At 55.9% G+C, this 55,550-nt stretch carries 59 protein-coding genes and 1 tRNA gene (1 of these 60 running past the window's edge); 42 read left to right on the top strand and 18 right to left on the bottom strand.

Features of this window, described 5'->3' with window-relative positions; genetic code table 11:
* Positions 1 to 460: the 3' portion of a 30S ribosomal protein S5 gene (rpsE, locus tag AC2FFB_RS17775; protein WP_142639778.1), read on the top strand. Its footprint begins 110 nt before the window's first position; the window shows 460 of its 570 coding nt (coding positions 111-570); the start codon falls outside the window, past its left edge; the stop codon is at positions 458 to 460.
* 12 nt (positions 461 to 472) lie between these two features.
* Positions 473 to 661 (top strand): 50S ribosomal protein L30, encoded by a 189-nt coding sequence (gene rpmD, locus AC2FFB_RS17770; protein WP_008757946.1) that lies wholly within the window; start codon positions 473 to 475, stop codon positions 659 to 661.
* A 121-nt stretch (positions 662 to 782) separates the two neighbouring features.
* Here rpmD and AC2FFB_RS17765 read toward each other — a convergent pair whose 3' ends face one another.
* A complete protein-coding gene (locus AC2FFB_RS17765; protein ID WP_496875250.1) occupies positions 783 to 1,796 on the bottom strand; it encodes a radical SAM/SPASM domain-containing protein in 1,014 nt (337 codons plus the stop codon).
* A 512-nt stretch (positions 1,797 to 2,308) separates the two neighbouring features.
* Between AC2FFB_RS17765 and AC2FFB_RS17760 the strand changes: the two genes are divergently transcribed.
* From AC2FFB_RS17760 to rplQ, 11 genes are all read left to right on the top strand, one after another.
* Positions 2,309 to 2,521 (top strand): DUF1127 domain-containing protein, encoded by a 213-nt coding sequence (locus tag AC2FFB_RS17760; protein WP_142639774.1) that lies wholly within the window; start codon positions 2,309 to 2,311, stop codon positions 2,519 to 2,521.
* Positions 2,522 to 2,665: 144 nt separating this feature from the next.
* Positions 2,666 to 2,806, top strand: a complete 141-nt coding sequence (locus AC2FFB_RS17755) for a hypothetical protein (RefSeq protein WP_496875249.1) — start codon at positions 2,666 to 2,668, stop codon at positions 2,804 to 2,806.
* Positions 2,807 to 2,839: 33 nt separating this feature from the next.
* Positions 2,840 to 3,526, top strand: a complete 687-nt coding sequence (locus tag AC2FFB_RS17750; RefSeq protein WP_496875248.1) for a hypothetical protein — start codon at positions 2,840 to 2,842, stop codon at positions 3,524 to 3,526.
* Between the two features lie 153 nt (positions 3,527 to 3,679).
* On the top strand, positions 3,680 to 4,153 hold the full coding sequence (gene rplO / locus AC2FFB_RS17745) for a 50S ribosomal protein L15 (RefSeq protein WP_142639772.1): 474 nt from the start codon (positions 3,680 to 3,682) through the stop codon (positions 4,151 to 4,153).
* Between the two features lie 109 nt (positions 4,154 to 4,262).
* Positions 4,263 to 5,627: a preprotein translocase subunit SecY gene (secY, locus tag AC2FFB_RS17740; RefSeq protein WP_271951986.1), complete on the top strand. Its 1,365-nt coding sequence runs from the start codon at positions 4,263 to 4,265 to the stop codon at positions 5,625 to 5,627.
* Entirely contained in the window at positions 5,624 to 6,268 is a 645-nt protein-coding gene (locus tag AC2FFB_RS17735) for an adenylate kinase (RefSeq protein WP_142639768.1), read from the top strand. The genes secY and AC2FFB_RS17735 overlap by 4 nt, the downstream gene beginning before the upstream one ends.
* A gap of 81 nt (positions 6,269 to 6,349) precedes the next feature.
* The gene (locus AC2FFB_RS17730; RefSeq protein WP_496875247.1) at positions 6,350 to 7,123 is read left to right on the top strand and encodes a hypothetical protein; all 774 of its coding nucleotides are present in this window, start codon (positions 6,350 to 6,352) and stop codon (positions 7,121 to 7,123) included.
* Positions 7,124 to 7,389: 266 nt separating this feature from the next.
* A complete protein-coding gene (rpsM, locus tag AC2FFB_RS17725; protein WP_142639766.1) occupies positions 7,390 to 7,758 on the top strand; it encodes a 30S ribosomal protein S13 in 369 nt (122 codons plus the stop codon).
* 14 nt (positions 7,759 to 7,772) lie between these two features.
* Positions 7,773 to 8,162, top strand: coding sequence for a 30S ribosomal protein S11 (gene rpsK, locus AC2FFB_RS17720; RefSeq protein ID WP_037311698.1), 390 nt, complete (start codon positions 7,773 to 7,775; stop codon positions 8,160 to 8,162).
* Positions 8,163 to 8,277: 115 nt separating this feature from the next.
* The gene (locus AC2FFB_RS17715; protein WP_281995981.1) at positions 8,278 to 9,294 is read left to right on the top strand and encodes a DNA-directed RNA polymerase subunit alpha; all 1,017 of its coding nucleotides are present in this window, start codon (positions 8,278 to 8,280) and stop codon (positions 9,292 to 9,294) included.
* 117 nt (positions 9,295 to 9,411) lie between these two features.
* A complete protein-coding gene (rplQ, locus tag AC2FFB_RS17710; protein ID WP_142639761.1) occupies positions 9,412 to 9,834 on the top strand; it encodes a 50S ribosomal protein L17 in 423 nt (140 codons plus the stop codon).
* Positions 9,835 to 9,938: 104 nt separating this feature from the next.
* On the opposite strand, the gene AC2FFB_RS17705 is transcribed toward rplQ, so the two are convergent.
* A complete protein-coding gene (locus AC2FFB_RS17705; protein ID WP_496690416.1) occupies positions 9,939 to 10,538 on the bottom strand; it encodes a TetR/AcrR family transcriptional regulator in 600 nt (199 codons plus the stop codon).
* 657 nt (positions 10,539 to 11,195) lie between these two features.
* On the opposite strand from AC2FFB_RS17705, the gene AC2FFB_RS17700 reads away from it, so the two are divergent.
* The 9 genes from AC2FFB_RS17700 to AC2FFB_RS17660 all read left to right on the top strand — a co-directional run bounded on the left by AC2FFB_RS17700 (position 11,196) and on the right by AC2FFB_RS17660 (position 21,158).
* On the top strand, positions 11,196 to 12,578 hold the full coding sequence (locus AC2FFB_RS17700) for a trypsin-like peptidase domain-containing protein (protein WP_281973751.1): 1,383 nt from the start codon (positions 11,196 to 11,198) through the stop codon (positions 12,576 to 12,578).
* 4 nt (positions 12,579 to 12,582) lie between these two features.
* Positions 12,583 to 13,896 carry a replication-associated recombination protein A gene (locus AC2FFB_RS17695; RefSeq protein WP_496875246.1) on the top strand — a complete coding sequence of 438 codons (1,314 nt, stop codon included), beginning with the start codon at positions 12,583 to 12,585 and terminating at the stop codon, positions 13,894 to 13,896.
* A 109-nt stretch (positions 13,897 to 14,005) separates the two neighbouring features.
* Positions 14,006 to 15,049: an RluA family pseudouridine synthase gene (locus AC2FFB_RS17690; protein WP_281973760.1), complete on the top strand. Its 1,044-nt coding sequence runs from the start codon at positions 14,006 to 14,008 to the stop codon at positions 15,047 to 15,049.
* Complete coding sequence (locus AC2FFB_RS17685; protein ID WP_496694394.1) at positions 15,046 to 15,717, top strand: HAD-IA family hydrolase; 672 nt, start codon at positions 15,046 to 15,048, stop codon at positions 15,715 to 15,717. The genes AC2FFB_RS17690 and AC2FFB_RS17685 overlap by 4 nt, the downstream gene beginning before the upstream one ends.
* A gap of 4 nt (positions 15,718 to 15,721) precedes the next feature.
* Entirely contained in the window at positions 15,722 to 16,429 is a 708-nt protein-coding gene (locus AC2FFB_RS17680; RefSeq protein ID WP_496679002.1) for an ATP12 family chaperone protein, read from the top strand.
* Between the two features lie 206 nt (positions 16,430 to 16,635).
* Positions 16,636 to 17,652, top strand: a complete 1,017-nt coding sequence (locus tag AC2FFB_RS17675; protein WP_142639749.1) for an amino acid ABC transporter substrate-binding protein — start codon at positions 16,636 to 16,638, stop codon at positions 17,650 to 17,652.
* 127 nt (positions 17,653 to 17,779) lie between these two features.
* Positions 17,780 to 19,048 (top strand): amino acid ABC transporter permease, encoded by a 1,269-nt coding sequence (locus AC2FFB_RS17670; RefSeq protein ID WP_496875245.1) that lies wholly within the window; start codon positions 17,780 to 17,782, stop codon positions 19,046 to 19,048.
* 1 nt (position 19,049) lies between these two features.
* The gene (locus AC2FFB_RS17665) at positions 19,050 to 20,354 is read left to right on the top strand and encodes an amino acid ABC transporter permease (RefSeq protein WP_496875244.1); all 1,305 of its coding nucleotides are present in this window, start codon (positions 19,050 to 19,052) and stop codon (positions 20,352 to 20,354) included.
* A gap of 12 nt (positions 20,355 to 20,366) precedes the next feature.
* On the top strand, positions 20,367 to 21,158 hold the full coding sequence (locus AC2FFB_RS17660) for an amino acid ABC transporter ATP-binding protein (protein WP_142639743.1): 792 nt from the start codon (positions 20,367 to 20,369) through the stop codon (positions 21,156 to 21,158).
* Between the two features lie 47 nt (positions 21,159 to 21,205).
* On the opposite strand, the gene AC2FFB_RS17655 is transcribed toward AC2FFB_RS17660, so the two are convergent.
* The 12 genes from AC2FFB_RS17655 to rpmH all read right to left on the bottom strand — a co-directional run bounded on the left by AC2FFB_RS17655 (position 21,206) and on the right by rpmH (position 31,704).
* Positions 21,206 to 21,703: a SixA phosphatase family protein gene (locus tag AC2FFB_RS17655; protein WP_496875243.1), complete on the bottom strand. Its 498-nt coding sequence runs from the start codon at positions 21,701 to 21,703 to the stop codon at positions 21,206 to 21,208.
* The gene (locus tag AC2FFB_RS17650) at positions 21,700 to 22,374 is read right to left on the bottom strand and encodes a ferredoxin (RefSeq protein WP_271952001.1); all 675 of its coding nucleotides are present in this window, start codon (positions 22,372 to 22,374) and stop codon (positions 21,700 to 21,702) included. The genes AC2FFB_RS17655 and AC2FFB_RS17650 overlap by 4 nt, the downstream gene beginning before the upstream one ends.
* Before the next feature lie 20 nt (positions 22,375 to 22,394).
* Positions 22,395 to 23,258: an acetylglutamate kinase gene (gene argB / locus AC2FFB_RS17645; RefSeq protein ID WP_496875242.1), complete on the bottom strand. Its 864-nt coding sequence runs from the start codon at positions 23,256 to 23,258 to the stop codon at positions 22,395 to 22,397.
* A gap of 60 nt (positions 23,259 to 23,318) precedes the next feature.
* Positions 23,319 to 23,972 (bottom strand): ribosome biogenesis GTP-binding protein YihA/YsxC, encoded by a 654-nt coding sequence (gene yihA / locus AC2FFB_RS17640; RefSeq protein ID WP_496875241.1) that lies wholly within the window; start codon positions 23,970 to 23,972, stop codon positions 23,319 to 23,321.
* The gene (locus AC2FFB_RS17635) at positions 23,969 to 24,706 is read right to left on the bottom strand and encodes an MOSC domain-containing protein (RefSeq protein WP_496690413.1); all 738 of its coding nucleotides are present in this window, start codon (positions 24,704 to 24,706) and stop codon (positions 23,969 to 23,971) included. Before AC2FFB_RS17635 ends, yihA begins: the two co-directional genes overlap by 4 nt.
* Positions 24,703 to 26,532, bottom strand: a complete 1,830-nt coding sequence (gene yidC / locus AC2FFB_RS17630; RefSeq protein WP_496690412.1) for a membrane protein insertase YidC — start codon at positions 26,530 to 26,532, stop codon at positions 24,703 to 24,705. The genes AC2FFB_RS17635 and yidC overlap by 4 nt, the downstream gene beginning before the upstream one ends.
* Positions 26,533 to 26,655: 123 nt before the next feature.
* Positions 26,656 to 28,200 (bottom strand): putative bifunctional diguanylate cyclase/phosphodiesterase, encoded by a 1,545-nt coding sequence (locus AC2FFB_RS17625; protein ID WP_496713830.1) that lies wholly within the window; start codon positions 28,198 to 28,200, stop codon positions 26,656 to 26,658.
* Positions 28,201 to 28,273: 73 nt separating this feature from the next.
* Positions 28,274 to 29,167 carry a tRNA 2-thiocytidine(32) synthetase TtcA gene (ttcA, locus tag AC2FFB_RS17620; protein WP_496875240.1) on the bottom strand — a complete coding sequence of 298 codons (894 nt, stop codon included), beginning with the start codon at positions 29,165 to 29,167 and terminating at the stop codon, positions 28,274 to 28,276.
* A gap of 44 nt (positions 29,168 to 29,211) precedes the next feature.
* Positions 29,212 to 30,819, bottom strand: coding sequence for an acyl-CoA dehydrogenase family protein (locus AC2FFB_RS17615; RefSeq protein ID WP_496694397.1), 1,608 nt, complete (start codon positions 30,817 to 30,819; stop codon positions 29,212 to 29,214).
* Between the two features lie 66 nt (positions 30,820 to 30,885).
* Positions 30,886 to 31,122 carry a membrane protein insertion efficiency factor YidD gene (yidD, locus tag AC2FFB_RS17610; RefSeq protein ID WP_496694398.1) on the bottom strand — a complete coding sequence of 79 codons (237 nt, stop codon included), beginning with the start codon at positions 31,120 to 31,122 and terminating at the stop codon, positions 30,886 to 30,888.
* The gene (gene rnpA, locus AC2FFB_RS17605) at positions 31,119 to 31,544 is read right to left on the bottom strand and encodes a ribonuclease P protein component (RefSeq protein WP_496694399.1); all 426 of its coding nucleotides are present in this window, start codon (positions 31,542 to 31,544) and stop codon (positions 31,119 to 31,121) included. The genes yidD and rnpA overlap by 4 nt, the downstream gene beginning before the upstream one ends.
* 25 nt (positions 31,545 to 31,569) lie before the next feature.
* The gene (rpmH, locus tag AC2FFB_RS17600) at positions 31,570 to 31,704 is read right to left on the bottom strand and encodes a 50S ribosomal protein L34 (protein ID WP_005632162.1); all 135 of its coding nucleotides are present in this window, start codon (positions 31,702 to 31,704) and stop codon (positions 31,570 to 31,572) included.
* A gap of 296 nt (positions 31,705 to 32,000) precedes the next feature.
* Here rpmH and AC2FFB_RS17595 point away from each other — a divergent pair, with 296 nt between their 5' ends.
* From AC2FFB_RS17595 to AC2FFB_RS17580, 4 genes are all read left to right on the top strand, one after another.
* Positions 32,001 to 32,732, top strand: coding sequence for a TVP38/TMEM64 family protein (locus AC2FFB_RS17595; protein ID WP_496694400.1), 732 nt, complete (start codon positions 32,001 to 32,003; stop codon positions 32,730 to 32,732).
* A 2-nt stretch (positions 32,733 to 32,734) separates the two neighbouring features.
* Positions 32,735 to 34,153 carry a dihydrolipoyl dehydrogenase family protein gene (locus AC2FFB_RS17590; RefSeq protein WP_496824331.1) on the top strand — a complete coding sequence of 473 codons (1,419 nt, stop codon included), beginning with the start codon at positions 32,735 to 32,737 and terminating at the stop codon, positions 34,151 to 34,153.
* A gap of 18 nt (positions 34,154 to 34,171) precedes the next feature.
* Positions 34,172 to 35,554, top strand: coding sequence for an ATP-binding protein (locus AC2FFB_RS17585; protein WP_496875239.1), 1,383 nt, complete (start codon positions 34,172 to 34,174; stop codon positions 35,552 to 35,554).
* Between the two features lie 64 nt (positions 35,555 to 35,618).
* Positions 35,619 to 35,695 (top strand) — tRNA-Arg (locus AC2FFB_RS17580).
* Positions 35,696 to 36,461: 766 nt separating this feature from the next.
* Here AC2FFB_RS17580 and AC2FFB_RS17575 read toward each other — a convergent pair.
* Complete coding sequence (locus AC2FFB_RS17575; RefSeq protein WP_496708985.1) at positions 36,462 to 37,349, bottom strand: LysR family transcriptional regulator; 888 nt, start codon at positions 37,347 to 37,349, stop codon at positions 36,462 to 36,464.
* Between the two features lie 122 nt (positions 37,350 to 37,471).
* Here AC2FFB_RS17575 and cuyA point away from each other — a divergent pair, with 122 nt between their 5' ends.
* Together cuyA and cuyB are read left to right on the top strand one after the other, a co-directional pair.
* Entirely contained in the window at positions 37,472 to 38,485 is a 1,014-nt protein-coding gene (gene cuyA / locus AC2FFB_RS17570) for a D-cysteate sulfo-lyase (RefSeq protein ID WP_271952020.1), read from the top strand.
* Positions 38,486 to 38,488: 3 nt separating this feature from the next.
* The gene (gene cuyB / locus AC2FFB_RS17565) at positions 38,489 to 39,190 is read left to right on the top strand and encodes a cysteate racemase (RefSeq protein ID WP_496690407.1); all 702 of its coding nucleotides are present in this window, start codon (positions 38,489 to 38,491) and stop codon (positions 39,188 to 39,190) included.
* 62 nt (positions 39,191 to 39,252) lie between these two features.
* Here the strand turns inward: cuyB and AC2FFB_RS17560 are convergent, their stop codons facing one another.
* Positions 39,253 to 40,152 (bottom strand): LysR family transcriptional regulator, encoded by a 900-nt coding sequence (locus AC2FFB_RS17560; RefSeq protein WP_281973759.1) that lies wholly within the window; start codon positions 40,150 to 40,152, stop codon positions 39,253 to 39,255.
* Positions 40,153 to 40,405: 253 nt separating this feature from the next.
* Between AC2FFB_RS17560 and AC2FFB_RS17555 the strand changes: the two genes are divergently transcribed.
* From AC2FFB_RS17555 to AC2FFB_RS17535, 5 genes are all read left to right on the top strand, one after another.
* Positions 40,406 to 41,371, top strand: coding sequence for an ABC transporter substrate-binding protein (locus tag AC2FFB_RS17555; RefSeq protein WP_142639707.1), 966 nt, complete (start codon positions 40,406 to 40,408; stop codon positions 41,369 to 41,371).
* 67 nt (positions 41,372 to 41,438) lie between these two features.
* Positions 41,439 to 42,494, top strand: coding sequence for a quaternary amine ABC transporter ATP-binding protein (locus AC2FFB_RS17550; RefSeq protein WP_271952026.1), 1,056 nt, complete (start codon positions 41,439 to 41,441; stop codon positions 42,492 to 42,494).
* A complete protein-coding gene (locus AC2FFB_RS17545; RefSeq protein WP_271952028.1) occupies positions 42,491 to 44,032 on the top strand; it encodes an ABC transporter permease in 1,542 nt (513 codons plus the stop codon). The genes AC2FFB_RS17550 and AC2FFB_RS17545 overlap by 4 nt, the downstream gene beginning before the upstream one ends.
* On the top strand, positions 44,029 to 44,748 hold the full coding sequence (locus AC2FFB_RS17540; protein ID WP_271952030.1) for an alpha/beta fold hydrolase: 720 nt from the start codon (positions 44,029 to 44,031) through the stop codon (positions 44,746 to 44,748). The genes AC2FFB_RS17545 and AC2FFB_RS17540 overlap by 4 nt, the downstream gene beginning before the upstream one ends.
* 395 nt (positions 44,749 to 45,143) lie before the next feature.
* Entirely contained in the window at positions 45,144 to 45,899 is a 756-nt protein-coding gene (locus tag AC2FFB_RS17535; protein WP_496875253.1) for an SDR family oxidoreductase, read from the top strand.
* A gap of 486 nt (positions 45,900 to 46,385) precedes the next feature.
* Here the strand turns inward: AC2FFB_RS17535 and AC2FFB_RS17530 are convergent, their stop codons facing one another.
* Complete coding sequence (locus tag AC2FFB_RS17530; protein WP_496824388.1) at positions 46,386 to 47,306, bottom strand: LysR family transcriptional regulator; 921 nt, start codon at positions 47,304 to 47,306, stop codon at positions 46,386 to 46,388.
* Between the two features lie 100 nt (positions 47,307 to 47,406).
* On the opposite strand from AC2FFB_RS17530, the gene AC2FFB_RS17525 reads away from it, so the two are divergent.
* The 9 genes from AC2FFB_RS17525 (at position 47,407) to AC2FFB_RS17485 (ending at position 55,299) form a co-directional block, all read left to right on the top strand.
* Positions 47,407 to 48,366 carry a tripartite tricarboxylate transporter substrate binding protein gene (locus AC2FFB_RS17525; RefSeq protein ID WP_496875238.1) on the top strand — a complete coding sequence of 320 codons (960 nt, stop codon included), beginning with the start codon at positions 47,407 to 47,409 and terminating at the stop codon, positions 48,364 to 48,366.
* 70 nt (positions 48,367 to 48,436) lie between these two features.
* Positions 48,437 to 48,904, top strand: coding sequence for a tripartite tricarboxylate transporter TctB family protein (locus tag AC2FFB_RS17520; protein WP_496875237.1), 468 nt, complete (start codon positions 48,437 to 48,439; stop codon positions 48,902 to 48,904).
* Between the two features lie 6 nt (positions 48,905 to 48,910).
* A complete protein-coding gene (locus AC2FFB_RS17515) occupies positions 48,911 to 50,425 on the top strand; it encodes a tripartite tricarboxylate transporter permease (RefSeq protein WP_496875236.1) in 1,515 nt (504 codons plus the stop codon).
* A complete protein-coding gene (locus tag AC2FFB_RS17510; RefSeq protein WP_496875235.1) occupies positions 50,418 to 51,524 on the top strand; it encodes a lyase family protein in 1,107 nt (368 codons plus the stop codon). Before AC2FFB_RS17515 ends, AC2FFB_RS17510 begins: the two co-directional genes overlap by 8 nt.
* Positions 51,525 to 51,639: 115 nt before the next feature.
* Complete coding sequence (locus AC2FFB_RS17505; RefSeq protein WP_271952836.1) at positions 51,640 to 52,230, top strand: TetR/AcrR family transcriptional regulator; 591 nt, start codon at positions 51,640 to 51,642, stop codon at positions 52,228 to 52,230.
* Positions 52,227 to 52,490, top strand: a complete 264-nt coding sequence (locus AC2FFB_RS17500) for a hypothetical protein (RefSeq protein ID WP_496875234.1) — start codon at positions 52,227 to 52,229, stop codon at positions 52,488 to 52,490. The genes AC2FFB_RS17505 and AC2FFB_RS17500 overlap by 4 nt, the downstream gene beginning before the upstream one ends.
* Before the next feature lie 9 nt (positions 52,491 to 52,499).
* Positions 52,500 to 53,663 carry an aromatic ring-hydroxylating oxygenase subunit alpha gene (locus tag AC2FFB_RS17495; RefSeq protein ID WP_496690398.1) on the top strand — a complete coding sequence of 388 codons (1,164 nt, stop codon included), beginning with the start codon at positions 52,500 to 52,502 and terminating at the stop codon, positions 53,661 to 53,663.
* Positions 53,664 to 53,747: 84 nt separating this feature from the next.
* Positions 53,748 to 54,233 carry a hypothetical protein gene (locus AC2FFB_RS17490; protein ID WP_496690397.1) on the top strand — a complete coding sequence of 162 codons (486 nt, stop codon included), beginning with the start codon at positions 53,748 to 53,750 and terminating at the stop codon, positions 54,231 to 54,233.
* Between the two features lie 7 nt (positions 54,234 to 54,240).
* Positions 54,241 to 55,299: a 2Fe-2S iron-sulfur cluster-binding protein gene (locus AC2FFB_RS17485; protein WP_496875233.1), complete on the top strand. Its 1,059-nt coding sequence runs from the start codon at positions 54,241 to 54,243 to the stop codon at positions 55,297 to 55,299.
* A 23-nt stretch (positions 55,300 to 55,322) separates the two neighbouring features.
* Here AC2FFB_RS17485 and AC2FFB_RS17480 read toward each other — a convergent pair.
* Positions 55,323 to 55,550: transposase (locus AC2FFB_RS17480; protein ID WP_496814464.1), on the bottom strand; the 228-nt coding region annotated here is incomplete at its 5' end.

Raw genomic sequence — 55,550 nt, 5'->3', positions numbered from 1 at the left:
TAAGCGCTTTGGCTTCGCCGCTCTGGTGGTTGTCGGCGATCAGAAGGGCCGCGTCGGCTTTGGCAAGGGTAAAGCAAAAGAAGTACCCGAGGCCATCCGTAAGGCGACTGAACAAGCCAAGCGTCAGATGATCCGCGTGCAGCTGCGCGAAGGTCGGACCCTGCACCACGATATCGAAGGCCGTCACGGCGCCGGTAAAGTGGTTATGCGCTCGGCACCTGAAGGTACTGGTATCATCGCCGGTGGTCCGATGCGTGCTGTGTTCGAAATGCTGGGCGTCAAGGACGTCGTGTCCAAGTCGTTGGGCTCGCAGAACCCGTACAACATGATCCGCGCCACCATCAACGGCCTGCAAAAAGAGCAGAGCCCGCGTTCGGTTGCACAGCGTCGCGGCAAGAAAGTTGCTGACATCCTGCCCAAGCGGGACGAAGCGCCTGTTGCTGCTGAAGCAGAAGCATAAGGAGAGCGACCCATGGCAAAAACCATCGTCGTCAAGCAGATCGGTTCCCCGATCCGCCGCCCCGCCGAACAGCGCGCGACCCTGATCGGTCTGGGCTTGAACAAGATGCACAAAACCCGTGAGCTGGAGGATACTCCTTCGGTCCGCGGCATGGTCAACAAGATCCCGCATCTGGTAGAGATCATCGAAGAACGCGGCTAATCGCGAGTTCTTTGAAGACTTAAGAACGCCTCCGATCTGATCGGGGGCGTTTTCTTGTTTGGCCGGTCTTTTTTTTCCGGCTCGTCTTATGGTGCTGTTCAGTGCCTCGGCGCAAACTCGGCTATGTCCCGAGCGCCTTTTTTTCTGCAAACTCAATGTCGACTTCATGGCGCAACGAAGGTTCTCTGCCTGGTTTTTCGTACAGCCTGGGGCATCCATCGCAAAAACTGGCTGCTGCTTCGCGTTTGGAATGAGCACGCGGGTTCCAGACCTGCCGGCGCAGAGCTTTGTATTTTTCGTTGTTCCAGATGGTTTCAAGTGGTTCGTCGAAAACATTTCCCAACACATGCGGGTCACGGTTCTTGTCGGAAACATATTGGCGGCCGGATCGCCAGAGACAGCAGGGAATCACATCGCCATCAAAGCGAATGACCGTGCTGCTGTGGGGCCAATGGCACCTTGGGGTGAGGGATGATGACAGGGGCGGGCCATTTTCAATCCGATCGGGATCGTCGTCTACGACGTTGTACAGATCTCCATTTGCATCGAACCGTAGCCCTTCAAACGTGGTAAAGGCGTCGATACCAATCTCGTCTACGATGGCCTTCACCTGATCCAGTTCATCCTCGGCGTGATGGGGGAAAGAGATATGCTGTATTTCTATGAACGGAGATTTCAGACCCTTCCTCTTTTTATAGCCAGCCAGTAGTCGCAGGTTGTTCAGAACGAAATCCAGGCGTCCGCGAACACGGGTAACCTGAAAGCTTTCCTGCGTCGCGCCATCAACTGAGATTGTGATATGGCTAAGCCCGGCATCGACCAGGTCATGAATCCTCTCGGCTTTTAGCCGATAGCTGAAATGGGTGGTGATATGGCTTTCCAAACCGGCTGCGGTCGTGGCCCGGATCATGTCGGTGAGGTCCGGGTGCACCAGGGGATCGCCATAGTAGAACAGGCTGACGCCAAGCGCGCGATCTTTGATCTGGTCGATGATATGCTGGTATTGCTGAAGGCTAAGCTTGTCCTGTTTCCCGAACTTCTGATCGCTGAGCAAGGGTCGGTCACGACCTGCCGGATTCCCATGGACGCAATGTGGACAGGCTAGTGAGCACAGCGGCGAAATATCAATTTTCACCAAAGACGGCAGCGGGGCGGCTTGTTGAGAGTGAAGAAGATAGCCCCGAATGTTGCGCAACAGGTTTGCCGATTGCTTCAAGGAAGGACGGCGCTGAATCCAGCGCAACCTTCTAATAACGCTTGAAACCAAAGGCATGGAGTATCCTCATTCATGAAGTCGAGGACGCCCTAAACGTGCGAGGCGGAAATGGTAAAACAGGCCGAAATAGCCCGATAGTTCACGGATACGTGATAGAATAGTGAAAATATGGGTCCGTAAAAGAAAAAAGATATTAAAATATATAAATTTGATAAATCTTATCTTTAGACGAGAAATCCAAAGGTCTATTTCAACGAAAGCCTGTAGTGGGATGTCTAAACAGTGTTTTCACTGCCATTCCCTCAATGCATACCGGCCAGACCGAATCTTCTGTTGTTAGCGTTATCTGGCGTTCTTATTTGAGCTTTGTCCCAAATAGGAACGCAAACGAAATCTGGAGAATACGCTCCGGTTTAGAAAGGAATATAGAAATGGCAAACACAGCAACTTTTTCCCGCGAAGGCTTTGGTCTGACCGCCCGCATCACAACTCTGATCGCACGCGTGAAAGAGGCCTATGCCCTGCGCGCCGAATTCGGCCGCACCTATTCAGAGCTTCAGAACCTGACTGATCGTGAACTGAACGACATTGGTATCCGCCGGTGCGATATAAGTGATATTGCGCATAAGCACGTCTACTGCTGAGAACCTGGCAGGATGAACAACACCGAGGCGCCATTTGGCGTCTCTTTTGATTCTGCGTGCTTGAAAGGCACAGGCACGGTGAAATTGCTCACTCTGCATTGTGGATCGTTTGGAAATTTTCCATGAGAATTATTAGAGGGGGCTATGTCCCAACAACGCGATGACGAGGCTGACACAGTGCGAGACTACCAGATCGGCATGTTGTGGGTGGATGGCCCGCTGAGCTTTCTCGAGCAGCTCTGCATCAAATCCTATCTGGATGCCGGTCAATCCGTTCGCCTCTAGACCTATGGGAATGTCTCCGGGATACCTGAAGGTGTGGATACCCGCGATGCGCGCGATGTGATGCCTGGCACAGAATTCATTGCGCATAGCCGTACTGGTAGCCCGGCGCCGCATTCGGACAAGTTCCGATACCGCATGTTGGCGCAGGAGCCCGATTTGATATGGGCGGATACGGACGCCTATTGCATGCGTCCATTCACAACGGAGACCGGGCATTTTTACGGAATGCTCGAAGGAGAGATTGCGATCGGCGTATTGGGCATTCCGTCAGACAGCCCGGCGCTGGATCTGCTCATCGAATATACAACGGACCCATATCGGATTCCGCCATGGCTGCCCAAACGATATCAGGAACCCCTTCGTGCGGCACAGGATGCAGGTGATCCGATCAATGTGCCCGCGCAATATTGGGGCGCATGGGGTCCGTCAGCCTTTGCCTGGGCTTTACGGCAAACCGGCGAACACCAATTTGTTCTGCCTGAGCATGTGTTCTATCCGGTGAACTTTACCAGACGGCGCGCTTTGGCACGCCCAAACGCCGATTTATCCAGGTTCTTCCACGAGGACACAGTTTCAATTCACTTTTATGGTCGCCGGATGCGTTCGATTCTGAGGAACAGGTATAATGGCCTGCCAGATCCAGACAGCCTGGTGGGTAAGCTTCTGGCCAAACACCGGATTAATCCACTGGACGCGCCAATCCAAAATGCTGAAGGCTAGACAGTTTGGGTGTTGTTCACTTCAAAACTTGCATCCTCAGCCACAAAGCTGTATCGGGCTCCGGTGGCGTACTGCGCCGCAAGAATCAAAACCAAGAAATGCCGTGTTTGACCCATCACGCTTCGGGGTCATTTCCGGCGAAGGAGAAGCGAAATGAAACTGAATGAATTGCGCGACAACCCAGGCGCCACACCGAAACGGACCCGCGTCGGCCGTGGTCCCGGTTCCGGTAAAGGTAAAATGGGTGGCCGTGGTATCAAAGGTCAGAAATCCCGTTCGGGTGTGGCCATCAATGGCTACGAAGGTGGCCAGATGCCGCTGTACCAACGCCTGCCCAAGCGTGGCTTTAACAAGCCGAACCGCAAGGCGTTTGCCGTTATCAACCTGGGCCTGATCCAGAAATTCGTCGACGCCGGTAAGCTGGACGCCAAAGCCGCGATCACCGAGGACGCACTGGTTGCATCCGGTCTGGTTCGCCGTAAACTGGACGGTATCCGCGTTCTGGCCAAAGGCGAAATCAGCGCCAAGGTGACCCTGGAAGTAACTGGTGCTTCGAAAGCTGCCGTTGAGGCAGTCGAAAAAGCGGGCGGTTCACTGACGGTCACAAAAGCCGCTGCGGCAGAGTAAGCGCTTGTGAGCGGGCCAAGACCCGCTTACATAGACCTCAGAGTTTTCCAAGACGCCGCCCGAGCCGGAAAACGGTTCCGGGCGGTGTTTTCATAAGAGAGACCGATTTATGGTATCAGCAGCAGAACAAATGGCAGCCAACACTAGCTGGGCTGCTTTGGGCAAAGCCACCGATCTGCGCAACCGCATCCTGTTCACACTGGGTTTGTTGATCGTCTATCGCCTGGGCACTTTTATACCGGTGCCGGGGATCGACGGACAGGCCCTGCGTGAGTTCATGGAGCAAGCGGGGCAGGGCATCGGCGGTATGGTTTCGATGTTCACCGGCGGGGCGCTTGGGCGGATGGGTATCTTTGCCCTCGGCATCATGCCTTACATCTCGGCCTCGATCATCATTCAGCTGCTGACCTCGATGGTTCCCGCGCTCGAACAGCTCAAGAAAGAGGGCGAGCAGGGTCGTAAGAAGATCAACCAATATACCCGTTTCGGCACCGTGGCGCTGGCCACCGTTCAGGCCTATGGCTTGGCCGTTTCGCTGGAGTCGGGCGATCTGGCGACTGATCCGGGCCTCTATTTCCGTCTGTCGACTATGATTACACTGGTTGGCGGCACCATGTTCCTGATGTGGCTGGGTGAGCAGATCACCGCGCGCGGCATCGGCAACGGTATCTCTCTGATTATTTTCGTTGGCATCATCGCCGAGGTTCCGGCAGCGTTGGCTCAGTTCTTCGCAAGTGGCCGCAGCGGCGCAATCAGCCCCGCAGTAATCATCGGGGTGATCGTCATGGTCATCGCCGTGATCACCTTTGTGGTGTTCATGGAGCGCGCTTTGCGCAAGATCCATATTCAATACCCGCGCCGTCAGGCCGGTATGAAGATCTATGAAGGCGGCTCGAGCCACTTGCCGGTCAAAGTGAACCCGGCTGGCGTTATCCCGGCGATCTTTGCCAGCTCTTTGCTATTGCTGCCGGTGACGATCTCAACCTTCTCATCGGGTGCGACCAACGGGCCGATCATGTCCTGGCTGCTGGCCAATTTTGGACCTGGTCAGCCTCTGTACCTGCTGTTCTTTGCCTCGATGATCGTATTCTTTGCTTATTTCTACACGTTCAACGTCTCGTTCAAACCGGATGACGTGGCGGATAACCTGAAAAAGCAGAACGGTTTTGTGCCGGGTATCCGTCCGGGTAAGAAAACCGCCGAGTATCTGGAATACGTGGTCAACCGCGTTCTGGTTCTGGGTTCGGCTTATCTGGCGGCGGTTTGTCTGCTGCCTGAAATCCTGCGGGGCCAGTTTGCCATTCCGTTCTATTTCGGTGGTACTTCGGTTCTGATTATCGTCTCTGTGACCATGGATACGATCCAACAGGTTCAGAGCCACCTGCTGGCGCATCAATACGAAGGGCTTATCGAAAAGTCCCAACTGCGCGGGAAGGGTAAGAAACGCGGCAGGAAGGGACCCGCTCGTCGATGAACATCATTCTTCTGGGCCCCCCGGGGGCGGGTAAAGGAACGCAAGCGCGTCATCTTGTTGAAACACGCGGCATGGTGCAGTTGAGCACCGGAGATATGCTGCGCGAAGCCAAAACCTCGGGCACCGAGATGGGCCTGAAGGTCGCAGCCATCATGGATGCCGGCAAGCTGGTCACCGATGAGATTGTCATCGGCCTGATCGAAGAGAAGCTGACCACCGAAACCGGTGCCGGTTTCATCTTTGACGGTTTCCCCCGCACATTGGCACAAGCCGACGCATTGGCGGCTTTGCTGACCAAGCTGGGCCAGTCACTGCACACTGTGATCGAGATGCGGGTGGATGACGATGCCCTGGTGGATCGGATCACCGCACGTTCGACCTGTTCGGGCTGTGGCGAAGTTTATAATGACAAGACCAAGCCGATCCCGGCAGATGGTCGCTGCACCAACTGTGGTGAGCAAAAAGAGTTCACGCGTCGCGCCGACGACAACGAAGACAGCCTGCGCACGCGGTTGATGGAGTACTACAAAAAGACGTCGCCGCTGATTGGTTATTACTACGCCAAAGGCGATCTTCGCCCGGTCAATGGGTTGGCCGATATCAAGGAAGTGACTGCGTCGATTGAGGCCGTTCTGGGTTGACCCAAGCAGAGGCAGAGTGTCAAGTCAAAGGGCCGCTGACTACCCTTCATAAGTGCTGCGGACATCGAAAAGCGATTTGTTATGCCAGATGTTGTTAAGATTTTCGGTGAGAGAAACACATCTACAAACGCGCTTACGTCACTAATTCGGAAGAATTCGAGCAGCCGTGTTGCGCCTTCAACGGCCGGTGACTTAGATTCAAAATTCTTTAGAAAGATTCAACTGGCCCAAAAGCTGAGGATTCCAGGAGCGTTACAGGAATGGGCAACGGACCGCGTTTTTGTTGGTTGTAATCCACTTTCGGCTTGGAAGCATACAACAACGAACTTTGACGACGTCTCGCCGTTTGCTGATAGCCATTTGATATTCTGTGTGCGCCATCCCGCCTCTTGGGTTCTCGGCTTGTACAAGCGACCGTATCATGTCCACGGACATTCAGTTTCTAGCCTCAATGAGTTTTTGGAGAAAAGATGGCGAACAGTAGGGCGTGAACGGCTTGGTGGGCGCAAAGTAGGCGCGATTGAGTTGTACAACATCAAGATGCTTGCGTTTTCGAATTTTCAAAAACGTCTAGCTGCGGCAGACATAAACTTCAGTGTCGTTCGGCATGAAGACTTTGCCGTTGATCAGCAATCATTGTTCGCTTCATTGAAGCCATTTTTGCTAACGCCATCCCAAGATTTTTCGCCGCTGGATGCTTCAACTAAAGATCACGGCAAATCTCGGGAGTATTACAAAGAATACTATGGGAACCAGAAATGGCGTGATGAGATTGATTCAACCAGCATGCGCACCATAAACGAAGAAGTAGACTGGCAATTTCTTCCAGAAATGTCCTATTTTCCGCTGGACTAAGCTGATTGGTCTTTTTTGATTTAGGCGGCCTCTCTTCTGAAAAAGGGCCTGGTTCATCCTCTTCTAAATGATGTCAGTTAACAGGGGTTGACGCCCTAGTAAAATCACCATACCCAGCGCTATCTCAAGCTGGCGATGATTCCACTGTCTGACTGCGTCAGAGAAGCGGAGGTATCGTTTGAAATCAGTTGCAACCTGCCTGTTAGGATTGTGTTGTGAAAAAAGGTTCTGGAGTTACGGAACCGCAACAAAAAGGAAAGTGACACGTGGCACGTATTGCCGGCGTAAACATCCCGACTGCAAAGCGGGTACCTATCGCCCTCACATATATCACCGGTATCGGCAACACCTCGGCGCAGGCCATCTGCGAAGCCGTAGGCATTGAAGCGCACCGTCGCGTCAATGAGCTGTCGGATTCCGAAGTTCTGGCCATCCGCGAACATATCGACGCAAACTTCACCGTCGAAGGTGACCTGCGTCGCGAAGTTCAGATGAACGTCAAGCGCCTGATGGATTTGGGTTGCTACCGCGGTCTGCGTCATCGTCGTAACCTGCCCGTTCGCGGTCAGCGTACCCATACCAACGCTCGTACCCGCAAAGGCCCCGCAAAGGCCATTGCTGGCAAGAAGAAATAAGGAGGGTCTGACCGATGGCACGCGAAAAGACTCGTACCAAGAAAAAAGAGCGCAAGAATATCGCATCGGGCGTGGCCCATGTGAATTCGACCTTCAACAATACCAAGATCCTGATCTCGGACGTGCAAGGCAACGCCATTGCATGGTCGTCGGCCGGGACCATGGGGTTCAAAGGGTCGCGTAAATCTACACCGTATGCTGCTCAGATGGCTGCGGAAGACGCAGGTAAAAAGGCGCAGGATCACGGCGTCAAGACGCTGGAAGTCGAAGTTCAGGGCCCCGGTTCGGGTCGTGAATCGGCTCTGCGCGCACTGGCTGCAGTGGGCTTCAACATCACGTCGATCCGCGACGTGACGCCGATCGCTCACAATGGCTGTCGCCCGCCGAAACGCCGCCGCGTCTAAGCGAATTAGAATTGAGCTGGGGCCCGCATTTTCGCACGGCCCCAGCACGTCATTTTGAACCTCGGGCGTCTGCACCTTGTTGGTCATGGGGCGCGGACAGGAATGGAGGGATTACATGATCCACAAGAATTGGGCAGAATTGATCAAGCCAACCCAGCTGGAAAGCAAGCCGGGCAACGACCCTGCGCGCCAGGCAACGCTGGTTGCAGAACCGCTGGAGCGTGGCTTTGGTCTGACACTGGGCAACGCACTGCGCCGCGTTCTGATGAGCTCGCTGCAAGGTGCGGCCATCACCAGCGTTCAGATCGACAACGTCCTGCACGAATTCAGTTCGGTTGCAGGCGTGCGTGAAGACGTCACCGACATCATTTTGAACCTAAAGCAGGTCGCCCTGCGCATGGAGGTCGAAGGCCCCAAGCGTCTGTCGATCAATGCAAAAGGACCGGCAATCGTCACCGCAGGCGACATCAGCGAAAGCGCTGGCATCGAGGTTCTGAACCGCGATCACGTCATCTGTCACTTGGATGATGGTGCCGACCTGTTTATGGAACTGACCGTCAACACCGGTAAGGGCTATGTCTCGGCTGAAAAGAACAAGCCAGAAGATGCACCTATCGGCCTGATCCCGATCGACGCGATCTATTCGCCGGTTAAAAAGGTCGCCTATGATGTTCAGCCGACGCGTGAAGGTCAGGTTCTAGACTATGACAAGCTGACCCTGAAGATTGAGACTGACGGTTCGATCACCCCCGAGGACGCGTTGGCCTATGCTGCGCGCATCCTGCAGGATCAGCTGTCGATCTTCGTCAACTTCGATGAGCCGGAAGCGGCTGGTCGTCAGGACGAGGATGATGGTCTGGAGTTCAACCCGCTGCTGCTGAAGAAAGTAGATGAGTTGGAACTGTCGGTCCGCTCGGCAAACTGCCTGAAGAACGACAATATCGTCTACATTGGCGATCTGATCCAGAAGACCGAAGCCGAGATGCTGCGCACTCCGAACTTCGGCCGCAAGTCGCTGAACGAGATCAAAGAAGTGCTGTCCGGCATGGGTCTGCACCTCGGCATGGATGTCGAGGATTGGCCGCCTGACAACATCGAAGATCTGGCGAAGAAATTCGAAGACGCGTTTTAAGCGCGTCTTCCCAATGCCCGCGCTTGCGGGGAATGCACGGGCAATCATGCCCCAAGGAGAGCCGGTGACACGCATCGCCGGCCAGACAAAGCAAAACGCTGAAGAAGGAACTAGAAAATGCGTCACGCACGTGGTTACCGCCGCCTGAACCGTACTCATGAGCACCGTAAGGCTCTGTTTGCGAATATGGCTGGCTCGCTCATCGAACATGAGCAGATCAAGACAACTCTGCCCAAGGCAAAAGAACTGCGCCCGATCGTTGAAAAACTGATCACTCTGGGCAAGCGCGGCGACCTGCACGCCCGTCGTCAGGCCGCATCGCAGCTGAAAGAAGACAAAGACGTCGCAAAGCTGTTTGAAATCCTGGGCCCCCGTTATGCCGAGCGTCAGGGCGGTTATGTCCGGATCCTGAAAGCAGGCTTCCGCTATGGCGACATGGCCCCGATGGCGATCATCGAATTCGTTGACCGCGATCTGGACGCCAAAGGCGCTGCAGACAAAGCGCGTACCGCCGCCGAAGAGGCCGCAGACGAAGAATAAGAATGCCTGGCTTTCATGTGAAAACCCCCGTGTCTCGGACGCGGGGGTTTTTCTTATGGAGCCAGTCGCAAGTCCGCTCTGCTCATGGTATGTGTCAGCTTTAGTCAGGGCCCGAGAAGCGTTTGCAAATGTCTGGTTGCTGCTTCTGCGCGCCTTGCCAATGTTCCCGGATCGGGCTTTTCTGTGCGCCCGATCGCGCGCTGGATCTGAAGATCACCAATCAACAATCCCAAATACAAATCAACCACGTCCGATATATCGTTGCTGACTAGCTCTCCATTGGTTCTGGCAGCTTCAAAAAGCTGTGCCAGGAGAGGGGAAATCGTTTCCCGACCTGCCTCTGACAAGGCTTTACCTAGTTGGCCGGTTGCGTCAGCTGCGGCCGCGCGATTCAGAGAAACTGCCTTCTCGCCCAATATGATTTCCAGCAATACCGGCCCAAAGGCGTCGAGTGTTTCGATCGAGGCTTCACGCTGTGCAAGCGCGTTTTCAAGCAACGTTTTTGCTTCCGCAGCGTTTCGTGACACCATGGTGCGGAACAAGCCAAGCTTATCGCCATACCAGTTGTAAAGCGTTTCGTTTGAGCAGCGGGCACGTTTGGCGATGCTCAGCATCGAAGTTCCCGCGAAACCTTTTTCTGCGAGCAGTTCATAAGCCGCTGTTTCGATCTGTTCCTGCCGGGCAGTGCGTAGGTGATCTTTCAATCTGGCCTCCTGAATGGTGTTGACACTCAGCCGTACATCGGGTTACGGCTTAACGCAACCGTACACTTTGTTACGGAAAAAGGAGGCGAATTTGATTTATGAGAAAGATCGGGCGGCCAATGCTGCTTTGTTGACACTTATCGTTTTGCAGATCGTTATGCTGAGTGCTCTCTATGCCGGAGTACCGCCACATCCGCCCACAGTTACACCACTGTTTGGGATCGCGCCTTTTATTGGGGCCGCACTCAGCGCAGCCTGCGCTGCGATCCTCCTTGGCGCCACGGAAACAAAGGCCGGCATATGCCTGACACTTTTAGCGGCACTTCTTGCTTCGGTTTCCTTCGGACCGCAAAAGTACGCAGACGCGCAGTTTCCCCTGATCTGGCCCGCAGTACTCGTAGGGCAGGGGGCCATACTTACGCTTGTCGTTTTGGCATACAGATCGGTTCGCTTGAAACCGAGACAGCTCAACTAATACCTATCCGTCTGACTATGAACGTCGTAGTCAGGCGGTCGGACATGTCAAATGTGGCTGGACTGGCTTTACCTCGTCAGGGTGGTGATGGCTGAAGTCTGGCAGAAACTCCAATACCGCGCTTGCAAACCCAGACATCGCGCCGCATATCCAAAACAGTCCAAAAATTTTCAGGAACTATGATGCTTCGCGCCACGGCCTTCGCTTTATCGCTTTTGTCTGCCTCTGCCGCGGCGGAAACCAGGGTGCCACGTTCTCAGGCCGAAATCAGCCTAGGGTTTGCGCCGGTGGTGAAACAGGCCGCGCCGGCTGTGGTGAATATCTACGCCAAGATCGTGCGCGAAGGGCGCTCGAATTCACTGTTCTCTGACCCGTTCTTTCAGGATTTCTTTGGCGGCGGCTTTGGCGAACCGCGACCACGCGTTCAGAACTCACTGGGGTCCGGCGTGATTCTGACGGATGACGGCTATGTGGTCTCAAACTACCATGTCGTGGGTTCGGCGACCGAAATACGGGTCGTCACGACGGACCGGCGCGAGTTTTCGGCCGAGGTGGTTCTGGGCGATCAGGAAAGCGACATCGCCATTCTACGTCTGAAAGATGCCGAGGCGTTGCCTTCGATCGACATGCGGGATTCCGATTTGGTTGAGGTGGGTGAATTGGCTCTGGCCATCGGCAACCCATTCGGCGTCGGGCAGACGGTATCATCGGGAATTATCTCGGGGCTGGCGCGGACCGGTACGGCGACGGGCAATGCGCGGGGCTATTTCATTCAGACGGACGCGGCGATCAATCCCGGCAATTCGGGCGGGGCGCTGATCGATGTAAATGGTGATCTGATTGGCATCAACACCTCGATCCTGACACGTTCTGGCGGATCGAACGGGATCGGCTTTGCCATCCCTGCCAATCTGGTAGCCGAATTCCTGCGGCAAGCGCAGGCCGGCAATGATAGTTTTGTCAGCCCCTGGGCCGGAATGGCCGGGCAGCACATGAGTGCGGATATCGCTGAGTCTCTTGGCTTGGTCATCCCGCAGGGTGTGGTGATTTCGGATCTCCATGCGCTCAGCCCGTTGGCCGAGGCAGGGTTGCAGGTTGGGGACGTCGTGACCCATGTCGACGGGGATGAGGTGAACTCGCCGGCAGAGATGAAATTCCGCATGTCAGTGGCCGGTGTGGGCGGCACGTCGGTGGTGACGCGACTGCGCGGCGAGGACCGAGCTGAACTTGAGGTCGCTTTGGTCAAAGCGCCCGAGGTTCCGGCAGCGGAAGTGACGACGCTGAACGATGAAACCGTGATGCCAGGCCTGACCGTGTCGCGGATCAACCCTGCTGTTATCGCGCGGCTGGGGCTTTTGCTGTCGCAGACGGGGGTGGTTGTAGTCGACGCGGGCCGCTATGGCGGTCGGTCCGGGCTGCGTCCGGGCGATGTTGTCGATGGGATAAACGGCGCGCGGGTCGAGCGACCTGCTGATGTCGTGAAGGCGCTGACCGATCCGGGGCGTCGGATCAATCTGGATATCCTCAGGGGCGGCCGGCCGGTTTCCCTGCGGTTCAGGCTGTGACCGGATGAGTGACCTTTTCGATACCGGGTCACCTGACCCTGCGCCACCTGTACATCGCCCGCTGGCCGACAGATTGCGCCCGCAAACGCTGGCCGAGGTGATCGGGCAGGAACAGGTGTTGGGCCCGGATGCGCCTTTGAGCGTGATGCTGGCCTCGGGCAGTCTGTCGAGCCTGATATTCTGGGGGCCGCCCGGCGTCGGCAAGACCACGATCGCGCGGCTTCTAGCGCAAGAGACGGACCTGCATTTTGTGCAGATCAGTGCCATCTTTACTGGTGTTCCCGACCTGAAGAAAGTGTTCGAAGCTGCGAAGATCCGGCGTCAGAACGGGCAGGGGACGTTGCTGTTTGTTGACGAAATCCATCGCTTCAACAAGGCGCAGCAGGACGGGTTTCTGCCGCATATGGAGGATGGTACGATCCTCCTGGTCGGGGCGACCACGGAAAATCCATCGTTCGAGTTGAACGCCGCTGTGCTCAGTCGGGCACAAGTGCTGGTGCTGGAACGGCTCAGCCTGGCTGATCTTGAGCGTCTGACGCAGCGCGCTGAACAGGAACTGGACCGCGGGTTGCCACTGGACTCTGCGGCCCGTGATGCGCTGCAGGAAATGGCCGATGGTGACGGACGTGCCCTGCTGAACCTGATCGAGCAGGTTGCCGCGTGGAAAGTTGAGGGTCCGCTGGACCTTGAAGCCCTGTCGACCCGGCTCATGCGCCGTGCCGCGAAATACGACAAATCTGGAGATGAGCATTACAACCTGATCTCGGCCTTACACAAATCGGTGCGAGGATCCGACCCCGATGCCGCCCTGTACTGGTTCGCGCGAATGCTGACAGGAGGCGAGGACCCAAGGTATTTGGCGCGCCGGATCACGCGAATGGCGGTCGAGGACATTGGTCTGGCTGATCCGCAGGCTCAGGCGATCTGTCTGCAGTCCTGGGAAACCTATGAGCGGCTGGGCAGTCCCGAAGGCGAGTTGGCTTTGGCGCAGGCGCTGGTCTATCTGGCTCTGGCTCCGAAATCGAACGGGGCCTATGTGGGCTACAAGGCAGCGATGCGCCTGGCCAAGCAATCAGGAAGTGAGCCGCCGCCCAAACATATTCTGAATGCACCAACCTCTTTGATGAAAGATCAGGGTTATGGTGCGGGCTATGCTTATGATCACGATGCCGAGGATGGGTTTTCTGGGCAGAACTACTTTCCCGAGTCCATATCGCGCCCTGTTCTCTATCAACCTGTCGAGCGTGGGTTTGAACGTGAGCTGAAGAAACGGCTGGACTACTTTGCCAAGCTGCGTTCGCAACGGAAACCAGACTAGCACCGGCTTGACTCTTTGGCCGATGCGCGCGACAGACGCGCATGTTTTCTGGGACAATGTTTACAGCGTGGTCCGGGCGGGTCTGCCGCGCGGCGCAAGGGGCAATGGCATGAGTGGCGTGCAGATGATTACGGTTGCGGATGGGGATGGCGATCAGCGGGTGGACCGCTGGCTGCGGCGTCTGTTTCCGCATGTCAGCCAGGGGCGCATCGAGAAAATGTGCCGCAAGGGCGAACTGCGTGTGGATGGCGGACGGGCCAAGGCCTCGACCCGGCTTGAGGTCGGCCAGGTTGTACGCGTGCCACCTCTGCCGGATGCGGACCACAAACCGGTCGAGGTGAAACCGCGGATCACAGATGCGGATGCCGAGATGATGCAGGCTTGCGTGATTTATCGCGATGATCACGTGATCGCGCTGAACAAACCGCAAGGCTTGCCGGTGCAAGGCGGCAGCGGCCAGACCCGCCATGTGGACGGCCTGTCCGAGGCGCTGCGCTTTGGATATGACGAAAACCCCCGATTGGTGCACCGACTGGACAAGGATACCTCGGGCGTGCTGTTGCTGGCCCGCACACGCGAGGCCGCCAAAGCACTGACCGCCGCTTTCCGTCACCGGGACACGCGCAAGATATATTGGGCTCTGGTCGCTGGGGTGCCGACCCCTTATCTGGGCGAGATCAAGACTGGTTTGGTCAAGGCCCCGGGCCATGGCAGCCAGGGCGAGGGCGAAAAGATGATCCCCGTTCATCTGAACGAAATCAACGACACGCCAGGCGCGAAGCGGGCCCATACACTTTACGCTACGCTATACCGAGTGGCCGGACGCGCCGCCTGGGTCGCGATGGAGCCGATCACCGGCCGCACCCATCAGTTGCGTGCGCATATGGCAGCGATTGGGCATCCAATCATCGGGGATGGAAAATACGGCGGTTCGGGTCAAGAGAACCTTGGCGATGGCTGGGGTGCGCAGTTGGGCGGTGTGATCAGCAAAAAGCTGCACCTGCATGCGCGGCAGGCTTCGTTTCAGCACCCGGTGACGCGTAAGAAGATCACGGTCACCGCACCCTTGCCCGATCATATGAAACACAGCTGGGACACATTCGGATGGGCCGAAGACCTGGCTGCGGATGATCCGTTCGAGTCTCTGCAATGAGCAGACCCTTACGTCTGGTACTATTTGATGTGGACGGTACCCTGGTCGATAGCCAGGGCAGCATTGTTGCGGCCATGACCGCCAGCTTTGATGCCTTGTCTCTTCCGGTACCGGATAGGGCGGGGATCTTGTCCATAGTCGGATTATCTCTACCACAAGCCATGGCACAGTTGGTGCCCGAGTGTTCTGCTGTGGATCAGGCGCGGTTGGTAGAGGGCTATAAACAGGCCTATCACGCACATCGGCTGGAACAGGGAATGGCCAGTTCGCCGCTCTACCCAGGAGCCCGTGAGGTTATCGAGGCACTGCATGCAATCCCCGAGATGTTGCTGGGCGTGGCGACAGGCAAATCGCAACGTGGTCTGGATGCTTTGATCGAAGGTCACGGTCTGCAAGGCTATTTCGTGACCCGGCAGGTCGCAGATCACCACCCGTCAAAACCGCATCCTTCGATGATCGACACGGCTAGGGCCGAAACCTGCGTCGATGCAGTTGATACTGTCATGATCGGGGATACCCGATTCGACATGGATATGGCCGCCGCCGCCGGTGTCACGGGAATTGGCGTCACCTGGGGGTATCACGAACGGCCTGCCCTGGCCGCTGCCTCTCGTATTATCGAAACGTTTGACCAGTTGCCGGGCGCACTGGACGATATCTGGACCTGAAGACATGAGTGACTGGAAACCGAAACGATTTTGGACTGCATGTCAGGTGGTCGAGGCCGATGGCGGATTTACGGTCGAACTGGACGGTCGTCGGGTCAAAACACCTGCGCGGGCCGGACTGATCCTGCCGACCTTGCCGATGGCTCAGGCCGTTGCGGCCGAATGGGACGCGCAGGAAGAACAGGTTGACCCAGGGACGATGCCCTACACGCGTTCGGCCAATGCAGCCATCGACAAGGTACTGATTCAGCACGCCGAAGTTGCAGACATGCTGGCCGATTATGGCGATTCGGATTTGCTGTGCTATCGCGCCGCTCACCCGCAAGAGTTGCAGCAGCGGCAAGCTGAGCAGTGGGACCCGGTGTTGGACTGGGCCGCGGAAGCCATGTCGGTTCGCTTGCAGCCCGTCACAGGTATCCTGCATCAGCCGCAAGACGTGGCGGCGCTGGATCAGTTGCGCCGGCGAGTGCATGATTTCAACAACTTCCAACTGGCTGCCTTCCACGACCTGGTCAGCCTTTCGGGCTCGTTGATCCTTGGGTTTGCGGCCACTTCCGATTGGTGTGATGCGCAAGAGATCTGGCGGATTTCGCGGTTGGACGAGCTGTGGCAAATCGAACAATGGGGCCATGACGACGAGGCGCATGAAGCAGCCGAAGTCAAACGTTCTGCCTTTTTACACGCTAAACGCTTCTACGACGTCTCTGATTGATCTTAGATTTCTGAATTTTTACCGCTCTGATGGACATCTGTGAGTTGATCCATCGTTTTCCCTGATCCGACCCTTGACGTTTGTTTATGAATGCGACCAAACTCGTGCGCACTAAAGGGGAGACACCTTTGGGGAAACCTTTCTGGTACCTGAGGTGCCGGATAGAACCGTCCCTGAACGGGATGGACAATCAGGAAGAGGTAAAAATGAAAAAATCCGTAATCTTGGGCGCGGCCACAGTTGCCGGTCTGGCCGCAGGCGCAGCCATGGCGGGAACCGTGGACGACGTCAAGGCGCGCGGTAAGCTGAACTGCGGTGTGACCACCGGTCTGGTCGGCTTTGCCGCGCCCGACGCAAATGGTGAATGGCAGGGCTTTGACGTTTCGTTGTGCCGCGCCGTTGCCGCTGCGGTTCTGGGTGACGCAAGCGCCGTTGAATTCGTTCCGACCACAGGTAAGACACGCTTTACCGCACTGGCTTCGGGCGAAATCGACATGCTGGCCCGGAACACCACCTGGACCTTCAGCCGCGACGTAGACCTGAAGTTCGAATTCGTCGGTGTAAACTATTACGACGGTCAGGGCTTTATGGTTCCCAAAGCGCTGGGCGTAAGCTCGGCCAAGGAACTGGACGGCGCGACTGTCTGCATCCAGACCGGCACCACCACCGAGCTGAACCTGGCGGATTTCTTCCGCTCGAACAACATCAGCTACGAGCCGGTTCCGATCGAAACCAACGCAGAAGCGCAGCAGCAGTATCTGGCTGGCGCATGTGACGTCTACACCACCGACGCATCGGGCTTGGCCGCAACTCGCGCCACGTTCGAAAACCCCGGTGATCACATCCTACTGCCCGAAATCATCTCGAAAGAGCCGCTGGGCCCGCTGGTCCGTCATGGCGACCACGAGTGGGGCGACGTTGTTCGCTGGACACTGAACGCACTGGTTTCGGCTGAAGAGCTGGGTGTGACCTCGGCGAACATCGACGAGATGTCTGCTGGCACCGACAACCCCGAAGTGAACCGTCTGCTGGGCAGCGAAGGCACTCTGGGTGAGATGCTGGGTCTGGACGCACAGTGGGCAATGCGTGCTATCAAGGCGGGTGGTAACTATGGTGAGGTCTTTGCCAAGAACATCGGTGAAGAAACGCCAATCGGTCTGGCACGCGGCCTGAACGGTCAGTGGACCGATGGCGGCCTGCTGTACTCGCCGCCGTTCCGCTAATATCCATTGAAGAGGGCGCAGTTCATCCTGCGCCCTTTTTCAATCCATAAGAAACAGTCCCGGTTAGATTGAACAGAGATCAACTCTGTCTGCGAATAACGGGATGACACGGGGATATACATAGGTCATGTCGACTCTCACTGACCCGCCAAAGGAGCAGTTCCGGCTGTCCATGCTCCTTTACGATACGCGGTACCGATCTGCGACCATCCAGGTCATTGCAATGATCGGTTTCATGCTTTTGGCAGCCTGGATCATTTCCAACACCATTCAGAACCTCGAAGCACTTGGTAAACCCGTAGAATTCGGGTTCTTCGGCGAACCGGCAAGTTACGATATCAACCAACGCCTGCTGGAATACGATTCTCGAGACAGCCACTTGCGTGCTGGGTTTATCGGATTGCTTAACACACTTGTTGTTGCAGTTCTCGGCTGTATCACGGCGACAATTATCGGTGTTTTCGTTGGTGTATTACGACTTTCCAACAACTGGTTGATCGCGCGGATCATGACTGTTTATGTCGAGATGTTCCGTAACGTGCCTGTGCTGCTTTGGATCGTTCTGGCTATGGCCATTCTGATCGAAGGTTTACCGGCACCCAATGCATTCCGAGGCGAAACCCCGACGGCCACGATGGATTTTTTCAACTCTGTCGCCGTCACCAATCGCGGTGTCTATATCCCAGAGCTCCTGTTTTCACGCAGTCTTGGCGATATCCACTTGTTTGGTGCGTCCAGCTTACGCTTCGACATTTCATTGGATCTGGTCGCCTTTCTGGTCGTTTTGGCGGGCAGCATTTTTGTGATGCGCAAAGTATCCGCTAATGCCGCTGCAAAACAGGAAGCAACTGGTGATCGCCCAACCATCTGGCATATTCAGTTGGGTATACTGTTTGTGCCGATGTTGATCCTGCTGATTGCGCTGGGATTCCATTTGGGATACCCGGAACTGAAAGGGTTCAACTTCAAGGGCGGCACCCATTTGCGGAACTCGCTTATCGCATTGTGGTTGGCCCTGTCCCTTTACACTGCAGCTTTCATCGCTGAGATCGTGCGGGCCGGAATTCTCGCCATTTCCAAGGGGCAGACCGAGGCCGCCGCCGCGCTGGGAATACGCCCGAGCCGGATTATGCGTCTGGTGATCCTGCCGCAAGCGTTGCGCGTGATCATCCCGCCAATGATCTCGAACTACTTGAACCTGACCAAGAACTCGTCTCTGGCGATTGCGGTGGGGTATATGGATATCACAGGTACCCTGGGTGGCATCACCATGAACCAAACCGGCCGCGAGCTGGAATGCGTTCTACTGCTGATGCTGGTCTATCTGTGCATCTCGCTGAGCATCTCGGCAGTGATGAACTGGTACAACAATAGTGTCAAATTGGTGGAGCGGTAATATGAGTGATGTTTCATTTGTCCGCGCGGAAATGTTGCCGGAGAAAGCGCCACCAGCGTCCGAAGTGGGAATAGTAGGTTGGGTTAAACACAATCTGTTTTCTGGTTGGTTCAACTCGATCCTGACTTTGGTTTCGCTCTATGCGATCTACTATGTGTTGTCGGGCGTTCTGCCATGGACGTTCCAATCCGTCTGGAATGCCAATTCACTGACTGAGTGCCGCGAGATCATGTTGGCAACCTGGGGAGACACCCATGGTCATGCTTGCTGGGCTGTCATCAATGATCGCTGGCTGCAGCTGTTGTTCGGATTCTACCCGAGCCATCTGTACTGGCGGCCGATTCTGGCGCTTGTTCTGTTGCTGGTTGCGCTGGCACCAGTGCTGTATTCGGACCGTGTTCCGAGCAAGTTGCTGATCTTTAGCGCGATCTACCCCTTCCTGATGCCTTGGTTGATGTGGGGTGGTACCATCTGGGGGCCATTGTCGGCGGCACTTGGATTTGTTGCCGGCTGGGCCGTCTACACCGTCGTCAGCAAGCAACAAAGCGAATTGCTCGGGATGATCGGTGGTGCAGTGGCTGCGTTGATCTGGTGGCTGTTTCTATCGAGCTATTTCGTTGGTGCCATGGATTCGATCCTGCCGATCGGTATCGAAGCCGTGCAAAGTCGTCAGTTCGGTGGTTTCATGCTGGCGATCCTGCTGGGTGTTGTGGCCATCGGTGTCTCGCTGCCGATCGGTATCGTGTTGGCGCTGGGCCGTCAGTCGGACCTTCTTATCGTCAAATACATGTGTGTGGGCTTTATCGAGTTCATTCGCGGCGTACCGCTGATCACGCTACTGTTCGTGGCCTCGCTGCTGTTGAACCTGTTCCTGCCACCAGGCACCAATTTTGACATCATCCTGCGGGTGATGATCATGATGACCCTGTTCTCAGCCGCCTATATGGCCGAAGTGATCAGGGGTGGCCTGGCTGCATTGCCACGCGGTCAGTACGAGGGCGCCGACAGTTTGGGCCTGAACTACTGGCAGGCACAGCGTTTGATCATCATGCCGCAAGCCCTGAAAATCTCAATTCCGGGCATCGTGAGCACATTCATCGGGATCTTCAAGGATACGGTTCTGGTGTCGATCATCGGACTGTTCGACGTGCTTGGCCTTGCCAACGCGATCCGCGCTGATACCGCTTGGAACGGCATCTACTGGGAACTGTTCGCTTTTATCGGCGCGCTGTTCTTCGTCGTCTGCTTCTCCATGTCCCGTTATTCCATGTATCTGGAGCGCAAGCTTCAGACTGGCCATCGTTAAGGAGTTCAACACATGTCTGAACTTGCAATAGACCGCGAAATCGACCGATCCAAGATGCAGGTGAGCGACGAGGTCGCCATCGAAATCAACAACATGAACAAGTGGTATGGGTCTTTCCATGTGCTGCGCGACATCAATTTGACCGTCAATCAGGGCGAGAGGATTGTTATCGCGGGGCCGTCAGGGTCGGGTAAGTCCACCCTGATCCGCTGTCTGAACGCGCTGGAGGAACACCAGCAAGGCACGATCATGGTGGATGGGACGGAACTGTCGAATGACCTGAAAAACATCGACAAGATCCGGTCCGAGGTCGGGATGGTGTTCCAGCACTTCAACCTCTTCCCGCATCTAACCATTCTGGAAAACTGTACGCTGGCCCCGATCTGGGTGCGCAAGACGCCCAGGAAAGAGGCTGAAGAGCGTGCGATGCACTTCCTAGAGAAGGTGAAAATCCCAGAACAGGCCGACAAGTATCCTGGCCAGCTTTCGGGTGGTCAGCAGCAGCGTGTTGCGATTGCCCGTTCGCTCTGCATGATGCCGCGGATCATGTTGTTCGACGAACCTACATCGGCGCTGGACCCTGAGATGATCAAAGAGGTGCTCGACACTATGATCGAGCTGGCCGAAGAAGGCATGACCATGCTTTGTGTGACCCACGAGATGGGTTTTGCCCGTCAGGTCGCCAACCGCGTGATCTTTATGGATGCCGGTCAGATTGTGGAACAGAACGAACCAGAAGAGTTCTTCAACAATCCGCAAAGCGAGCGGACCAAGCTGTTTCTGAGCCAGATTCTGGGCCATTGATCCCGATCGGAAGAACCATGAAAGGCGGGGTTTTTGCCCCGCCTTTTTTATTCCGGCAACTCGCGTGGAATGACGAATCCCAAGACATCCCCACTATGCCACCGAAGCGCGGCCCAGGAGTTGATCTCGAACTGTATGACTGTTGTTGCGCAGGTCGGGTAGTCATCGAAACGGCCGTGATCTGGCGCCTGCCGCACAAGCTGTCTGGCGAATTCAGAGATCCCGGGGTTGTGGCCCAGCATCAGCACGCTTTGGCCAGAAGCCTGCGACAGGGCCCGCATCATGAGATCGGAACCGGCCAGATACAGCGAACGTTCGAACTGGATCAGATCAGCCTGCAGCCCCATTCGATCCCACGTCTCGCGGGTTCTGAGGGCGGTAGAGCTGAGCACCTCATTCGGTAGCCAGCCATTCCTGAGTAGCCAGCCGGACACAGCAGGTGCGGAGCAGCGTCCACGTTTGTTCAGTGGCCGATCATGATCGCTGAGCGTCGGCTCATCCCAACTGGATTTGGCATGGCGGGTCAGGATCAGGGTGCGAGTCATGACGGGTGAAAAGACCTCATGTGGTGGGCGGATTGTTCTGGGTCCCGCCCGGCCCCGGGGCTGAGAGGGCAGGCCAGGCGCGCAAGGCAGCCACCGGTCATGCAGGTTTGGCCCTGCTCTGTGTTCAGATGCCCGTGGCAGGCCTCAACGTCATAGAAGCTGTGGGTGTTCAGGGCCCCGACTGGGCAGGTCTGAGCGCAAGGGGCATCGCATGTAACACAGGGCGATGAATTATGGGCACCGGGAATCTCGAATTCCTGATCAAAATGCAGCGCGCCGCGATACGAGATCATCATACCGACCGTGTCATGCACCAAGGCGCCAACCGGGCTGCTGAATGTACGCCCCGATTTCAGCGCCCAGTCGATAAACGGCACATAGGGTGGGCCACCGAATGGGAAATAGGCTTGACCCCCCAAATCCTGCGCCATCTGATTGACGACGCGGTACGACCACCGGTCAACAGGGTCGGGACCTTGCCATTCAGGGGCTGATTTCAAAACAGGCCAGAACGTGGGCCCTGCACCTAGCAGGATCAGGGTGCCGCTGTCCAATTGCTTGGCATTAGCGCGCCCAGGATGTAACGCACCCATCACGATAAGCCCAACCTCAGCAGCCGCGCTGTCGACACGTTGATAAATGTTCGGGGAAGGTGCGGTTTGAACTGTCATGTCACCTCCGTCGCAGTCGATCAATCGGGTCGGATCAGCGACCCAGCTCCGTGTTCGGTGAACAGTTCCAGTAGCACCGCATTGGGCGCGCGCCCATCCAGAATGACTACGGCCCGCACCCCACTATGCAGTGCGTCCAGCGCCGTTTCGGTCTTGGGGATCATTCCGCCTGCGATGGTCCCGTCCAGGGTCATCTCGCGGATCTGACCGGCTTTTAGCTCGGTCACGACCTCTCCGGCAGCGTTCTTGACGCCTGATACGTCGGTCAGCAACAGAAGACGGTCTGCCTTCAAGGCCGAGGCGATGGCACCGGCGGCGGTGTCACCGTTGACGTTGAACGTCTCACCTTCGCGCCCGGCGCCCAGAGGCGCAATTACCGGGATCACGTCATGCGTAAACAGATCGTGCAGGATTTCGGGTTTCATCTCGGAAGGAGAGCCAACAAACCCCAGCGAGGCATCGGTTTGATTACAGATCATCAAGTTGGCGTCCTTGCCCGACAGGCCAACCGCAGTCCCTCCCTGTCCGTTGATGGCCTGAACAATGCGTTTGTTCACGAGGCCCGAGAGCACCATCTCGACCACTTCGACAGTCGCCTTGTCCGTCACACGCTTACCGTTCACGAAATCGGATTGGATATCGAGCTTGTCCAGCATCGCGTTGATCATGGGACCGCCGCCATGTACCACAACCGGGTTGATGCCCACCTGGCGCATCAGAACCACGTCACGGGCAAAGCTTTCCATCGCTTCATCGCTGCCCATGGCGTGCCCGCCCAGCTTGATGACGACAATGGCCCCGTCATAGCGCTGCAGATAGGGCAGTGCGCTGTTCAATGTGGCGGCGGTGGCGATCCAATCCCGGTTCATATCTCTTGTCTTCATGGCTAAGGTCCCTCTGGCCCACCGTGTTAGGGCCTTTGAAAGGTGCTGCCAAGGGCCAAGCTATTCCAGATGCGTGATGATCGAGCGCAACGTTGGGATACCATCCCCTCTTTCGGACGACGTCAGCACGATTTCGGGGAAAGCGGCGGGGTGTTTTGACAGGGCCGAGCGGACCTGGTTCAGAACCTTTTCGCGTTCATTGGCCTTGACCTTGTCTGCCTTGGTCAGCACGCATTGAAAGGTTACGGCACTGGTGTCCAGCAGCTTCATGATCTCGGCATCAACAGGCTTTACCCCATGGCGCGCGTCAACCAGGACAAAGGCCCGGCGCAGGGTCTGTCGGCCACTGAGATATTGTTTCAGCAACCGCTGCCACTTTTCCACTACCTTAACCGGCGCATTGGCATAGCCATAGCCGGGAAGGTCGACCAGATACAGCTCTGGGCCCTGAGTGAAAAAGTTGATTTCCTGCGTGCGGCCCGGCGTGTTCGATGCACGCGCCAGCCCCTTGGTTCCGGTCAGCGCATTGATCAAACTGGACTTGCCAACATTGGAGCGGCCCGCAAAGCAGACCTCAAGGCGGTCAGGGTCGGGCAGCCCACTCATGGCGACGACACCTTTGACAAACTCGGACGGGCCAGCAAACAGCTTGCGCCCGCGCTCCAACGAGAATTCATCGGGATCTTGGGCCAGAGGGAAGGGTAGGGTGCTCATAACGGTATCACCTTGTCACCGACCGAGATTACCCCGCCGCGAACCACTTCGGTATAGATGCCGAAATCCTGATGGCCCCAGCTGTTCAGCGCGCCCAAAGTGTCGGCATCGCGGTCGCCGGTATCCGGGTTCGCAGTGGTCGCCAAACAGCGCACAATCCGCTCGCGGACGCGGAACACGGCCTCACCGATTTGCAACTCGCGGTCGAGCCAGTCGAATTCTTCCCATAGGGGCAGGCCATCGAACCAGATGTTACCGCGCCAGCGTTTGATTGACAGGTCTTGCCCCAGTTTTTGTTCAACCGCCCGGTGAGAGGCCATGTTGCACAGGCTGATTGACGGGAAATCGCTGTCTGTCATCCCACGCCCTGGTATCCGAACGATCCGGGCAGATGCCGCCCTGTCCGCGGGCATCAGCGGGCGCACCCAATCCAGAAACACGTCCTGTTCCCGATCTGGGTCAAAGGTTAGATCGGGGCGATTGGGATGGGTCAGGGTCAGCATATCCCCGTCCAGCTTGGCGGAAATGGCCATCAGGTCTGGGGCTTTTGATCCGCGACTGAAATTGACGCAGGGCACCCATTTCGTGCCATCCGCCTTGGACGCTTCGTGCGCAACCGCCCAAACGCGATCCCCGGGCATGGTCTGCCCGGGGGTCACTGTCACGGTCTGCACGGCTTCGCGGCCATGGCTTTTCATAGGATGCCGCCAAATATGGGTGACTTCAGCCGTCATTTCTCATCCGTCTTAGTGGCGCGCTTGAAGCCGGATTTGATGTTGCCAAATACATCCGGTTTATAACCCTGGCTGCGCATGATCAGATATTGCTGAGTGAAGGTGATCGTGTTGTTCGCGATCCAGTAGACCACCAGGCCGCTGGCAAAACTGCCCAGCATGAACATGAAAACCCAAGGCATCCAGGCAAAGATCATTGCCTGTGTCGCGTCTGTTGGTGCCGGGTTCAGCTTTTGCTGCAGCCACATCGAAATCCCCAGCAACAGTGGCAGGATGCCGATGAAGATCAGCGCCATAAGGGTGTCAGGTTGCGGTCCGGCCCAAGGCAGCCAGCCGAAGAAGTTCATGATTGACGTTGGATCCGGTGCGCTGAGATCCTGAAACGGGCCAAACCACGGTGCTTGACGCAGTTCGATGGTGACGAAGATCACCTTATACAGTGAGAAGAAGATCGGGATCTGCATCAGGATCGGCAAACAGCCCGCGGCGGGGTTAACCTTTTCCTTCTTGTACAGTTCCATCATACCTTGCTGCATTTTCTGACGATCGTCACCAGCGGCCTCTTTCAGGGCCTCCATCTGCGGCTGCAGTTCTTTCATCTTCGCCATCGAGACATAGGACTTGAACGCCAGCGGGAACAAGATCGCCTTGATGATCAGGGTCAGGCCGATGATCGACCAGCCCATGTTGCCGATCTGGGCGTTAATGTTGTGCAGCAGCCAGAAGATCGGCTTGGTCAGGAAATAGAACCAGCCCCAGTCGATGCTGTCGATGAACTTTTGAACGCCTTCGGCCTGATATTCACGAATGGTTTCCCATTCCTTGGCACCGGCAAACAGCTGGGTTGTGACCTCTTCAGTAGCCCCAGGTGCGATAAGCAATGTCGGCAGTACAGTTTCCGTCTGATAGATTTTGCGACGGGCATCGTATTTGGCTGCTGCCTTGAAGGTCGTGCCCTCAGCCGGGATCAGGGTGGTCATCCAATAGTGATCAGTAAAGCCGACCCAGCCACCGTCTTTGACCTGAAAGACCTCGGCTTGCGCCCGTTCGTTCGGATCAATGTCAAAGTCGCGCACATCGCCGTAGTCGATTTCATCCAGAACACCGTCGGCCATGACCATCACGCCTTCATGCAGGATGAAGAAATTCTTAAGTCCGGGCAGGTCGCCATCTTCGCCGATGCCATGGCGGGCGAGGATGCCATATGGCGCCATGCCGACCTCGGCTTGTGTGTTGTTTTCCACCGCTTGTGTGACTTCGAACATATAGTTCTCGTCTACCGAGATGGTACGGCGGAAGGTCAGGCCATTGCCATTCTCCCACTTCAACGTAACTGGAGCGTTCACCCCAAGTGTTTCACCATTTTCGACGATCCAGACCGTGTTCGGCCCGGGTACGTCCGTGCCGGTGACACCAGCGCCAGGCGCCCATCCGTAGAGCGCATAATATGCAGATTCAGATCCGACCGGAGAGAACAGTTCGACAATCGGTGCGTCGTCCTGGATCGAGACTTTATAATCCTTCAGGTACAATTCATCGATGCGGCCACCGGACAACGACAGGCTGCCCTCAAGGCGGGGCGTGTCGATCTTGATCCGCGCGGCCTCGGACCCGGGCAGCGTTTCTTCTGCGCTCGCCGTGGCTTCGCCTACGGTGCCCGCGCTAGAGGCGCTGGGGGTCTGAACCTCATCGCTTTCGATGGCGCTGATTTCAGCCTGATCAGTAATGGTGGTTTGCTCGGGCGGTGGAAACAGCACGAACCAAACCAGGATCACGACAAAGCTGAGCGCGGTTGCGAGGATGAGATTCTTGTTCTGATCGTCCATCTGGGACAGCCACCTTAAGCAGTGAAACACACCCGGTGGGTTCAACAGAGTGCAGCCCCAAAGGTCAAGCGGATTCGCCCGCCTTATGGTTCCAGATTGGGCTTTTGTGGTGAAAACCTGCGATCAGGAACCCGCTTGCCGTCCAATTTTGGGAATGCCTTTGACTTTGTTCTGATGGGCCGAGATCCAATCCATGGTCTTTTCGAACGGCATGGGCTTGCCAATGCCAAAGCCTTGAACGTGGTCACAACCAAGCTGTGCCATCAACGCGTGCTCACCGGTGGTTTCAACACCCTCGGCGAGTGTTTCTACATTCAACCTTTCGGCCATAGTCAGAATTGCACTGACCAATTGTTGTTGCGATGCATCACTGTCCGCCTTGGCCACAAAAGTTCGGTCTATCTTGATCCGCGTCACATCAAACCGTTTGATCGAGGCGATCGAGGCATGTCCAGTGCCGAAATCATCCAGATCAATACAACAGCCAAGTGCTGCAAGGCTGGTCACGTTGCGGGTAATCACATTGTCCGGACGTCGCGAAAACACGGTTTCCAGAATTTCGACAGCCAGTCGGTCGGGCGTCAGGTCGTTTTGGTCCAGTTCCCATTTCAATCGGTCCAGCAGAGCGGGGTCTCGTAGCTCATCCGAAGAAAAATTGATTCCGATTCGTGGGACGTGAATCCCGTTCCGGTCCCAGCAGCACATCGCGGAAAATGCATGATGCCGCATCGTTTGGCCAAGCCTCTCCATCAGCTCGGCCTGTTCGGCAAAAGGCAGAAATATCTGTGGGTTCAAGATGCCTTTTTCCGGGTGCTCCCAGCGGGCCAGGGCTTCAAACCCCGTAACCCGCCCTGTATCTGTGGAAACCTGAGGCTGAAACCAGGGGCGGATTTGTCCGTTGTCCAGCGCAGCCTCGAACTCTTTGCGAAGGTTGGCCCTGATATTGGATCTACGGCGGGTTTCGTTTGAAAAGGCGCGGATCGTTGAGGGCCCATTACGCTGAGCTTCGCATAGCGCAGCAGATGCGGCATCAATCCAATTTTCAAACCCGGATCCGCGAACTGCGGATTGCAGGCAAAAACCGATTGAACACGAGACATAGGCAGTGGTGCCGTTTAGGGTGATCGGCTCTTCAACGGCGGATTGGATGCGGCCCGACATCTGAATACAGGCTTCGAGATTGAGATGCTGTGACGGGCGCAGGCCGATGGCTATTTTGCACTCGTCTAATCGTGTTGCAATATCGCCGGTTCGAATGACCGAGAAGATGCGGTCACAAAATTGGCTGGACAGATGGGTCGCGGCCGCATTTCCGTGCAGGTCAACAAATTCAGTGAACCCGTCTAAGGCTATAATCATACAAGCCGATCCCATGTTATTGTGATCGGTACGGTCAAAGAAGTTTTCAAGTTCGGCGGCAAACTTATCCGTTGGCGCGAGTCTTCCGTGATGGTGCAGTGGAGAGATGCGTGCAGTTTGTGTGCGTCTGACTGAGGCGAAGGCGAAGATCAGCAACGGAAGGCTTAGTGCCACAACGACAAGCGCACGTTCTCCACCGATCCAGAAAGCCGCAAGCGAAATGGCGGGAGCAAAGGCCAGCACCGGCGGGCCACTCAGATACGTGGTGAGAGTATCGAGAAATTGATAAACGGAAACAGATTTCCTCATCGGTTCGTCTTCGCCTTTACCCTGAGCATCTTGTGCTCCGGTCAAACCGTAGAAAATTAGTCTGAGTCACTCGTTAACGCAGCTGTGGAATATCATCCGTTTTTTCAGTTTTTTCGCTCGAATTGATGGAAAGATTAACAAAATCAAACAATTTCGGGTCCAAAAGGTGCGAAGGGCGCGCATTGGTTAAGGCGCGGAACATCACTTGCCGCCGTCCGGGACTGTTTTTTTCCCACTGATCGAGAATCTGTTTGACCTGCTGGCGTTGTAACCCGTCCTGGCTGCCGCACAGGTCACAAGGGATGATCGGGTAGTTCATCGCATTGGCGAATTTCTCGCAATCCGCCTCGGCGACATGGGCAAGGGGGCGAAAGACGAACAGGTCGCCTTCTTCGTTCACCAGCTTTGGCGGCATCGTTGCTAGACGGCCGCCGTGGAACAGGTTCATGAAAAACGTCTCAAGGATGTCGTCACGGTGATGACCCAGCACCACGGCCGAGCAGCCCTCTTCCCGCGCGATGCGGTACAGGTTGCCCCGGCGCAGGCGCGAACATAGCGCGCAAATGGTGCGGCCTTGGGGAACCTTGTCCATGACGACCGAGTAAGTGTCCTGATATTCGATGCGGTGGGGAACACCCATGCCTTCCAGAAACTCGGGTAGGACGGTAGCGGGAAAACCTGGCTGGCCCTGATCCAGATTGCAAGCCAGCAGATCGACCGGTAGTAGGCCGCGCCATTTCAGCTCGTACAGAACCGCTAGCAAGGTATAGCTGTCCTTACCGCCTGACAGGCAGACCAACCAACGGGGTGGCTTGCCGTTTTTCTCGTGCGCGGATGGGTCCACCATGCCATAGTGTTCGATGGCTTCGCGGGTGTGGCGCACGATGCGTTTGCGCAGCTTCTTGAACTCGGTGGTCGAAGGCGCGCCGGCAAACAGCGGATGGATATCGTCAGCTTCATCAAACATGCGCTGCCCCTACAGCAGATGGCGTATCCGGGCAAGTGTGCGGGTCAGCCCAACCGCGCAAGCAGGGCACCAGTGTCCAGCCCGGACACCGAACCGGGGATGCGGCCATTGTTACCTGTCAGCCGAGACGCCACAAATCCATCAGCGACCGGCCCGGGCGCTTGGCGTATTAGTTGAGAGGCCGTCAGCAGCAAAGCAGTGCGCTCCGCAAACCAGCGCGCCTCGGCTTCGGGTGGGATATTGGTCCAGCGGGCGCGGTGGTCCCTCAGCGCCGCATCATAGTGGCGGTTCACTCCGGTTGCCGCCTCAAGCTCGGCCTGCAGGACTTGGGCGGCCAAGGGGTCGCGGGTCAGGGTGCGCAGGATATCCAGACAGATCACATTGCCCGAACCTTCCCAGATGCCGTTCAAAGGGGCTTCACGGTAGAGCAGGGGCAGGGGGGTGTCCTCGACATAGCCCATGCCGCCCAACACCTCCATGGCTTCGACCACGACGACTAGACAGCGTTTGTTGTTGAGGAACTTGGCGAGTGCAACAGCGATGCGGGCAAAGGCTTTATCCTCGGGTGTATGACCGTCATAAGCCTGCGCCACACGCATTCCCAGTGTCAGCGCCCCCTCCCAGTCCAGCACGAGATCGGCCAGAACGATGCGCATCAGGGGTTGGTCAATCAACCGGCGCTGAAAGGCGCTGCGATGGCTGACCCAGTAATGCGCTTCGCTGAGGGCCGCCCGCATCAGACCTGCCGGAGCCATCGCAGTGTCGAGCCGTGTGTGATGCACCATCTCCAGGATTGTGCGCACACCCGCGCCCTCATCGCCAAGCTGATAGGCCAGCGCATCATGGTATTCAATCTCGGCCGAGGCGTTGGACCGATTGCCCAGCTTGTTCTTCAGCCGCATCAGGTGGATTGCGTTGCGTTCGTCGTCCAGCCAGCGGGGCACAAGGAAACAGGTCAGACCGCCGGGGGTCTGGGCAAGTGTCAGGAAACCGTCGGACATCGGGGCTGAGCAGAACCATTTATGCCCGCGCAACCGCCAGTGATCTCCGTCGCGTGTGGCCGTCGTGGTATTGGCGCGAATGTCCGAGCCACCCTGTTTCTCAGTCATCGCCATGCCCAGCGTGGCGCTTTTTTTGGAGGCGATAGGAGCGATAGAGGAATCGTGGTTCCATTCCGTCAATCGGGGAACCCAGATCGAGGCAATCTCTTCATTCGCCGCAATTGCTGGAACGGCGGCGTAAGTCATGGTCAGCGGGCAGCAATGTCCGGGTTCGACCTGACTGGCAAGGTAGACCATGGCGGCGTGGGTTGCGTGACCATTCGGTAGGTCAGACCAGGCAACGGCTGCGTATCCGGATGATTGACTGAGTTGCATCAGGTGATGGTATGAATGAGTGAAACGCACTTCATCCAGGCGGCGTCCACCTTGGTCAAACAGAACAAGTTCTGGGGAGTGGAAATTGGCCTCGCGCGCCATGTCTCTCACTGCAGCACGCCCAAGGTCTGCACCATAGTTGCGAAGAATAGAGCTTCGCGCGCCTGTCACATTTTGCAGTACTGGGTCAGAGGCCCAAAGGTCTAAATCTGCTCGCACAGGCGGCTGGTTCAGAACGTCATGCGTGGATAGGGAATGGCGCGCGTCAGATGTCATCTGGCCCTCGAATTGAACAGCACAACTGTTCAGCGAAGGTGCGCTCCGGTCAAGTCCGACGACGGGTCAGGAGTGATCTTCACGGTCCGGAACCGGATCATACCCGTCGCCACCCAAAGGGTGGCAGCGTCCGATCCGTCGCGCGGCCAGCCATGTGCCTTTGATGGCACCGTGTTTTTCCAGTGCCTCCAACGCATAGGCCGAGCATGTAGGCTGATAGCGGCAGTTGAACCCGACCCAAGGGCTGAACAGCAACCGGTACGCCCGAATGGGTAAGGCAAGGATATGCGAGAGCAATGTCATTTTCGCGCAGCATGCACTTTACGCAGAGCATAGCGCAAATCATCCAGCAGCGCCGCATAGGGGCGTCCGGCTGTGACATCGGCGCGACCGATCAGCACGTAATCCCAGCCGTCCTGCCCCTTCTCAGGCAGTACTGCGCGCGCAGCTTCGCGCAGGCGTCTCTTGGCCCGGTTGCGAGCCACGGCATTGCCGACCTTTTTGGAACAGGTGAAACCGACGCGAATCCCGTCCGCCTCGCCCTCGGCGCGTTTGCGCGCCTGCACCATCATTGATGATGTGCCCTGCCGACGCGCACGCGCGGCGTTCAGGAAATCGGATCGTTTCCTGAGGATGATCAATGTTTTGGATGCGCAAACGGACGCCGCCGGGGGCGTATCCCCGGGTTGGCAGTTACCATCCTCAGGGGCCTCCGGCGGCGTCATGTTCATAACCTGATCGGTGAGCGGTTTATGCGCTCAGCGACTTGCGGCCACGTGCGCGGCGCGAGTTCAGGATCTTGCGGCCGGCCTTGGTGGCCATGCGCGCGCGGAAACCGTGGCGGCGTTTGCGAACCAGGTTCGAAGGCTGATAGGTGCGTTTCATCGCTCCGTCTCCAATCTATTCGGTCGGGTGCAGCGCGGATTCGCCTGCCCGTGGTGTTCGAAGCCCGTCCTCTACTGCCAAGCGGGGGGTAAGTCAAACCCCTTGGTGGGGGTTTTGCAGCCTTTTGCAACAATTCTATAATCCCGCGCGGTAAAAGATTTCAAAAATACGGATTTTAGGCACAAAACCCTCACATTCACTGTCGAAAAGATCAAGGCAGCGTGAGGCCCCTGTTGCCCGGGCGCGTGACGTCGCATGTTGAGGCCAGAATGAGACGCACAAAACCGGACACCATTATGAGCGATACAACTCAGGCCCCGCGCAGCGGGCTTGCGCGACATATTCCTTTGCTGGTGATTCTTGCCGTAGCCGCAGTGGGTTACTTTACACTGGGTGAATACCTGACTTTTGAAACCCTGCGCGACAACCGAGAGGCCCTTTTGGGTTGGCGTGATGCCAATTACTGGGCAATGGCAGGTGCGTTCATAGCGATTTACATTGCCATCGTTGCGTTCTCGCTGCCCGGCGCTGCGGTGGCCTCGATGACCGGAGGGTTCCTGTTTGGCCTTTTCGCAGGCACGGTCTTCAACATTTTTGCAGCAACCATCGGCGCCTCGGCGATCTTTCTGGCGGCGCGCTGGGGGTTGGGGGCGTCCTTGACGGCGCGTCTTGAGGCCTCGGAAGGCACGATCAAAAAGCTGAAGGACGGCCTGCGCGAGAATGAGATCTCGGTCCTGTTCCTGCTGCGCCTTGTCCCGGTGGTTCCGTTCTTTGTGGCCAATCTGGTGCCGGCGCTGGTGGGGGTGAAGTTCCGCAATTTTCTGTTCACCACGGCGCTGGGCATCATTCCCGGTGGCATCGTTTATACTTGGATCGGCGTCGGACTGGGCGGTGTATTCGACCGAGGTGAAACGCCGGATGTCTCACTGCTGTGGGAGCCTTTTGTCATCGGCCCCATCATCGGCTTGTGTGTGCTGGCGGCTCTGCCCATTCTGATCAAAACGCTGCGCGGCCAAAAGGACAGCTGATCATGCAAGAACTGAAATCCGATATCCTGGTGATCGGGGCCGGGTCAGGTGGGCTGTCGGTCGCCGCGGGGGCGAGCCAGATGGGTGCGGATGTGATCCTGCTGGAAGGTCACAAGATGGGCGGCGATTGTCTGAATTTCGGCTGCGTCCCGTCCAAGGCCCTGATTGCCAGCGGCAAGGCCGCCTATGGGCAGGCGCATGCCTCGGCGCTGGGTGTGGCGGATGTGGTGCCACAGGTGGATTACGCCGCCGCCAAAGACCACGTGCATGGTGTGATTGCGCAGATTGAGCCGATGGACAGCCAAGAGCGGTTCGAAAGCTTTGGTGTCAAGGTGATCCGGGAATATGGCCGCTTTGTCTCTCCGACACAGGTTCAGGCGGGGGATCATCTGATCACCGCGAGGCGGGTTGTGATTGCAACAGGCTCTTCACCACTGATTCCGTCGATCCCCGGTTTGGACAAGGTGACGTATTATACCAACGAGACTATCTTTGATCTGCGCGACAAGCCCGATCATCTGCTGATCATCGGCGGTGGCCCCATCGGGATGGAGATGGCGCAGGCGCATATTCGGCTCGGTTGCAAGGTCACAGTCATCGAAGGGCAAAAGGCGCTGGGCAAGGATGACCCCGAGGCGGCAGAGGTCGTGCTGGACAGTTTGCGCGCCGAGGGCGTTGCGATCCATGAACAGGCGATGGTGGCACAGATTCGCGGCTCCGATGGCGCGGTTGAAGTGGTGACCGAGAACGGCGAGATCTTCTTGGGCACGCATCTGCTGCTCTCTGCGGGGCGAAAGGCCAATACCGACCGCCTCAACCTTGCCGCTGCCGGGATCGAGCCCACCCGAACCGGCATCAAGGTCGACGACACCCTGCGCACCACGAACCGCAGGGTCTATGCGATCGGAGATGTCGCGGGTGGGCTGCAATTCACTCATGTGGCGGGCTATCACGCGGGGATTATCATTCGTTCGGCGCTGTTTGGGCTGCCCTCCAAGGCGAAAACCGCACATATCCCCTGGGCGACCTACACCGACCCCGAGCTGGCGCAGGTTGGCCTGACCGAGGTGCAGGCGCGCGCCGAGCATGGCGATAAGATGGAAATTGCGCGGTTTGACTATCACCACAACGACCGCGCCATTTCCGAGCGTAAAACGAATGGTTTCATCAAGGTCATGGTCGTCAAAGGCCGACCTGTGGGTGCCACAATTGTTGGCCATCAGGCGGGTGAGCTGATCAGCTTGTGGTCGCTGGCGCTGGCCAATAATCTGAAGATGGGGAAGGTTGCCGCCATGGTTTCGCCCTATCCGACGATTGGAGAGCTTAACAAACGGGTGGCGGGCGCCTATTTCTCACCAAGGCTGTTTGAGAATCAAACGGTTAAACGTGTGGTCAGGTTCGTCCAGCGCTGGATGCCCTGACCTGGAAGGGAGAGCAATGTGAACTCGCTGTCAGGCCGATTTCTGATCCTGACGACGGTCTTCGTGATGTTGGCCGAGGTTCTGATTTTTGTCCCTTCGATTGCGCGATTCCGCGAAGATTTCCTGCTGAACCGGCTGGAGCGCGCTCAGATCGCCTCGCTCGCTTTGTTGGCCGATGATATGCTGGCCGAGGACCTTGAGGCTGAACTGCTGGCCAATGCGGGCGTCTATAACGTGGTTCTGCGGCGAGACGAGATGCGCCAGTTGATGCTGTCCTCTCCTATTCCAGGGCAGATCAGCAAGACCTATGACCTGCGTGACGCGCGACCATGGGTTTTGATCCGGGATGCTGTCGTGCGGTTGTTCACGCCGGAAAATGAAGTCATCCGTGTTATTGGCGAGCCTGTGAAAGGCGCAGGTCTGCTGATTGAGGTGACGACTGACAGCATGCCGTTGCGTATAGCGATGACGGATTATGGGTTACGCATTCTGGGCCTGTCATTTGTGATTTCGATCATCACGGCTTTTTTCCTGTTTCTTGCGGTTCGGGTGGTTCTGGTAAAGCCCATCAAAAGCGTTGTCGGATATATGCAGCGCTATGCCAGCGCCCCCGAAGATGCCCGTGGAATCATCTCACCGGATTCCAAAGTGACCGAGCTGCGCGAGGCCGAAGAGGCGCTGAAACAGTTGCAAACCGAACTGACCCAGGCCCTGAAACAGCGCGAGCGTCTGGCGCAGCTGGGCGGGGCTGTGGCCAAGGTAAGCCACGATCTGCGCAACATTCTGACCTCGGCCCAGCTGTTTACCGACCGGATCGAATCCAGCGAAGACCCATTGGTGCGTCGCATGGCCCCTAAGCTGGTGAACTCGATCACCCGAGCGGTAACCCTGTGCGAAAGCACATTGGCATTTGGCCGCGCTGAAGAACCTGCACCGTCGCTTACACTGGTTCCGCTCCGCACTGTGGCCGAGGATGTGGTTGCTAGCGAGAAACTTGCCGTTGCCGATGCCTGTGTCGAGATCATCAATGATGTGCCGGAAGAGTTGGTCATACGAGCTGATCCTGAACAGATTTTCCGTGTCATGATGAACCTCGTTCGAAATGCCCGTCAGGCGCTGGTTGCATCAGGAAAGCCCGGTCGGATCACCCTGTCCGGGCAAGAGCAGGACGCCAACTGGTGTATTCAGATCAGCGACACAGGGCCGGGCCTGCCGGCCAAAGCGCGTGAAAACCTGTTCACACCCTTTCAGGGTGGCGTCCGCAAAGGCGGGTCGGGTCTGGGCTTGGCGATCTCACAGGAACTGTTGCGGGGCCATGGGGGTGACCTTGTTCTGACCGAGACAGGGTCAACAGGTACCACCTTTGAAATTCGCCTCCCGCGGGGCGATGGGGCTTTTTGAATTATTTTTACAGAATCAACTTGCACGTCCCGAATACCGGGTCTACATAGCGCCTCACCAACGCGGACCGATAGCTCAGCTGGATAGAGTACTTGACTACGAATCAAGGGGTCGGGGGTTCGAATCCTCCTCGGTCCGCCACTGGTTTCCTGTTGAACGTCACACGAACCTGACCCAACCGTCATAGTTGAACCAGAAAAGCAGTGAACGTTCGACATCAGAAGGCGCCCCCAACGTTGGACATCAGTTGAATTTGACCTTTGCGTCATCAACTAGCACGCCGCCCCCATTTCATACTCCCGCAGACAGTTTGGTTTGATCTGATCCCCCCTCTTGGAAAATCAGAGCTGATTTGTAGGTCTGACAGCGAAGCTGCCTGTTCCTGCTAATCTGCCACGTGGCGAACGCGGGAGGGTGCGAGGCAATGCTATTCGACGGAGGTGGCGCGGCCCGCAGGCACGGTCGAGGACACGGTTTTGTCTAATAGGGTTGCCCGAGCGGGAAGGCAGCGTCTTTCCCCTGATGGCCAGGGGCGTTTGGCTAGTCCAAATCCGGCTGGCCCCAAAACAAGTGCGACGGTGTGGGCTGCGCCGTAACTCTTTGCGCCAGAACACGTTGTTTTTCGAAAAAATGGGCGGAATGCGGAAGTTCGCCGCGTATTCGAATTTCAAAAACCACAACGGTCAAAGTGGCCACTCGCTTGTATCGTTTCTTTGGCAACTGGGCATGTTCGAGAGACGACTGCTGCCAAGATCAGGTGCTTAGGATGTAGCAGTTTTTGCGATAACGAAGCGTTTTGCGTGTGGGCTTTGTTTTTTTTCGGTCTGGCGAAGGGTGTGTAAGGGAAAATCATGCCCTTCTGATTAGGGGCGGCTTGCCATTTGGGATAGAGAGTGCAGCGGGAAAACTAGAAACTTAAAATGTCTTCAAGTTGTTTCCATATTTGCTCTGCGTGATCTGGCTGAGATTCTGCCAAGCGGACTACCCTGATTGCCAGAAGCTGTGTGGGCAGCACGTCGTCAATACACACAAGCGCGCCCTCAGAAAGGTGGGTCGCCACTAGAGAGCGGGGCAACCACGCGATGCCGATTTCATTCAAGGCGTATTGTAGTATGGCCAACGTAAGTGCGGTTTCAGCCCTGGGTACTGCGGTTTTACCTTCAGGTAATCGCGGCGCAATCATCCTGGAATAGACCTGCCCGAGAAAGACTTCGGGCGGGTAGCTGATTGTAGGAATTACGTCTTCCGTCACTTGCGTGCGCACAGTAGGCGCACAGACTGGAATCAAAGTATCCATCCCGAGTGTTTTGGTTTCAAACGCGTTAACGGGTTCTTGAATACTGTCATCAGGCACCGCGTACATGATGGCAAAATCAACTTCTTTTGAAATCAGATGCATCAGGCACTCGTCTTGATTTCCTGAACGAACACGAACCGAGATTTCGCCAGCTTCAGTTAAAACGCGAACAATTTCGGGTGAAATTGTCGTGGTGAGCGCGTGTTGGCAAACAAAAGACAGCGATTTGCCTGTCTGATCACTCGCTGTTTTTAAGGTGTGTCGAAGCCTCTGCAGCCGGGTGCTGAGTTCACGTAATTCAAATTCCAGTTCCCGCACGCCTGGCATCAAAGAGACTGGCTTGCGGCGGCGATCAAACAGCGTTGCGCCGATGTTGTCTTCGATAAGCCGCACCCGCCGAGTAAACGCGGATTGCGTCAGCAATCGCTTTTCAGCGGCGCGGGCGAGAGAGCCGCTATCAAGCACGGCCAATATATCATCGATCCACTCAAGACGCATGGCGGATCGATAGTGCAGTTCGTGACAATATGCAATTCCTGCAATTTATGTACCGAAATTCGAATTAGGAATGCGCCTCAGCGCGTAGTAAGTTGACAAAAGCAAATATTAGGAACCACGATATGCACCTTGCCCGTTTTCCCCGCCTGCATCTTGCCCATCTTCCAACACCGCTTGAACCCATGACTCGATTGTCAAAAGAGCTGGGGGTCGAAATATGGATCAAACGCGATGACTGCACTGGTATGTCGACCGGTGGCAACAAGACCCGCAAGCTTGAATTCCTAATGGCTGAGGCCGAGGCGCAGGGTGCCGACATGGTGATGACCCAAGGGGCCACGCAAACCAATCACGGTCGGCAGACGGCTGCATTTGCCGCCAAGCTGGGGCTTGCTTGTCACATCCTTTTGGAGGATCGCACCGGTTACCAAAATGGAAACTACAATACGAACGGTAACGTCCTGCTAGACCATTTGCATGGCGCAACCACCGAGAAGTTTCCCGGCGGCCACGATATGCCGGGTGAGATGGAAAAAGCAGCCGAAAAGAAGCGCGCGGAAGGGCACAATGTCTATGTCATTCCTGGCGGCGGATCGAACCCGACTGGCGCACTTGGCTATGTTAACGCGGCCTTCGAACTGTTGGCACAAGCAAATAACAGTGGTTTGCAAATTGACAGGTTGGTGCATGCAACCGGTTCTTCAGGAACGCAGGCCGGATTGGTGACGGGCATGTGTGCCATGAATGCGCAGGTGCCCGTGCTGGGCATCGGCACAAGGGCGCCTCAGCCCAAGCAAGAACAGATGGTTTTTGACCTCGCCTGCAAAACCGCTGAAAAACTGGGCTGCGCAGGTATGGTCAAGCGCGAAGACGTGAAGGCCAATACTGACTATGTCGGCGAGGGTTATGGCCTGCCCACGAAAAGCGGCATAGAGGCGATCCAGATGTTTGCAGAGCTCGAAGGCATCCTCCTCGATCCGTGCTATTCTGCCAAGGGTGCGGCCGGTCTGATTGATCTTGCCCGCAAGGGTGAGTTCAATGGCGAACGGATTGTGTTCCTGCACACCGGGGGTGCCGCAGCCCTTGGGGGGTATGATTTTGCCTTTGATCATCAAAACCGCTGGGTGACTGTCTGAGCCATGACACTGCGCCCGGTTGGAATTCTTGGCGGTATGGGCCCCGATGCGACGATCCTCCTCCAGCGCAAGCTGGTGGCGGCCGTACCCGCAACTGATGACCAGGATCACATACCTTTGTTGATCGACATGAACCCGCAGGTGCCGTCGCGGGTTAGTCATCTGCTCGAGGGCGTCGGCGAGGATCCGGGGCCGACGCTTGCCGCTATGGCGCGTCGGCTTGAAGATGCTGGAGCCTTGGCGCTGGCGATGCCGTGCAACACCGCCCATCACTATGCCAAGGCGATTACGGACTCCGTGGAAATACCCTTGCTGAGCGTGGTCGAACTGACGGCTGATCATGCGGCTGGGACGCTCGGATCAGGGGGATGTGTCGGGATGCTTGCCTCGCCCGCCGTACGACATACGCAGCTATTCGAGACAGCGTTGCACAGGCGCGGGCTGTCGGTGGTTTGGTCCGCATGTGATGAAAAGATGCTTGCAGCGATCCGGAAAATTAAGACGGACGGTCCGTGCAATGAAGGGCGCGAAACACTAAGAGTTGCCTCGAAAGAACTTGTTGCCGCAGGGGCCGACCTGCAGCTTGTGGCTTGCTCAGAATTCTCGCTCATCGCTGATAGTGTTGCGGCCGAGGTCAATGCCATTGATACGATTGACCTGCTTGTCCAGGCGATTGTCGAATTTTCCCACGCAGGGCAAGTTTAGGCGATTGAATTAAGTGCGCCACAGCGTTCGGAGGCAATCTGTAAGTCAACAGATACCTTTGTTCATAATTGGTCCCAAAGCTGTTGCGCTGTCTGATCAAAGGTCGCCGGATTGGCAAATGCGGAAATCGTCAAGGTGGCACACCACGCGTCATCGCCGATTGGCACCAGCAATCCCGCGTCCAGCTCTGGCGAAATCGCAGTTTCGGGCATCCAGGCAAAGCCGCTTCCGGTAATCAGGCGTCTCTTGATTGTCTCAACCAGACTATCAACATAAATCGTCTCGGCGTTCAGGGGTTTGCGGTCTATGGTATTTTCTACAACCATGCCTAAAAACGAAGAACGATCATATGCCAGATAGGGGATGGGTGGGCCATCCTGCTCTGCGAGACTCCAACCCATGGCACGCGCTGAATCAGCTGTAGCCACTGGCACCAGACGATCCTTTAACAGGTCTTTTCGCTCAAATGCGGTTTCATCAATCATCGGTGAAACCGAGTGGTGATTGTAACACAAGAGAATGTCCACTGCGCCCTCGACCAACAGGTCACAGCAGGTGCTTAGGGAATCGGACAGTACACGAGTGCGCAGATCGGGAATTTGCATCTGCAACTCTTCGATGCGACTTGCCAAAAAATTAACCGCGATCGTGTGGAGGACCGAAAACCGGATGAAACGGCTATCCCCACGATCGGCATCCCGCAGCGATTGACGGGATTCTGACAGTTGTGAGATCGCCGCTAAAGCGACCGGCAAGAATTGTTGACCTGCTTCTGTCAATTGAACAGGATAGGTGGCGCGATTGACCAGAGGCAGCCCGACCCAGCTCTCCAACGCTTTGATTCTACGACTGAATGCGGATTGTGTGATGTTGCGTTCATCGGAGGCTCGGGTGAAGTTCAGTGTCCGGGCGAGGCATTCAAAGTCGCGCAGCCAGTTCAAATCCAATGTGTGTACCTGCATTTCCAAGGAAGCATTGGTCGAGCATACTCAAAACTATGCATTGCGGGAATAGTTTGATGAAATGTTCGAATTGGCCCTCAGAAAACCTCATGCTCTAGACTTTAAGCTAGGGCCTGGCGGTTTGTCCCCCTTTTCCCCTTCCGTCCGAAGTCGCAGCCCGAGACGACTTTGTACGACACCGCCGAGCGATGGGAATGAGATTGACTAAAAAAACGACGCCAAAATACGGCGCAATTCAACAGAGGAGACTATCATGAGAAACAAGCTAAAGGCATTTGGTATGGCAGCGGCGGTAGGTATCTATGCGATGCCCGCATTCGCGGCGGAAGAGGTTAAAATCGGTGTGCCGTCTTGGACCGGGGCGCAGGCAATCGCTCATCTTCTGGGTGCCGTTGTTGAAACGCGCATCGGCGGGACGGTTGAATATGTGCCCGGTAACAATGCAACCATCTTTCAAGCCATGGATCAGGGCAAAGGTGACATCGACGTGCATCCAGATGTGTGGCTGCCCAATCAGGAGAGCTTTACCAAGAAGTATGTCGACGAGGCCGGTACGGTAACATTGTCCTCGAACCCCTACGAAGGCAATCAGGGTTTTTGCGTCAGCAAGGACTTTGGTGAGGCCAACAATATAACCGACATAGCTGATCTGGGCCGCCCTGATGTCGCCGCCCTGATGGACAGCGATGGCAACGGCAAGGGTGAGATGTGGATTGGCGCCCCCGGCTGGGCTTCGGCCAATGTGAACGAGGTGAAAACGCGCGACTACGGTCTGCTTGATTTCATCGAGCCCGTGCGTGCAGAAGAAAGCGTGAAGACCGCGCGTATCAAAGACAGCATCGCCAAAGGCGAGGGCTATGCCTTCTATTGCTACAAGCCACACGCGGTCTGGTACATGTTCGACGTTCAAATGCTGAGCGAGCCGACGTTCGACCCGGCAAAATACGTGATGGTGCAGCCATCGGACGATCCGGATTGGTATAGCAAATCCAGTGTAGCCACCAAAGACGCCCTGAAGAACGTCCAGATCGCATGGTCTAATACGTTGCCAGACCGCTCACCTGCGATTGCTGATTTCTTCGCGAATTTCGCATTGACTGCGGATGATGTCAGCGGTTTCGCCTATGAGATCAGCGGCAAAGGTCGCGATCCGGCAGAGGTTGCCCGCGAATGGGTCGAAGCGAACCCGGATCGCGTCGACGCTTGGCTGGGTCTCTGATCCCACTTCCAGAAACAGGGTGGCGGCATCTGTTGGCGCCACCCAAAAGCAGATCTCTGGAGGACCTATGAGCGACGACACCGTTATCGAAATTTCGAATGTCTGGAAAATTTTCGGAGGCAGACCCGAGGTGGCGCTGCAGGCGATCCGCGACCGCGGGTTGGACAAGTCCCAAGTGCTGGCCGAATACAACTGTGTTGTCGGTGTCGCTGATGTCAGCCTGTCGGTAAACCGGGGTGAGATTTTTTGCATCATGGGTCTGTCAGGCAGCGGTAAATCCACCCTGGTTCGCCATTTCAACCGATTGCTGGAGCCGACAGCTGGTAAGATCGAAATCGAAGGCACTGATGTCATGGCCTTGGGGCCAAAAGAGCTTCAGCAGTTTCGCAACAACAAAATCGGTATGGTGTTTCAGAACTTTGCGCTGATGCCGCATCGGTCGGTGTTGGATAACGTGGCAATGCCACTGGAAATCCGACAGGTCAGCAAGAATGAACGCATGCGTCAGGCTGCTGCTATTCTCGATATTGTCGAACTGGGTGCCTGGGGGTCAAAGTTCGCACACGAGCTGTCCGGTGGCATGCAACAACGTGTGGGCCTGGCCCGCGCCTTGGCCGCCAACCCCGACGTGCTTTTGATGGATGAACCGTTTTCGGCCCTTGATCCGCTGATCCGGCGACAATTACAGGATGAATTCATCCGGCTGAGCAAGATTCTCAAGAAGACTACGATCTTCATTACCCATGACCTTGATGAAGCCGTCCGCATCGGCAATCGGATCGCCATCATGCGGGACGGCAAGGTGGTGCAGATCGGGACAGCCGAAGACATTGTCATGAACCCCGCTGATGACTACGTGGCTGATTTCGTTGCAGGTATTTCACGCCTCAAAGTGGTGCGCGCCCATGCGGTCATGCGGCCAATTCCAGAACATATTGCGGCCCATGGGCCGCTATCGGCGGATGCCCCGCGCGTGAATGAAGACGAAAATCTGAGCACGCTGATCAATCTGGCGATCGACAACAGTAGCGCAATCCTTGTGGAGGACGGCGGCGTGGATGTTGGCGTCATAACCCGTGCCGATCTGTTGCGCACCGTGATCGAAGGGACCGAAGTGTCATGAGCATTTCTGATGTGAACCCGCTGGAAGATACCGAAAGCGAAGCGGCCCTTGCCTATGCCGAAGAGCGGCGTGAAAGCATTCGCACATTTGTGCGCACCAGCCCTGACTACTATATCCGTAATTTCGACAAGATTGGTGCATCGTCCCGCTTTACACCAACTTTCAATCTGATGGCCGGATTGTTTGGTCCGGTCTGGTTCGGTGCGCGAGGTCTGTGGTCATGGGCGTTACCATTTCTGATCCTCGAAACTATAGCCTTTGTGCAGATTGCGCGAGGGTTGTTCGGCGATCTGGCAGCCGAGGCAATGGAGCGTATTGCATCGATTGAAGGGACGCTTGAACTGCGCCGTCAGCAATTGGCGGCGGCTATCGAAAACAATTCGGACAAGATCGATGTCTATCAGCGAACGGTGGACTCGCTTGAAGAAAACATAGGGGGTATCCGTGCCGAGGCCGAGGCGATGGCAGCTGAAGGTCCTTACATCATTCTAACCGGCCTGATCATACTGATCATCATCAAATTCATACAGTCGCAGGTGGCGAACTGGGCGCTTGAGGCGCGTTTCTCGGAGTGGCTATCGGATCGTTCGATCCGTTCGGCCATGCCGGTGTCGCAGATCGTGTTCAGCGCAATCTTCATGGCGTTAATCGTCGCCGCGGCAATGTTGCATTACAGCTTCCCAGGGCGCTTTTCACTGCTTAGCCATTTTCCGACAGACCCAAACATCCGCCTGACCAGTATCACTTGGGTAGAAGATTTCATCGCCTGGTGCGTACGCAACAGCGAGACCTTCTTTGATGGGCTGACATTCGGCATCCGCACTCTGTTGGATGCGCTAGAGGTCATACTGGTTCAGACGCCATGGATCGTGATTGCGAGCTTGATTATTCTGCTGACCTGGCTGACAGCGGGCATCAGCACGGCGATCTATTCGGGCGCATTTCTGGCCTATATGGGCCTGCTGGGTTTCTGGGAAGGTGCCATGACGACGCTGGCCTTGTTGGGGACAGCGGCGTGTCTGTCGATTGTTATAGGAATTCCGCTCGGCATGTTTGCTGCCCGTCGCCCACGGTTCTATGCGTTTATCCAGCCGATCATGGATTTCATGCAAACCATGCCAGCCTTCGTGTTCATGGTGCCTGTGATTGCGTTCTTCGGCGTTGGAAAGCCAGCGGCGGTTGTGGTCACGATGATTTTTGGCGGCACACCGGTGGTACGATTGACCGTTCTTGGTCTGCGTGGTGTACCAGAAAGCGTGCGCGAAGCAGCTATTAGTTTCGGTGCCAATAAGTGGTACTTGCTCACTAAGGTAGATCTTCCATTAGCAAGCCCATCGATCCGCGCGGGGATCAACCAGACGATTATGTTGTCGCTGGCGATGGTCGTCGTGGCCTCGCTGATTGGCGCCAAGGGGCTGGGTGAGGACGTGCTGGAAGCATTGCAATATGCCAATGTGGGCCAAGGCATCCTCGCCGGGTTTGCGATCCTTTTCTGCGCCATGATCCTTGATCGCATTGTACAGGGTGGGCGCAAATGACACCTGTCGTATTCGTCCATGGATTTTTGGGCGGCAGTCGACAATGGTTAGGGCAAGTCGAAGCCCTGGCCGGTTTCAACGTCGTAGCCTTGGACTTACCGGGATTTGGTGAGAATGCGCATCTCGAGGCCCCTACCAGTATTGCTGGATTTGCCGAGTGGGCGCTGTGCGAATTAACCGGGCGGGGAATTGAGCGATTTATCCTGATCGGCCATTCAATGGGCGGGATGATCGTCCAAGAAATGGTTACCCGCGCACCCGAACGTATCGACCGGTTGGTGCTTTACGGCACCGGAACGATTGGCATTTTACCCGGCCGGTTTGAGACGATCGACACTTCAAAGCGCCGGGCCAATACAGAAGGACCAAGAGCCACGGCCAGACGTATTGCGGCAACCTGGTTTCTTGATCGGGGAAAAGCTGCGGCCTATGAGGACTGTGCTATGATTGCAGAACAATGCAGCCTGCAAACCATGCTAATTGGGCTCGACGCAATGGAAAGTTGGAGCGGCGCCAAACATTTGGCGGATATCATGACCCGTACGTTGGTGATTTGGGGTGACCGGGATCGGACCTATCCATGGAGCCAAACCGAACAATTGTGGCAATCAATTCCCGACGCCAACCTCGCCGTGATACCTGGATGTGCTCACGCGACGCATTTAGAGAAGCCGGGGCTCTTTAATTCGATACTGCGAGATTTTTGTACCGCCTGACAGCTTGTCTGCAGCCAAAATGTTAGAACGACCGCTGTCGTGACCAATTCCGGTCTTTCCCGGATAGTGTAGATATTGCTGCGAATGGGTATGCACTGGCAGCAAACGCCGGTTTGCAACGCTGTATTTCAGTAATCCGCTCGGTTGTAGAATGTCTCTTATGGGCCGTTCTCGTAGGCTCAATCGCTAGATATTGCACTTGCAACAGCGTTGGTACTGATCCCAATAAAGTGATTTCGCTACCGCGAACGAACGGCGGCTCCCGTTTGAGGTCAACCAATTGATCCGTTTCTTGCGCTTTCACCTCAAGTAGCTCAACACCCGCAAGAACCGGGTCGCGATTCACTCGCATCATTCCTTAGGTGATTGGCATGTAATTTCAAAAAGGCATGACCATGGAACTTAAAGACAAAACCATCATCATTACCGGCGCGAGCAGCGGAATCGGTGCTGCAGCAGCGCTTCTGTTTGCCTCGGAAGGGGCGAATGTTGTGTTAGGTGCCCGCAGGGAAGCTCAGCTAAACACACTCGTCGGGCAGATTACCCAAAGCAACGGGCGCGCCGTTTACCTTGCGGGCGACGTGACGGACGAAACATATTCCAGGGATCTTGTTGATCTGGCGAAACGGCAGTTTGGCGGCCTTGATGGCGCATTTAACAATGCGGGCATTATGGGCGAGATGGGTCCAATTCCCGAAATGGAGTCCGGCAACTGGCAGTCGGTTCTTGCTACAAACCTCAACAGTGCATTTTTTGCGGCCAAAGCGCAGATTCCGGCAATGGAGGAACGCGGTGGCGGGTCTATTGTATTCACCGGAACTTTTGTTGGTGTCAGCAATGGGGGAATGCCCGGCATGGGGGCTTATGCCGCATCAAAGGCTGGACTGATTGGGCTCGTACAATCTTTGGCATCTGATCATGCGGCCAAGAGGGTCCGTATCAACACTATTTTGCCGGGTGGTACTAAAACCGACATGGCCGGCGATGATCCTGCGACGCACGACTTTATTGCCAACTTGCATCCCCTGAAACGCATGGCGGAGCCAAAGGAGATTGCCCAATCTGCATTGTTCCTTCTGTCAGACCGGGCAAGCTTCGTGACGGGTTCTCCGGTCGCCGTTGACGGTGGTATGGCGACCCGCCTGCTTTAGATATCTGCCGTTGGTTGCTTCGTAACCAACGGCGGTCTCCATCCAGACAAGATAGATCGCCCAAAAATCCATATCGTGGTGAACGCCATCTTTGACGACTTTCTCCAGGGTATCGTCACCGCAGACTGAATATTCGGATTGGACTTTCGCTGCTCGTCGCCTTTTTGATCAGGTAGATGGCCTTTGTTGCGCAAATCGGAGTTTGAGCGCAGTTCCCCCTTCCCCGGACAGACTTATCCTATATCTGCGGCTCAACTGAGGATGATGCCGCGCTGCCTCCGAGGTCCGCTCTGAGCCCACACCTACCAATGCTGCGCGCGCCACAAATGGGGGATAAGTTCACTAAGCTCCCATTGTCAATCAAACGAACAAACCTTGGTCGCCCTTCTCGACACTGCGATGTGGATCATTTCTGCAACTGCGTCAGCGTAGAGCCTGACGCATTCAAGGGCGATTGAACCCCGAGCATCTGATCATCGAATGGTCCTAATCCATGGCCACTTCCAACGTTGGGCTTTGACCCGCCAAGTCCCTAACCACATCGCGCAAAACTGTTTCAAAGCGGCAAAGAGCTTCAGTTCTGTCCTGCGAGACGGGGTACAACAACCCGAATGTCATCCATTTTTCGGGAACAACCGGCACCAGGATCAAGTTTTCGAGACCAAACTGAGCTGAGACCAATTCATCTGCGATAGTTATACCTGCCCCTTCTGCAACAAGTGAACACGCCAGTTGGGAAGACGCAACTTCGCAAGACTGGCCAGGAGAAACGCCAGCAGAATGAAAGATGTCATCCAGTTGATCTCGCAGTAACAACCCCTGCATCAAACGGATGATAGGTTCATTCACAAGCTCAGTCGCTGAGAGTTCCTGTCGTTTGGCAAGTTTGTGATCTGCAGGCAGGATCGCCTGTGCCCGAACTCTCAATAACGGTTGTGTGCGAATTCCCGGATGTTCAACGGGCAATGCTCCAATACCGATGTCGTATTCGCGCCCTGCTAACCACTTTCCGGCTTCGCGCCGTGCCCGGACATCCAGGCTGATGTTGATGTCAGGATGTTCTTTGAAAAACCTCGCTACTGAGCGGGCCGATAAGGTTTGCGCTATTCTGGGCATCGTGACGATGCGCAGTGATTCCGTTCGCCCAGCACGAATTTCCGCCGCGATCCTGGGCACTTCATCCAGATTTTCCAGAATTCGACCTGCCTCGCGGTAGAATGCGAACCCTTCTGGCGTAGGGGTAAGGTTGCGGCCGCTTCGATCAAATAATGTAAGCCTTAGTTCTGCTTCCAATCCCGATATCAATCGGCTGACAGCGGGTTGGCTCAGGTGCAATATTTCCGAGGCGGCAATCAGAGAGCCTTCGGACAACGTGATACTGAATGCGCGCAAAGCTTTGATGTTCATTCACCCAGTCTTTCGTTTTTTGCAAGAGTAGATGTTATCTTTGCATTTTTATCAACACCCAAACTTAGATAGTTTAGGGTCGAGCTTATGGGAGGACCCGATGAAACGCAGAACACTACTTAACGCGGCCATTGCCGCCGTTGCCGTAGCGACAACAGCCACAGCCAGCTTTGCTGCCGACTGGCCCAAGCGCCCCATCAACCTCATCGTGCCGTACAAGGCCGGTGGTGGTACAGATGCTTATGCACGTGCCATCTCGGCGGCAGCCGAGGGCATATTGGACGTACCAGTTGTAGTCGTGAACAAGCCCGGTTCGGGCGGTCTGAACGGCGCCAACTCGGTCGTCGGTGCGCGTCCGGATGGATACACGATGATGATGACGTCGAGTGGGTCGTTCCTTTTGTCGACCATGACGCGGGACACCGACATTGACGCATTGGAAAGTTTCAATTTTGTCGCTCAGGTCGGTCAGTTGCAGACATCGCTGATGGTGCCAAAGGACAGCCCATTCCAAAGCGTGCAAGACGTGATCGACGCGGCAAAGGCTGATCCAGGATCGCTCCGTTGGGCGCATTCGGGACGCGGCGGGTTTCACCATGTTGGCGGCCTGGGCTTTCTGGCCAGCAACGGCATTGAGGCACAGGATGTACCTTTCAAAGGTGGTGGCCCGACCCGTGCAGCACTGATTGGTGAACAAGCCGATTTCGGTTTCCTCGGCGTGCAGCAATTAGCCGGGTTTGAGGATCAGCTGCGTGCACTGGCGGTCAACAGTCAGGACCGCGACGGGATCATGTCGGACGTACCCTCGTTTGGTGAACTGGGGATACCTTTCGCAGCCGTATCGTCCCCGGTGATTGTATTCGCGCCAAAAGACACGCCGCCCGAGGTGGTTGCGGGCATGGAGGCCGCGCTGGAACAGATCGCAGCGAAACCCGAGTTTGCCGAACTTCTGGCCTCACGCGGGACCGGCCCGGTCTATCAAAACGGCGCAGATGCCAAGGCAACACTTTCGGCGATGAAAGAAGACGCCGCGCCATTGGTGGATAGCCTGACGAACTGAGACTGACAGGATCGGGTGGCGATATCGCCACCCGATCTTTCTCAACAACCAATGTGTGACGGAGGGAATTATGCGTGCTTATGCCGAAGGGCTTGTTCTGGCAGCCATTTCATGTGTTGCCATCTGGGGTGCTTGGCACGTGCCAGCGGCCTCGCCCGGTGATACATGGGCTGGCATTGTGCCTTTTGCTGCAGCTGTTGCGCTGCTTGCTCTGTCCGGGTTCCTGATCATCGGGGCCACCCGTCAGAGCGCAGGTGAAGCGCAAAGCGACCCTGACAATGGGGCCACACTTGAGATCGTTGGCCTATTCATCATTGCACTGATCTATCAGCAATCTTTCCGCTGGTTCGGATATCTTGTTCCGACCGCGATTGTTGCTCCGCTTGTTCTCTATATTTTTTGCGTCCGTAGTCGGATCGGATTGGCGCTGTCAGTCATTCTGTGCCCGCTGGTCTTTCACATCATCTTCTTCGTGCTGCTCGGCGTATTCCCACCCTATGGCGAGGTCTTTGATCTGCTGAACTGGATACAGGGGTAACAAATTATGGAAATCTTTCCTGCTCTTCTTTCGGTGATCACTGACCCGATGCTGCTTTTTGCGATCGTATTGGCGGCGTTTGTTGGCATGATCGTGGGTGCGACCCCCGGATTGACCGCATCAGCCGCCATCGCAATGCTGTTGCCGATCACTTTCTATATGTCGCCCCTTTTCGCCTTGGCGTTTCTTTACGTGATCGGCAAATCCGGGCGCTATGGTGGGTCTATCGCGGCCATTCTGTTCAACACTCCGGGCACCGCCGCCAGTGCTGCCACACAGATCGATGGCTATCCATTGGCGCGCGCTGGCAAGGCGGGAAAGGCGATGAAGGTTGCCACCATCTCGTCGATTATTGGCGACCTGATGGGCGATATCCTGTTGGTCATCGGTGTTGGTTTCATTGCGTCCATCGCATTGAAACTGGGTCCGCCAGAGACCTTCGCAATCTACTTTGCCGCCTTCGTTGTGATCGGATCGGTGATCGGAAAATCCATAGTCAAAGGATTGGCCTCGGCCCTGATGGGAATTCTGGTCGCCATGGTTGGACTTGACCCGATTTCGAGCGAGGAACGCTACACCTTTGGCTCCTTCGACTTGTCCAATGGCATCGGACTGGTTCCCCTGATGATCGGCGTCTTTGTTCTAGGCGAAGTATTTGCCCAATTGGAAGAACGTCGGAAAACCCATGGTGAGACTAAAGAGAACGACAGCACGCAAGACGGCAATGATCTGACCTGGGAGGAATACAAACCCTGCCTGCCGCACGCCTTGCGTGGTGGCTTTATCGGGGCAGGTATCGGCGTCCTGCCGGGGCTGGGCTCAGCGATTGCCGCTTTCATATCCTACGGTGAAGGGAAGCGCCGGGCGAAGAACCCCGAGCAATGGGGCAAGGGCGCATTGGAAGGTGTCGCAGCACCCGAAGCAGCAAACAATGCGGTTTCCGGCCCATCTATGGCTCCCCTGTTGACGTTGGGCATTCCGGGATCGACCATTGGCGCCATCCTTCTGGGTGTGTTCCTGATCCATGGCATTCAGGTTGGACCAACACTTTTCCTGACCGATAAGGAATTGGTCTATAAGCTGTTCGCTTGCGGCATGCTGGGGATCATTGCGTATGGCGTGATCGGCTATTTCGGAGCGACGCAAGTGGCTCGGTTGATCCTGAAAATTCCGACTAATGTCCTCTATCCGATGATCTTCATGACCGCCTTTGTCGCCGCCTATTCGGCACGCGGGTCGATGTTCGACGTGACCGTGATGACCGTGGCAGGGTTTGTTGGTTGGCTGATGCGAAAGCACGACTTTAACATCGCCGCCTTTGTCATCTCATTTGTACTGGCAAAAGGCGCCGAAGAGACCTTTCGCCAATCGCTTTTGATGTCGGATGGGGGCGCACTGATTTTTGTCGAGCGCCCAATCGCGCTGGCTTTCATAATCATCGGTGCAGGCGCGATAGCATTCCGCATCCGGGGTATCCTGAAAGACCGAAAGCTGACGCAGGGAGGGCTGGGTGATGCTTGATATTGGCCTTTACCGCGACTGTTTCTCGACCCTCGACATGCGCGTCATTTGGTCAGAACACAGCACGATCTCAGCCTGGTTGAAGGTTGAGCAAACCCTGGCTCGATGTCAGGCCGAGGCGGGGCTTATTCCTAATGATGCAGCCCGTGCGATTGAGGCTTTGTCGCCTCAGATGCTCGACAAGGACCAAATGCAGGCGGACTTGTTGATTGTGGGTCGACCTATTGTTGGGCTTATTCAGCAGATGCGCGAAGCGCTTGGCGATCATGCGAAGTACTTTCATTTCCGTGCAACGACGCAAGACATCATGGACACAGCTCTTGCAATGCAAATGAAGGCTGGACTCACAGAGATCGGTCTGGACGTGCAGCGGCTCCTTACATTGCTGGATCAGCAGATCGATCATCATGAGGGCACAATGATGATGGGCCGCACCAACGGCCAGCACGCCGTTCCGATGTGCTTCGCCACCAAACTGCAGGTCTGGAAATCTGAGCTAGTGCGTCGACAGAACGCAATTGATGACGCCGCGCTGCGAGGGTTGAATGTTCAAATCGGAGGACCAGTTGGGGATCTGAGAGCCTATGATAATGATGATGGGTTACAGATCAAACGGGCTGTTGCACAGGCGTTGGGGCTGAGGGTCGTAGACCCACACTGGCAAAATGCAAGGGATGGAATAGCGGACATCGTGACAGCGCTTGGTGCGCTGTGTGCAACCATCTGCAAAATCTCACATAACGTGAATTTGTTGTCCTCAACCGACATTGCCGAAATCGCGGAAACTCACGAAACGGGTCGGGGCGCCTCATCTGCGATGGCGCATAAGCAGAACCAACGGGCATCAGAGTTTGGCGAGGCTGTCGGAAGACTGGGACGTCAACGCGCCGAGCAGATTGGCGAATTGACTTTACACCAGCATGAGCGTTCCGGCGGTGTGTGGATTGGCGAGTGGATTGTGGTGCCGGAGGTTTTTCTTTTGACATCCGGGGCCGTCCATTGGGTCGACAAACTTTTTGGCAAACTTGAGGTCGACACGGATTCAATGCGGCGAAAGCTACCTGTGGCGGCAACAAACACTGAAACCTTAATACATTGAAATGACCTCTCGGGGCTTTGGGCGCACCGGCTCTTGCAGAGATTTATTAATTGTCATTATTGACAATATACTTTGAATAGTTATTTGTCAGATGTGACAATAAACGAGAGAAGCGATGCCCCGTCCCAGTCTTAAAGACCAGCGATCAGAACAGATTCTTGATGCATATCTCACATGTGTGTCCCGTTTCGGATTGGAGGGGGCCACCCAAGAGCGCGTCGCGACTGAGGCTGGTGTCAAACGACCCATCCTGCGTCATTATTTGGGCAACAAGGACGAGATGACCGGGGCCCTTATAAGCCATGTCGTAGACAGGTTTGCGCAGGCGACAACCGCCCTTCGGGACGCGTTGGAACCAACGGGCACAACAGCTGATCTGATCGATCTGCTGTTTGATAAATCTGTCCCTAATGATCCGCGCGTAATGCTGGCCTACCAGTCGCTTGTCACATCCGTCGCCAATCATCCGTCAATGCGACAACCCCTTGTCGACAGCTTGGAGCAGTTCTTTGAGGTGATTGAAGTCGTGTTGAAACGCGCCTTTCCGAACGCCCCTCCTGCCCAGATCCGTGCCGTTTCGCAGGGGATTTCCGCAACATATGTGAACCTGGATTCGCTGACCCCGCTAAATCCGCCCGAGGTCTGGCGCGAAGAGCTGAAACAGGCTGCAACGATCCTTGCCGCCAGTTTGGAGCCGAACGTATGAGCACCCGACGCCTTGTCAATCATATGGCATTACCAGTTCTTTTGGTTGCAGCTGTGCTGGGGCTCTACTGGGTTTGGGGCCTGCTGTTTCTGTGGTGGTTGGTGCCATCGATTATGACGGGTCAGACCGCACTTGTCTTTGATATCTCGCGCGAACACGATCCGATCTTTTTCTGGGCAGTTGCGATCCTTTGGGCTGTGTTCGGCCTGATGATGATCGCGGCCAGCCTATTTCCGACCTACGCCATCTGGCTTGTTTAAGAGGTTGCCATGACCCAAATGTACCACCGCCTTCCCGTTGACGCCTATACGTCGCAAGACTGGTTCGACCGCGAGCAAAGGCAGATCTTCTCGCGCACTTGGCGCTATGCCGGGTTGGCCGAAGACGTGCCAGGGCCCGGTCATTTTGTGTCGGTTCAGGCGGGGCTTAACAACATCTTTATCGTGATGGGGCGCGATCACCGTTTGCGGGCGTTTCATAACATCTGCCGTCACCGTGGCACGCAATTGATCCGGGCCGTTGGGAAAACACAAAAGGCGCTGACGTGCCCCTATCATGACTGGACATACGACCTGGAGGGCAACTTGATTTCTGTTCCGGATGAGGCAAAGGAATACCCCAATGGTGTCGACAAATCCTGCCTCAGCCTCAAACCCGCCAGTGTGGATATCTGGCGCGGTATGCTCTTTGTGCATCCTGATCCGAATCCGCCAAGCCTTGCTGAATGGTTTGGTGCGGTTGATCCGCTGTTGGGGCCACACACGCCGGAAGACCTGATGGAATATTCCGATGCGCGGCAAAGCTATGAGATCAAGGCCAACTGGAAGATCGTGGTTGAAAACTATATCGACGTCTATCACCTGAGCCATCTTCATTCGAATACGCTGCACATGTATGATCATGCGCGGGCGGAATACGGCTGGAAAGGTCCGCACTATCACTTCTGGGAACCGCCAGCGCCAGATTATGCCAAGGATTTGGAGAAAAACCTGCCTACACCACGGGCAATACCAGAACCCCATATTGGGGCCTGGGTGCCAATGCTGTTTCCCGGTATCGGGCTTGGCGCGGGCGAGGATAGCTGGAACATTTTCATTATCACGCCCTTGGGTCCTGATCTGACGCGCGTGGAAAACCGCACCAAACTGGCGAATGCCTCAGGGTGGGAATTTCAGAAACAGGAATGGAGCAGTTGGAGTTTCTGGAAGGATTTCGGCGGCCCAAAATATCCTGACAGCGACGCAATCGGCGAAGATGATCCTATGGCGTCAGGTGATTTCACAGCCGAAGATATTTACGCCTGTGAGCAACAGCAAAAGTCTTTGACCAGCCCGTTTTTTGAAGTCGGTCCTGCCGCCAACGGAGAAAGCCCGGTTGTCAGACACCAACAAGCAATCCTGGACTTCCTTGCGACACAAGAAGCCGAAACTTAGCCAGATGCCTTGGGTCAATATCGGATCACTCCTTCAATTGCCCGGTCGTACACTTCCATCCACTCCGCTAAATTTGGAAAGTAAATGAAACGCATTCTTGCAACCTTGATCGGTACGATCCTGGCAACCGGACTGGTCTTGGCCAACCCGTCAGACGAACCCAAGGACCTGGCGGCGCGCTATCTCAAAGCTACAGATGAGGCAGCGATCGCCGCAACGTGGAAAGACTGGCACCCGAAGGCAGTACATACTGTCACAATCAAATTCGGGCTTGGACAGCCAGATGAGACGTTTTCCTATCCGGTGGCCGATTGGGAAACACTTCCTGATTGGCATCAGGATACCACATTGGCCGACGCGATGCAGGGATACAGGGAAACAAGGCGCGGTGCGCCCACGTTTTCCTCGGAATCCACCGAGGGCGGCACGCGTGTCATCGCCAAGACCAGTATTGATTACATCTGGGACGACACAACTGGAACGATGAACCAGACGGATAGGTTTTTCATCGTCTCCCAAGCTGGTCGGCTGGCAATCCGAGCACTCGACACCACGTTTGATTATCGTTGAGGAAACCATGAACCCAGATTTCTTTTCCCTGAAAATTTCTGAAATCCGGCCTGAGATCAACGGCAAAGCCACAAGCGTGACCTTTGATCTACCGACCAGTCTGGCAGAAACCTTTTGCTGGCAAGCCGGTCAGCATGTCACTCTTCGATTCCACCTCAACGAGAAAGAGCAACGCCGCAGCTACACCATTTCCAACCCGCCGGGTGCCCTTTTGCGCATCACGGTAAAACGGGTGGCCGGTGGGCTGGTGTCCAATCATATCGGAGACCATCTAAAGCCCGGCGATACGGTCGATGTCATGCCGCCATTCGGTCAATTTTCCCTGACGCCGGACCCGTTGAAGCGCCGCACCCACTATTTCTTTGGCGCAGGCAGTGGCATCACGCCGCTTTTTGCAATGATCAACTCTGTCCTCGAAAAAGAACCTCATTCAGTGGCTCATCTGATTTATGGCAACGCCGATGGCGAAAGCATCATCTTTGGCGAAGAATTAGACATATTGAAAACTGATCATGTCGTCCGGTTCACATTGCGCCATGTCCTGTCTGCACCCTCGCTGTGGAGTTGGTCCAGCTCGTGGCGAAAAGGTCGCGTGGATGCAGATGCCATTGAGGTCGCCATGACGGAAACCCCGCCTGTGGCGCAAGATGTCCAATACTGGATTTGCGGACCCGGAGCTATGAATACGGACGTAAGCAACGCGCTGATGGCACTGGACGTACCTGCGAGCCGAATTCATATGGAAAGCTTCGGCGGGGCTACAGTCACAGCCTCCAGTGTGACGGGTATCGCCGCCAATGCACAAGTTGAACTGGGCGGGGCGACACACGAGGTTCCTGTTGCCGCAGATCAAACGCTACTGAATGCAATATTGTCGGCGGGCTTAACACCACCTTTCAGTTGCCAGTCCGGAGTATGCGGCGCCTGCAAAGCGCGTCTAACAAAAGGTCAGGTCCATATGCATGCTCGAATGGCCCTTGAAGACAGCGATGTCACCCGAGGAGATATATTAACCTGCCAGAGTATCGCTACCTCAGATAAACTGAGCATTAGCTTCGACAATTAGAGGCGCGGTTCTAGGGTCAGGACTCATAGCCAATAGATGACGAGAGCTGCGATGGCGATTGCTGAGAGGAAGACCTTCGGGCACCTGTCGTAACGGGTTGCCACACGGCGCCAATCCTTGAGCCTGCCAAACATGATCTCGATCCGGTTGCGGCGTTTGTATCGGCGCTTGTCATACTTCACCGTTGTCTTGCGCTGCTTCCGACCGGGGATACAAGCGCGTATCCCTTTGTCTTGCAACGCTTCTCGGAA

Source organism: Ruegeria sp. YTSA219, assembly GCF_059609985.1.
The sequence above is the reverse complement of the archived record's forward strand: the minus strand, read 5'-3'. Positions and strand labels throughout refer to the sequence as shown.

Coding starts and splice junctions, on each gene's coding strand:
- rpmD (WP_008757946.1), top strand. CDS start 473: ATGGCAAAAACCATCGTCGTCAAGCAGATCGGTTCCCCGATCCGCCGC.
- AC2FFB_RS17760 (WP_142639774.1), top strand. CDS start 2,309: ATGGCAAACACAGCAACTTTTTCCCGCGAAGGCTTTGGTCTGACCGCC.
- AC2FFB_RS17755 (WP_496875249.1), top strand. CDS start 2,666: ATGTCCCAACAACGCGATGACGAGGCTGACACAGTGCGAGACTACCAG.
- rplO (WP_142639772.1), top strand. CDS start 3,680: ATGAAACTGAATGAATTGCGCGACAACCCAGGCGCCACACCGAAACGG.
- secY (WP_271951986.1), top strand. CDS start 4,263: ATGGTATCAGCAGCAGAACAAATGGCAGCCAACACTAGCTGGGCTGCT.
- AC2FFB_RS17735 (WP_142639768.1), top strand. CDS start 5,624: ATGAACATCATTCTTCTGGGCCCCCCGGGGGCGGGTAAAGGAACGCAA.
- AC2FFB_RS17730 (WP_496875247.1), top strand. CDS start 6,350: ATGCCAGATGTTGTTAAGATTTTCGGTGAGAGAAACACATCTACAAAC.
- rpsK (WP_037311698.1), top strand. CDS start 7,773: ATGGCACGCGAAAAGACTCGTACCAAGAAAAAAGAGCGCAAGAATATC.
- AC2FFB_RS17715 (WP_281995981.1), top strand. CDS start 8,278: ATGATCCACAAGAATTGGGCAGAATTGATCAAGCCAACCCAGCTGGAA.
- rplQ (WP_142639761.1), top strand. CDS start 9,412: ATGCGTCACGCACGTGGTTACCGCCGCCTGAACCGTACTCATGAGCAC.
- AC2FFB_RS17700 (WP_281973751.1), top strand. CDS start 11,196: ATGCTTCGCGCCACGGCCTTCGCTTTATCGCTTTTGTCTGCCTCTGCC.
- AC2FFB_RS17695 (WP_496875246.1), top strand. CDS start 12,583: ATGAGTGACCTTTTCGATACCGGGTCACCTGACCCTGCGCCACCTGTA.
- AC2FFB_RS17690 (WP_281973760.1), top strand. CDS start 14,006: ATGAGTGGCGTGCAGATGATTACGGTTGCGGATGGGGATGGCGATCAG.
- AC2FFB_RS17685 (WP_496694394.1), top strand. CDS start 15,046: ATGAGCAGACCCTTACGTCTGGTACTATTTGATGTGGACGGTACCCTG.
- AC2FFB_RS17680 (WP_496679002.1), top strand. CDS start 15,722: ATGAGTGACTGGAAACCGAAACGATTTTGGACTGCATGTCAGGTGGTC.
- AC2FFB_RS17675 (WP_142639749.1), top strand. CDS start 16,636: ATGAAAAAATCCGTAATCTTGGGCGCGGCCACAGTTGCCGGTCTGGCC.
- AC2FFB_RS17670 (WP_496875245.1), top strand. CDS start 17,780: ATGTCGACTCTCACTGACCCGCCAAAGGAGCAGTTCCGGCTGTCCATG.
- AC2FFB_RS17665 (WP_496875244.1), top strand. CDS start 19,050: ATGAGTGATGTTTCATTTGTCCGCGCGGAAATGTTGCCGGAGAAAGCG.
- AC2FFB_RS17660 (WP_142639743.1), top strand. CDS start 20,367: ATGTCTGAACTTGCAATAGACCGCGAAATCGACCGATCCAAGATGCAG.
- AC2FFB_RS17655 (WP_496875243.1), bottom strand. CDS start 21,703: ATGACTCGCACCCTGATCCTGACCCGCCATGCCAAATCCAGTTGGGAT.
- AC2FFB_RS17650 (WP_271952001.1), bottom strand. CDS start 22,374: ATGACAGTTCAAACCGCACCTTCCCCGAACATTTATCAACGTGTCGAC.
- argB (WP_496875242.1), bottom strand. CDS start 23,258: ATGAAGACAAGAGATATGAACCGGGATTGGATCGCCACCGCCGCCACA.
- yihA (WP_496875241.1), bottom strand. CDS start 23,972: ATGAGCACCCTACCCTTCCCTCTGGCCCAAGATCCCGATGAATTCTCG.
- AC2FFB_RS17635 (WP_496690413.1), bottom strand. CDS start 24,706: ATGACGGCTGAAGTCACCCATATTTGGCGGCATCCTATGAAAAGCCAT.
- yidC (WP_496690412.1), bottom strand. CDS start 26,532: ATGGACGATCAGAACAAGAATCTCATCCTCGCAACCGCGCTCAGCTTT.
- AC2FFB_RS17625 (WP_496713830.1), bottom strand. CDS start 28,200: ATGAGGAAATCTGTTTCCGTTTATCAATTTCTCGATACTCTCACCACG.
- ttcA (WP_496875240.1), bottom strand. CDS start 29,167: ATGTTTGATGAAGCTGACGATATCCATCCGCTGTTTGCCGGCGCGCCT.
- AC2FFB_RS17615 (WP_496694397.1), bottom strand. CDS start 30,819: ATGACATCTGACGCGCGCCATTCCCTATCCACGCATGACGTTCTGAAC.
- yidD (WP_496694398.1), bottom strand. CDS start 31,122: ATGACATTGCTCTCGCATATCCTTGCCTTACCCATTCGGGCGTACCGG.
- rnpA (WP_496694399.1), bottom strand. CDS start 31,544: ATGACGCCGCCGGAGGCCCCTGAGGATGGTAACTGCCAACCCGGGGAT.
- rpmH (WP_005632162.1), bottom strand. CDS start 31,704: ATGAAACGCACCTATCAGCCTTCGAACCTGGTTCGCAAACGCCGCCAC.
- AC2FFB_RS17595 (WP_496694400.1), top strand. CDS start 32,001: ATGAGCGATACAACTCAGGCCCCGCGCAGCGGGCTTGCGCGACATATT.
- AC2FFB_RS17590 (WP_496824331.1), top strand. CDS start 32,735: ATGCAAGAACTGAAATCCGATATCCTGGTGATCGGGGCCGGGTCAGGT.
- AC2FFB_RS17575 (WP_496708985.1), bottom strand. CDS start 37,349: ATGCGTCTTGAGTGGATCGATGATATATTGGCCGTGCTTGATAGCGGC.
- cuyA (WP_271952020.1), top strand. CDS start 37,472: ATGCACCTTGCCCGTTTTCCCCGCCTGCATCTTGCCCATCTTCCAACA.
- cuyB (WP_496690407.1), top strand. CDS start 38,489: ATGACACTGCGCCCGGTTGGAATTCTTGGCGGTATGGGCCCCGATGCG.
- AC2FFB_RS17560 (WP_281973759.1), bottom strand. CDS start 40,152: ATGCAGGTACACACATTGGATTTGAACTGGCTGCGCGACTTTGAATGC.
- AC2FFB_RS17555 (WP_142639707.1), top strand. CDS start 40,406: ATGAGAAACAAGCTAAAGGCATTTGGTATGGCAGCGGCGGTAGGTATC.
- AC2FFB_RS17550 (WP_271952026.1), top strand. CDS start 41,439: ATGAGCGACGACACCGTTATCGAAATTTCGAATGTCTGGAAAATTTTC.
- AC2FFB_RS17545 (WP_271952028.1), top strand. CDS start 42,491: ATGAGCATTTCTGATGTGAACCCGCTGGAAGATACCGAAAGCGAAGCG.
- AC2FFB_RS17540 (WP_271952030.1), top strand. CDS start 44,029: ATGACACCTGTCGTATTCGTCCATGGATTTTTGGGCGGCAGTCGACAA.
- AC2FFB_RS17535 (WP_496875253.1), top strand. CDS start 45,144: ATGGAACTTAAAGACAAAACCATCATCATTACCGGCGCGAGCAGCGGA.
- AC2FFB_RS17530 (WP_496824388.1), bottom strand. CDS start 47,306: ATGAACATCAAAGCTTTGCGCGCATTCAGTATCACGTTGTCCGAAGGC.
- AC2FFB_RS17525 (WP_496875238.1), top strand. CDS start 47,407: ATGAAACGCAGAACACTACTTAACGCGGCCATTGCCGCCGTTGCCGTA.
- AC2FFB_RS17520 (WP_496875237.1), top strand. CDS start 48,437: ATGCGTGCTTATGCCGAAGGGCTTGTTCTGGCAGCCATTTCATGTGTT.
- AC2FFB_RS17515 (WP_496875236.1), top strand. CDS start 48,911: ATGGAAATCTTTCCTGCTCTTCTTTCGGTGATCACTGACCCGATGCTG.
- AC2FFB_RS17510 (WP_496875235.1), top strand. CDS start 50,418: ATGCTTGATATTGGCCTTTACCGCGACTGTTTCTCGACCCTCGACATG.
- AC2FFB_RS17505 (WP_271952836.1), top strand. CDS start 51,640: ATGCCCCGTCCCAGTCTTAAAGACCAGCGATCAGAACAGATTCTTGAT.
- AC2FFB_RS17500 (WP_496875234.1), top strand. CDS start 52,227: ATGAGCACCCGACGCCTTGTCAATCATATGGCATTACCAGTTCTTTTG.
- AC2FFB_RS17495 (WP_496690398.1), top strand. CDS start 52,500: ATGACCCAAATGTACCACCGCCTTCCCGTTGACGCCTATACGTCGCAA.
- AC2FFB_RS17490 (WP_496690397.1), top strand. CDS start 53,748: ATGAAACGCATTCTTGCAACCTTGATCGGTACGATCCTGGCAACCGGA.
- AC2FFB_RS17485 (WP_496875233.1), top strand. CDS start 54,241: ATGAACCCAGATTTCTTTTCCCTGAAAATTTCTGAAATCCGGCCTGAG.